This is a genomic window from Geodermatophilus sp. YIM 151500 (assembly GCF_025716945.1).
In the GTDB taxonomy this organism is placed as follows: domain Bacteria; phylum Actinomycetota; class Actinomycetes; order Mycobacteriales; family Geodermatophilaceae; genus YIM-151500.
The window spans coordinates 20,113-74,741 of record NZ_JAOVZT010000006.1; the positions used below are offsets into that span (position 1 = coordinate 20,113).

Annotated in this window: 42 protein-coding genes; 20 read left to right on the forward strand and 22 right to left on the reverse strand. The window is 74.7% G+C overall.

Going from position 1 to position 54,629, the window contains the following annotated elements; all coding sequences use genetic code 11:
• Positions 1 to 85 precede the first annotated feature (85 nt).
• Positions 86 to 1,276 (reverse strand): ATP-binding protein, encoded by a 1,191-nt coding sequence (locus OF117_RS11740; RefSeq protein ID WP_263553020.1) that lies wholly within the window; start codon positions 1,274 to 1,276, stop codon positions 86 to 88.
• Between the two features lie 171 nt (positions 1,277 to 1,447).
• Here OF117_RS11740 and OF117_RS11745 point away from each other — a divergent pair, with 171 nt between their 5' ends.
• The 3 genes from OF117_RS11745 to OF117_RS11755 all read left to right on the forward strand — a co-directional run bounded on the left by OF117_RS11745 (position 1,448) and on the right by OF117_RS11755 (position 8,181).
• Positions 1,448 to 1,813, forward strand: coding sequence for a phage holin family protein (locus tag OF117_RS11745; protein ID WP_263553021.1), 366 nt, complete (start codon positions 1,448 to 1,450; stop codon positions 1,811 to 1,813).
• Between the two features lie 178 nt (positions 1,814 to 1,991).
• Positions 1,992 to 6,959, forward strand: coding sequence for an NAD-glutamate dehydrogenase (locus OF117_RS11750; protein ID WP_263553022.1), 4,968 nt, complete (start codon positions 1,992 to 1,994; stop codon positions 6,957 to 6,959).
• A gap of 67 nt (positions 6,960 to 7,026) precedes the next feature.
• Positions 7,027 to 8,181, forward strand: a complete 1,155-nt coding sequence (locus tag OF117_RS11755; RefSeq protein WP_263553023.1) for a MalY/PatB family protein — start codon at positions 7,027 to 7,029, stop codon at positions 8,179 to 8,181.
• Between the two features lie 58 nt (positions 8,182 to 8,239).
• Here the strand turns inward: OF117_RS11755 and OF117_RS11760 are convergent, their stop codons facing one another.
• The 3 genes from OF117_RS11760 to yaaA all read right to left on the reverse strand — a co-directional run bounded on the left by OF117_RS11760 (position 8,240) and on the right by yaaA (position 13,169).
• Complete coding sequence (locus OF117_RS11760) at positions 8,240 to 9,652, reverse strand: amidase (RefSeq protein WP_263553024.1); 1,413 nt, start codon at positions 9,650 to 9,652, stop codon at positions 8,240 to 8,242.
• A 14-nt stretch (positions 9,653 to 9,666) separates the two neighbouring features.
• Positions 9,667 to 12,270, reverse strand: coding sequence for a SpoIIE family protein phosphatase (locus OF117_RS11765; RefSeq protein ID WP_263553025.1), 2,604 nt, complete (start codon positions 12,268 to 12,270; stop codon positions 9,667 to 9,669).
• Positions 12,271 to 12,419: 149 nt separating this feature from the next.
• Positions 12,420 to 13,169: a peroxide stress protein YaaA gene (gene yaaA / locus OF117_RS11770; protein ID WP_263553026.1), complete on the reverse strand. Its 750-nt coding sequence runs from the start codon at positions 13,167 to 13,169 to the stop codon at positions 12,420 to 12,422.
• Between the two features lie 348 nt (positions 13,170 to 13,517).
• Here yaaA and fdhA point away from each other — a divergent pair, with 348 nt between their 5' ends.
• Positions 13,518 to 14,738, forward strand: a complete 1,221-nt coding sequence (gene fdhA / locus OF117_RS11775) for a formaldehyde dehydrogenase, glutathione-independent (RefSeq protein WP_263553027.1) — start codon at positions 13,518 to 13,520, stop codon at positions 14,736 to 14,738.
• A 100-nt stretch (positions 14,739 to 14,838) separates the two neighbouring features.
• Here the strand turns inward: fdhA and OF117_RS11780 are convergent, their stop codons facing one another.
• The 4 genes from OF117_RS11780 to OF117_RS11795 all read right to left on the reverse strand — a co-directional run bounded on the left by OF117_RS11780 (position 14,839) and on the right by OF117_RS11795 (position 19,728).
• Positions 14,839 to 15,975, reverse strand: coding sequence for an SPL family radical SAM protein (locus OF117_RS11780; RefSeq protein ID WP_263553028.1), 1,137 nt, complete (start codon positions 15,973 to 15,975; stop codon positions 14,839 to 14,841).
• A gap of 801 nt (positions 15,976 to 16,776) precedes the next feature.
• Positions 16,777 to 17,664, reverse strand: a complete 888-nt coding sequence (locus tag OF117_RS11785) for an alpha/beta fold hydrolase (RefSeq protein ID WP_263553029.1) — start codon at positions 17,662 to 17,664, stop codon at positions 16,777 to 16,779.
• A 58-nt stretch (positions 17,665 to 17,722) separates the two neighbouring features.
• Complete coding sequence (locus tag OF117_RS11790) at positions 17,723 to 18,559, reverse strand: alpha/beta fold hydrolase (protein ID WP_263553030.1); 837 nt, start codon at positions 18,557 to 18,559, stop codon at positions 17,723 to 17,725.
• 56 nt (positions 18,560 to 18,615) lie between these two features.
• The gene (locus OF117_RS11795; RefSeq protein ID WP_263553031.1) at positions 18,616 to 19,728 is read right to left on the reverse strand and encodes a class I SAM-dependent methyltransferase; all 1,113 of its coding nucleotides are present in this window, start codon (positions 19,726 to 19,728) and stop codon (positions 18,616 to 18,618) included.
• 150 nt (positions 19,729 to 19,878) lie between these two features.
• On the opposite strand from OF117_RS11795, the gene OF117_RS11800 reads away from it, so the two are divergent.
• A complete protein-coding gene (locus OF117_RS11800; RefSeq protein ID WP_263553032.1) occupies positions 19,879 to 22,791 on the forward strand; it encodes a BTAD domain-containing putative transcriptional regulator in 2,913 nt (970 codons plus the stop codon).
• Positions 22,792 to 22,823: 32 nt separating this feature from the next.
• Here the strand turns inward: OF117_RS11800 and OF117_RS11805 are convergent, their stop codons facing one another.
• Positions 22,824 to 23,615, reverse strand: a complete 792-nt coding sequence (locus OF117_RS11805) for an exodeoxyribonuclease III (protein ID WP_263553033.1) — start codon at positions 23,613 to 23,615, stop codon at positions 22,824 to 22,826.
• A 230-nt stretch (positions 23,616 to 23,845) separates the two neighbouring features.
• Positions 23,846 to 24,823: an acyl-ACP desaturase gene (locus tag OF117_RS11810; protein WP_263553034.1), complete on the reverse strand. Its 978-nt coding sequence runs from the start codon at positions 24,821 to 24,823 to the stop codon at positions 23,846 to 23,848.
• A gap of 346 nt (positions 24,824 to 25,169) precedes the next feature.
• Between OF117_RS11810 and OF117_RS11815 the strand changes: the two genes are divergently transcribed.
• Complete coding sequence (locus tag OF117_RS11815; RefSeq protein ID WP_263553035.1) at positions 25,170 to 26,747, forward strand: LCP family protein; 1,578 nt, start codon at positions 25,170 to 25,172, stop codon at positions 26,745 to 26,747.
• A 100-nt stretch (positions 26,748 to 26,847) separates the two neighbouring features.
• Here the strand turns inward: OF117_RS11815 and OF117_RS11820 are convergent, their stop codons facing one another.
• Positions 26,848 to 27,237, reverse strand: a complete 390-nt coding sequence (locus OF117_RS11820) for a hypothetical protein (RefSeq protein WP_263553036.1) — start codon at positions 27,235 to 27,237, stop codon at positions 26,848 to 26,850.
• Positions 27,238 to 27,265: 28 nt separating this feature from the next.
• On the opposite strand from OF117_RS11820, the gene OF117_RS11825 reads away from it, so the two are divergent.
• Positions 27,266 to 28,375: a hypothetical protein gene (locus OF117_RS11825; RefSeq protein WP_263553037.1), complete on the forward strand. Its 1,110-nt coding sequence runs from the start codon at positions 27,266 to 27,268 to the stop codon at positions 28,373 to 28,375.
• A gap of 110 nt (positions 28,376 to 28,485) precedes the next feature.
• Here the strand turns inward: OF117_RS11825 and OF117_RS11830 are convergent, their stop codons facing one another.
• Positions 28,486 to 29,415, reverse strand: coding sequence for an ABC transporter ATP-binding protein (locus tag OF117_RS11830; RefSeq protein WP_263553038.1), 930 nt, complete (start codon positions 29,413 to 29,415; stop codon positions 28,486 to 28,488).
• Positions 29,416 to 29,508: 93 nt separating this feature from the next.
• Here OF117_RS11830 and OF117_RS11835 point away from each other — a divergent pair, with 93 nt between their 5' ends.
• Positions 29,509 to 30,006: a GbsR/MarR family transcriptional regulator gene (locus OF117_RS11835; RefSeq protein WP_263553039.1), complete on the forward strand. Its 498-nt coding sequence runs from the start codon at positions 29,509 to 29,511 to the stop codon at positions 30,004 to 30,006.
• Positions 30,007 to 30,037: 31 nt separating this feature from the next.
• Here OF117_RS11835 and OF117_RS11840 read toward each other — a convergent pair whose 3' ends face one another.
• The 4 genes from OF117_RS11840 to OF117_RS11855 are packed head-to-tail and all read right to left on the reverse strand — an operon-like array spanning position 30,038 to position 34,030.
• Positions 30,038 to 30,676, reverse strand: coding sequence for a lactate utilization protein C (locus tag OF117_RS11840; RefSeq protein ID WP_263553040.1), 639 nt, complete (start codon positions 30,674 to 30,676; stop codon positions 30,038 to 30,040).
• Complete coding sequence (locus OF117_RS11845; RefSeq protein ID WP_263553041.1) at positions 30,673 to 32,151, reverse strand: LutB/LldF family L-lactate oxidation iron-sulfur protein; 1,479 nt, start codon at positions 32,149 to 32,151, stop codon at positions 30,673 to 30,675. Before OF117_RS11845 ends, OF117_RS11840 begins: the two co-directional genes overlap by 4 nt.
• 16 nt (positions 32,152 to 32,167) lie before the next feature.
• Complete coding sequence (locus OF117_RS11850) at positions 32,168 to 32,941, reverse strand: (Fe-S)-binding protein (protein ID WP_263553042.1); 774 nt, start codon at positions 32,939 to 32,941, stop codon at positions 32,168 to 32,170.
• 12 nt (positions 32,942 to 32,953) lie between these two features.
• The gene (locus tag OF117_RS11855; RefSeq protein ID WP_318014243.1) at positions 32,954 to 34,030 is read right to left on the reverse strand and encodes a LacI family DNA-binding transcriptional regulator; all 1,077 of its coding nucleotides are present in this window, start codon (positions 34,028 to 34,030) and stop codon (positions 32,954 to 32,956) included.
• A 167-nt stretch (positions 34,031 to 34,197) separates the two neighbouring features.
• Here OF117_RS11855 and OF117_RS11860 point away from each other — a divergent pair, with 167 nt between their 5' ends.
• The 8 genes from OF117_RS11860 (at position 34,198) to OF117_RS11895 (ending at position 44,319) form a co-directional block, all read left to right on the forward strand.
• A complete protein-coding gene (locus OF117_RS11860; RefSeq protein ID WP_263553044.1) occupies positions 34,198 to 35,733 on the forward strand; it encodes a sugar ABC transporter ATP-binding protein in 1,536 nt (511 codons plus the stop codon).
• Positions 35,730 to 36,854, forward strand: a complete 1,125-nt coding sequence (locus OF117_RS11865; protein ID WP_263553045.1) for an ABC transporter permease — start codon at positions 35,730 to 35,732, stop codon at positions 36,852 to 36,854. The genes OF117_RS11860 and OF117_RS11865 overlap by 4 nt, the downstream gene beginning before the upstream one ends.
• On the forward strand, positions 36,844 to 37,881 hold the full coding sequence (locus OF117_RS11870) for an ABC transporter permease (protein WP_263553046.1): 1,038 nt from the start codon (positions 36,844 to 36,846) through the stop codon (positions 37,879 to 37,881). The genes OF117_RS11865 and OF117_RS11870 overlap by 11 nt, the downstream gene beginning before the upstream one ends.
• Before the next feature lie 78 nt (positions 37,882 to 37,959).
• Entirely contained in the window at positions 37,960 to 39,048 is a 1,089-nt protein-coding gene (gene rhaS, locus OF117_RS11875; RefSeq protein ID WP_263553047.1) for a rhamnose ABC transporter substrate-binding protein, read from the forward strand.
• An 86-nt stretch (positions 39,049 to 39,134) separates the two neighbouring features.
• The gene (locus tag OF117_RS11880; protein ID WP_263553048.1) at positions 39,135 to 39,512 is read left to right on the forward strand and encodes an L-rhamnose mutarotase; all 378 of its coding nucleotides are present in this window, start codon (positions 39,135 to 39,137) and stop codon (positions 39,510 to 39,512) included.
• Complete coding sequence (gene rhaI, locus OF117_RS11885; protein WP_263553049.1) at positions 39,509 to 40,678, forward strand: L-rhamnose isomerase; 1,170 nt, start codon at positions 39,509 to 39,511, stop codon at positions 40,676 to 40,678. Before OF117_RS11880 ends, rhaI begins: the two co-directional genes overlap by 4 nt.
• A 112-nt stretch (positions 40,679 to 40,790) precedes the next feature.
• Positions 40,791 to 42,827, forward strand: a complete 2,037-nt coding sequence (locus OF117_RS11890; protein ID WP_263553050.1) for a bifunctional aldolase/short-chain dehydrogenase — start codon at positions 40,791 to 40,793, stop codon at positions 42,825 to 42,827.
• A 19-nt stretch (positions 42,828 to 42,846) separates the two neighbouring features.
• A complete protein-coding gene (locus tag OF117_RS11895; RefSeq protein ID WP_263553051.1) occupies positions 42,847 to 44,319 on the forward strand; it encodes a rhamnulokinase in 1,473 nt (490 codons plus the stop codon).
• 71 nt (positions 44,320 to 44,390) lie between these two features.
• Here OF117_RS11895 and OF117_RS11900 read toward each other — a convergent pair whose 3' ends face one another.
• From OF117_RS11900 to OF117_RS11910, 3 genes are all read right to left on the reverse strand, one after another.
• Complete coding sequence (locus OF117_RS11900) at positions 44,391 to 45,656, reverse strand: multidrug effflux MFS transporter (RefSeq protein WP_263553052.1); 1,266 nt, start codon at positions 45,654 to 45,656, stop codon at positions 44,391 to 44,393.
• Between the two features lie 180 nt (positions 45,657 to 45,836).
• On the reverse strand, positions 45,837 to 46,268 hold the full coding sequence (locus OF117_RS11905) for a VanZ family protein (RefSeq protein WP_263553053.1): 432 nt from the start codon (positions 46,266 to 46,268) through the stop codon (positions 45,837 to 45,839).
• Between the two features lie 170 nt (positions 46,269 to 46,438).
• Complete coding sequence (locus tag OF117_RS11910) at positions 46,439 to 47,788, reverse strand: aminotransferase class V-fold PLP-dependent enzyme (protein WP_263553054.1); 1,350 nt, start codon at positions 47,786 to 47,788, stop codon at positions 46,439 to 46,441.
• Between the two features lie 111 nt (positions 47,789 to 47,899).
• Between OF117_RS11910 and OF117_RS11915 the strand changes: the two genes are divergently transcribed.
• From OF117_RS11915 to OF117_RS11925, 3 genes are all read left to right on the forward strand, one after another.
• Complete coding sequence (locus OF117_RS11915; protein WP_263553055.1) at positions 47,900 to 50,044, forward strand: putative bifunctional diguanylate cyclase/phosphodiesterase; 2,145 nt, start codon at positions 47,900 to 47,902, stop codon at positions 50,042 to 50,044.
• Positions 50,045 to 50,114: 70 nt separating this feature from the next.
• A complete protein-coding gene (locus OF117_RS11920) occupies positions 50,115 to 50,633 on the forward strand; it encodes a GNAT family N-acetyltransferase (RefSeq protein ID WP_263553056.1) in 519 nt (172 codons plus the stop codon).
• A 112-nt stretch (positions 50,634 to 50,745) separates the two neighbouring features.
• Positions 50,746 to 50,961, forward strand: a complete 216-nt coding sequence (locus OF117_RS11925) for a hypothetical protein (protein WP_263553057.1) — start codon at positions 50,746 to 50,748, stop codon at positions 50,959 to 50,961.
• Positions 50,962 to 51,070: 109 nt separating this feature from the next.
• Here the strand turns inward: OF117_RS11925 and OF117_RS11930 are convergent, their stop codons facing one another.
• Together OF117_RS11930 and OF117_RS11935 are read right to left on the reverse strand one after the other, a co-directional pair.
• The gene (locus OF117_RS11930; protein ID WP_263553058.1) at positions 51,071 to 52,462 is read right to left on the reverse strand and encodes a hypothetical protein; all 1,392 of its coding nucleotides are present in this window, start codon (positions 52,460 to 52,462) and stop codon (positions 51,071 to 51,073) included.
• Position 52,463: 1 nt separating this feature from the next.
• Entirely contained in the window at positions 52,464 to 52,973 is a 510-nt protein-coding gene (locus OF117_RS11935) for a SigE family RNA polymerase sigma factor (RefSeq protein ID WP_263553059.1), read from the reverse strand.
• 158 nt (positions 52,974 to 53,131) lie between these two features.
• On the opposite strand from OF117_RS11935, the gene OF117_RS11940 reads away from it, so the two are divergent.
• The gene (locus tag OF117_RS11940; protein ID WP_263553060.1) at positions 53,132 to 53,332 is read left to right on the forward strand and encodes a hypothetical protein; all 201 of its coding nucleotides are present in this window, start codon (positions 53,132 to 53,134) and stop codon (positions 53,330 to 53,332) included.
• A gap of 43 nt (positions 53,333 to 53,375) precedes the next feature.
• Here OF117_RS11940 and OF117_RS11945 read toward each other — a convergent pair whose 3' ends face one another.
• Positions 53,376 to 54,587, reverse strand: coding sequence for an acyl-CoA dehydrogenase family protein (locus OF117_RS11945; RefSeq protein WP_263553061.1), 1,212 nt, complete (start codon positions 54,585 to 54,587; stop codon positions 53,376 to 53,378).
• Positions 54,588 to 54,629 lie beyond the last annotated feature (42 nt).

A 54,629-nucleotide genomic window follows, 5' to 3' on the forward strand; every position in this document is an offset into this window, starting at 1 on the left:
GCCGAGCCTGGTGACGTGCTGGAGCGGCCACCCTTCAGGGACCCGTGCCGAGCCTGCGAGGCGTGGGGGGAAGGGTGGTCCTTCATCAGTCGGGGTGGTCGAGCAGGTAGCGGCCGAAGTGCGGCACGGTGAAGGCGATCTGGCCGCGTTCGGCGGAGTAGACCAGACCCTTCTTGATCAGCGAGTCGCGCGCGGGGGAGAGGGAGGCGGGCTTGCGGCCCAGGGACACCGCGACCTCCGAGGTGGCCACCGCGGTGCCGCCCGGCCCGCCCAGCTCGGCCATGGCGTGCATGTACTCGCGCTCGGCGGGGGTGGCGCGCTCGTAGCGGGAACCGAAGAAGCCCACGGCCAGCTCGGCCTCGGCGACCGGCGCGGCCATGGCGACGTCCGCGGCGGTGATGGGGGAGGAGGCGGCGACGTCCCAGGTGACCTTGCCGTAGGCCTGCACGAAGTACGGGTAGCCGTCGGCGGCCTCGTACAGCGCGTCGAGCGCGGCCTCCTCGAAGCCGACGTCCTCCCGCTCGGCGGGCGCCAGCAGCGCCCGGTCGGCGGCCGGTCGGTCGAGCCGGTCGATGCGCAGGTAGCGGAACAGCCGTTCGGAGTAGCTCTTGGAGGCGCTCAGCACCGCCGGCAGGTGGGGGAGGCCCGCGCCCACGACGATCAGCGGGGCGCCCTGCTGGGAGAGCTCGTGGCAGGCGGCGCAGATGGCCGAGACGTCGTCGGTCTGCACGTCCTGCATCTCGTCGATGAACAGCGCGATGCCGCTGCCGACGTCGGCCGCCACGCCGGCGGCGTCGGTGAGCAGCTCGACCAGGTCGATCTCCATGTCGCCGGAGTCGGCGCGCCCGCTGGCCGCGGGCACGTCGATGCCCGGCTGCCAGCGGTCGCGGACCTTCGCGTCGGCCGTCTGCCGCTGCGCGAACGCCTTGACCACGCCCAGGACGGCGTCCATCGACTCCTGGTCGCCGTGCCGCGGGCCCAGCTCCCGCAGCGCCATGTGCAGCGCGGAGGAGACCGGCCGCCGCAGCGACTGCTCGGGCCGCGCCTCGATCTTGCCGGTGCCCCACCCCCGGCTGATCGCGGCCGACCGCAGCTGGTTGAGCAGCACGGTCTTGCCCACCCCGCGCAGCCCGGTGAGCACCAGGGAGCGCTCCGGCCGGCCTCGTGCGATCCGTTCGAGGACGACGTCGAAGGCCGACAGCTCGGCGTCCCGGCCGGCCAGCTCCGGAGGGCGCTGGCCGGCGCCGGGCGCGTAGGGGTTCCGCACCGGGTCCACGTCGAGCAGCGTATGGGCTCGTCTAGCGCCGTCCGTAGACGTCGGTAGAAGCAGCTAGCGCGTGTCGTCGGCCGTCGAGGGCCGTCGAGCGCGCTCTACCGATGACGCTAGAGCTGTGTAGACCCGCGCAGATGCGGCCCGACGGGCACCGCCGCCGCTAGCGTGATCACCGTGGTGGGTTTCCTGCTCAAGGTCGTCCTCATGGCCGGGGTCTTCTGGGTGACGACCCGGCTCGTGCCCGGCGTCGACGTGGTGGGCAACGAGGACGCCCCGCTGGGGGTCACCGGCACGTTCCTGTGGATCGCCCTGATGTTCGCCGTCGTCAACGCCGTCGTCGGGCCGGTGGTCCGGCTGCTGTCGCTGCCGTTCATCCTGCTGACCCTCGGGTTGTTCCTGCTGGTCATCAACGCGGCGCTGCTCGGGCTGACGGCGGCGCTGAGCGACCGGCTCACCGTCGACGGTGTCGGATCCGCCGTCGTCGGGGGGCTGATCCTGGCGATCGGCGGTTGGCTCGCCGACCAGCTGCTCGACCGCTGAAGAAGGACCCTCTGCCTCGGCCTCCCTGCAGGGTCCCGCCGCGAGCGTGCGAGCGGTGGGGGGTAGGGAGGTCCTCACTCTCGCAGGCTCGGGGCGGAGCCTCGGGACGGGGCCACCGGTTCGGCAGCGGGCCGCGTCGTCGTGACGGGCGACGGGGAGGGCGCTAGCGTGCCCTGGCATGGCCAGCACCACCGGTGCCGTCACGGACATCCCGCGACGAGACCCGGACGGCGGTGCCCCGCAGGCGGCTCTCACCGAGCTCGCCGCGCTGGAAGCCGCCCGTGACGAGAAGCGACGCCTGCTCGACCGCGCGGCCGAATCGGCCGCCGAGCTCGGCCCGCGGGATCGGCTGCCGGACGGCTGCGCGGTCGCCGACCTGCCGGCGCTGCTGCACCGTTTCTACTGGAGCGAGCCGGCCGCCGAGGTGCTCGGCCACGATCCCGACGAGCTCGCCGGGCTGGCGCTGGGGCACCTGCGGCTGGCCGAGAACCGGCCGCGGGGCGCGGTCACCATCGCCGTCGAGCGGCAGCCCGACCGGCGCGACGTGCTGCGGATCGTCACCGACGACATGCCCTTCCTCGTCGACTCGGTCACCGCGGAGGTCGTCCGGCAGGGCATCCCGCTGACCCACGTGGTGCACCCGGTGGTGGTCGTCCGCCGCGACCTCACCGGCCGCCTGGAGGCCTTCTGCGACAGCGCCGACCCGGCCGAATGCGGCGCCGACGCGCTGGCCGAGTCGTGGATGGCCGTGGTCTTCGACGGCCCCCTGGACGAGGAGTCGGCCACCGACCTCGTCACAGGGCTGCGCACCGTGCTCGCCGACGTGCGCGCCGTCGAGGAGGACGCCCAGCGCATGCGTGCCCGCGCGCTGGAGCTGGCCGACCGGCTCGACCAGCGGGTCGCGGGCCGGCCGGCGGCCGACCTGCTCGAACCAGCCGACGACCCGGCGGAGGCCGCCGCGCTGCTGCGCTGGCTGGCCGACGGCCACTTCGTCTTCCTGGGTGCGCGCGACGTCGACCTGGCGCCCGGTCGGGGCCGGTCGACCGAGCGCCCGGTGCCCGGCACCGGCCTGGGTGTGCTGCGCAGCGACACCGACATGAGCGCCGCCGTCGTCCGACTGCCCGAGGCGATCCGCGCTCCGGAGCGGCACCTGCTCACCGTCACCAAGGCCGACGCGCGCTCCACCGTGCACCGCCCGGCCTGGCTGGACCTGGTGGCCGTCAGCCTCCCCGTCGACCACGGTGACGGCGCCCGCCAGCACCGCCTGGTCGGCCTGCTCCCCACCGTCGCCTACACGGCCAGCGTGCTCGACGTGCCCGTCGTCCGGCGCACGGTGGCCGAGGTGGTCGCCCGCTCCGGCGTCCCCGCCGACAGCCACACCGGCAAGCAGTTGCTGGACGTGCTGGAGACCTATCCGCGCGACGAGCTGTTCCAGGTCGGCGCCGACGAGCTGCTGCCGGTCGCGCTGGCCGTGCTCTACCTGCAGGAGCGCCGGCAGACCCGGCTGTTCCTCCGCCGCGACCCCACCGGGCGGTTCTGGTCGGCGCTGGTCTACCTGCCGCGCGACCGGTACACGACCGAGGTGCGGTTGGCCATGCAGCAGCTGCTGCTCGAGCGGCTGGGCGGTTCCAGCATCGAGTACACGGCGCGGTCCACCGAGTCGGTGCTGACCCGGCTGCACTTCGTCGTCCGGCTGCCGGTCGGGCGGCGCGGCGCCACCAAGCCCCGGGACGTCGACGTCGAGGCGCTGCAGGCCGAGCTCGCCGCCGTGGCCCGCAGCTGGACCGACGACCTGTCCGACGCGCTCACCGGCCGGTACGGCGCCGAGGCCGACCGGATCTTCGCCCGGGTCGCCGACGCCTTTCCCGCCGCCTACCAGGAGGACTTCACCGCCGACCGGGCCGTCGACGACCTGGCCCGGCTCGACGAGCTGGCGGTCGGGCAGTCGGCGCTGCGGCTGTGGACGCCGCGGGACGCCGCGCCGGGGGAGCACCGCCTGACGATCTACCGGGTGGGGGAGCGGCTGCTGCTCTCCGACGTGCTGCCGGTGCTGCAGAACATGGGCGTCGAGGTGGTCGACGAACGGCCGTACGAGATCGACCGCATCGGCGCCCCGCCCACCTGGATCTACGACTTCGGCGTGACCGTCCCGGCCGGCGACCTGCCGCTCACGCGCTCCCTGCCCGAGCGCTTCACCGAGGCGGTGTCCGCGGTGTGGCGGGGCGACACCGAGGACGACGGCCTCGGCGCGCTGGTCCTGCTCGCCGGGCTGAACTGGCGGCAGGTGACCGTCGTCCGGGCCTACGTGCAGTGGCTGCGCCAGGCCGGGCTGAACTTCGGCCAGGAGTACGTCGACCAGACGCTGGCCGCCCACCCCGGCGTGGTGGCCCGCATGGTCGCCCTCTTCGAGACCCGTTTCTCGCCGCGGCAGCCGGCCGGACGTGAGGCGCGGCAGCAGGAGCTGGTCGAGGCGCTGCGCGAGTCGATCGGCGCGGTCGACTCGCTGGACGCCGACCGCGTGCTCACCGCGCTGCTGTCGGCGGTGCTGGCCACCCAGCGCACCAGCTACTACGCGGTGACGGGCGCCGGACCCCCGCTGCCGCTGGCGCTCAAGCTCGACCCGTCCGGGGTGCCCGACGTGCCGCAGCCGCGGCCGTGGCGCGAGATCTGGGTCAGCTCGCCCCGGGTTCTGGGCGTCCACCTGCGCTTCGGCCCGGTGGCGCGCGGCGGGCTGCGCTGGTCCGACCGCCGCGAGGACCTGCGCACCGAGATCCTCGGCCTGGTCAAGGCGCAGATGGTGAAGAACACGGTCATCGTGCCCACCGGCGCCAAGGGCGGCTTCGTCGTCCGCCGGCCGCCCGGGGAGGGCGCGAGCCGCGACGAGGTGCTCGCCGAGGGGCAGGCCTGCTACCGGCTGTTCATCGGGGCGTTGCTGGCGCTGACCGACAACCTGGTGGACGGCGCGGTCGTGCCGCCCGACCGCGTGGTCCGCCACGACGGTGACGACACCTACCTCGTGGTCGCCGCCGACAAGGGCACCGCGACGTTCTCCGACCTGGCCAACTCGGTGGCGGTCGAGCGCGGCTTCTGGCTCGGCGACGCCTTCGCGTCGGGCGGCTCGGTCGGCTACGACCACAAGGCCATGGGCATCACCGCCCGTGGCGCGTGGGAGTCGGTGACCCGGCACTTCCGCGAGCTGGACCTCGACGTGCAGAGGCACGAGTTCACCGTCGTCGGCATCGGCGACATGTCCGGTGACGTGTTCGGCAACGGCATGCTGCTGTCGGAGAAGATCCGGCTGGTCGCGGCCTTCGACCACCGGCACGTCTTCGTCGATCCGACGCCCGACGCCGCCGCGTCGTTCGCCGAACGCCGCCGGCTGTTCGCGCTGCCGCGCTCCTCCTGGGCCGACTACGACCCCGCGCGGATCAGCGAGGGCGGTGGGGTCTGGCCGCGGACGGCGAAGGCGGTGCCCGTCTCACCGCAGATGCGCACCGCGCTCGGGCTGGACGCCGCGGTCGACGCGCTGACCCCGGTGGAGCTGATCCGGGCGGTGCTGCTGGCGCCGGTCGACCTGCTGTTCAACGGCGGCATCGGCACCTACGTCAAGGCGTCGAGCGAGGGGCACCTCGACGTCGGGGACAAGGCCAACGACGCCGTGCGGGTCGACGGCGAACAGCTGCGGGTGCGGGTCGTCGCGGAGGGCGGCAACCTCGGGCTGACCCAGCGCGGCCGGGTGGAGTACGCCCTGCACGGCGGCAGGGTGAACAACGACGCGGTCGACAACTCCGCCGGCGTCGACACCTCCGACCACGAGGTCAACATCAAGATCGCCCTCAACCGGGTGGTCGATGACGGCGCGCTGGACGCCGACGGCCGCGCGGAGCTGCTCGGGGCGATGGCCGACGAGGTCGCCGCCGCGGTCCTCACCGACAACCACGGTCAGAACGCGGTCCTCGCCGCGGAGGTCTCCGCCGCGCGCAGCCTGCTCGACGCGCACGAGCGGTTCATCCGCGCGCTGGAGCGCTCCGGCCAGCTGTCGCGCGCCGTCGAGGCGCTGCCCGACGAGCGGCAGCTGCGGGAGCGCCGCCGCGACGGGCAGGCGCTGACCAGCCCCGAGCTCTCGGTGCTGCTGGCCTACGCCAAGCTGGCCACCGACGCCGTGGTGCGCAGCTCGACGCTGCCCGACGACCCGTCGCTGGAGGCGTTGCTCGTCGACTACTTCCCCGGACCGCTGCGCGAGCGCTACCGCAAGGCGGTCGTCGAGCACCCGCTGCGGCGCGACATCATCGCCACCGCCCTGACCAACCGGGCGGTCAACGTCGCGGGCACGACCGGCCTGTTCCGCCTCGCCGAGGAGACCGGCGTGCCGCTGGTCGCGGTGGTGCGCGCGCACGCGGTCGCCCGGGCGGCGTTCGGCATCGACGGGATGTGGGACGCCGTCCGGCCCCTGGACAACCGCGTGTCCGCCGCCGTCCAGGTGGAGCTGCGCACCGAGGCGACGCGGTTGGCCGAGCGCGCCGCCCGGTGGCTGCTGCGCCTGCCCGCCCTGGTGGGTGAACAGCCCGCGCCGCTGGCCGAGGTGACGGACCGGTTCGCCGCGCCGGTGGCCGCCGTCCGGGCCGGGCTGCCGCGGTGGCTGCTGGGCGCCGAGGCGGAGGCGTACGCCGAGCGCGCCCGGCGGTTGGAAGCGGCCGGCGTGCCCGCCGGGATGGCCGCCGACGTCGCGGTCGTGCCGCTGCTGCCCGCGGCGCTCGACCTGGCCGTCGTGGCCGAGCAGACCGGCGCGCCGATCGCGCTCGCCGGCCAGGTCATGCAGGGCCTGGCCGAGCGGCTGGAGCTGGTGCCGCTGCGCGAGCGGGTCATCGGGCTGCCCCGCGACCGCCGCTGGCCGTCGATGGCGCGCGCCTCGCTGCGCGACGACCTGGCCACCGAGCAGGCCGCGCTGACGGCCGACGTGCTCACCCTGCGCCGCAGCGACGCCGACGGCGCCGAGCGGCTGGTCGGGGCGTGGGTCGAGGGCTGGGACGGCGCCCAGCGGCGGGCGGCGGCTCAGCTGGCCGACATCGTGGCGGGTGACCGGCACGAGCTGGCGGAACTGCTCGTCGCCGTCCGGACCCTGCGCGGCCTCCGCCGGCGGGCGTGACGGCGGCCGCGCGTCCGCGGCCTCCCCTCGATGAGTGCCGGGAGCCGCCGCCGGGCAGGGTGGCGGTGTGGACGAGTTGCCGGTGGCCCCCCTGGAGGTGCTGCGCGAGCGACGCAGCGCCAAGTGGCGCACCTTCCCGCCCGACGTGCTGCCGCTGCCGGTGGCCGAGCACGACTTCCCGCTCGCGGAGCCGATCGCCGAGGCGCTGCACGCGGCCGTCGGCCGGTCCGACACCGGCTACGCGATGGCGGCGCCGGTCCTCGGCCAGGCGGTCGCCGGCTTCGCCGGGCGCCGCTGGGGCTGGGAGATCGAGCCGGCCCGGGTGGCCGCCGTGGGGGACGTCGGGGTCGGCGTCGTCGAGCTGCTCCGCGTGCTGGCCGGGCCGGGGCGCACCGTCGTCTTCAGCCCACCGGTGTACTCCCCGTTCTTCAACTGGGTGCCCGAGGCCGGTGCCACGACCGTCGAGGTGCCGCTCCGGCGCACGGACGACGGCTGGCGGCTGGACCTGCCCGCACTGGAGCGGGCCTTCGCCGACCGCCCCGCCGCCTACGTGCTCTGCAGCCCGCACAACCCCGTGGGCCGGGTGCACGCCGCCGAGGAGCTCGGCGCCCTGGTCGAGCTGGCCCGCCGGTACGGGGTGACGGTCGTCGCCGACGAGATCCACGCCCCGCTCGTGCTGCCCGGCGCGACGTTCACCCCGATCCTGACGCTCCCCGGGGCCGCCGACGTGGCGGTCAGCCTGGTCTCGGCCAGCAAGGCGTGGAACCTCGCCGGCCTCAAGTGCGCCGCCGTCGTCGCCGGCTCGGCGCGGACGGCGGAGCTCCTCGGCCGGCTGCCGGCCGACCTGCGCTGGCGCGTCGGCCACTTCGGCGTGCTCGCCTCCATCGCCGCCTTCACCGACGGCGAGCCCTGGCTCGACCGGCTGCTGCTGACCCTCGACCGCCGCCGGTCGCAGCTCGCCGGGCTGCTCGCGGCGCGGCTGCCCGAGGTCCGCTGGCACCCGCCCGAGGCCACCTACCTGGCCTGGCTCGACTGCCGCCGGTTCGGGGAGGGGGACGGGCCCCGGGACGCCGTCCTCGAGCGCGCCCGGATCGCCCTGGAACCCGGACCGCGCTACGGCGCGCCGGGCAGCGGTCACGTGCGGCTCAATTTCGGCACGAGCGCCGAGGTGGTCGACACCGCGGTCGCCGGCATGGCGCGGGCCCTCCGGTCGGGGCGATGACGGCGTCGAGCCGCGTCTGGCCCCGTCTAGCGGCCGCGCTAGACGCTCGTAGAGCCGGTCAGAGCGGTGGACGGCGGCGGCCGAAGCCGGTGGCCTGCTCGAACGCGTGCCCGACCTCGAGCAGCCGCCGGTCGGCCCGCGGCGCGGCGACCACCTGCAGCCCGACCGGCAGACCGTCGGGGGTGAAGCCGCCCGGTACCGAGAGCGCCGGGCACCCGGTGGCGGAGACGAGCGTGCAGGAGCGCATCCAGCCGAGGTAGTCGTGCTGCGGCACGCCGGCCACCTCGGTCGGGTACTCGACCTCGACGCGGAAGGGCAGCACCTGCGTGGTGGGGGCGAGCAGGACGTCGTAGCGCTCGAAGAACCCGACCACCTCCTCGAACAGCTTCGTGTGCGCCGCCTCCGCCCGGCCGATGTCGGCGCCCGAGAGCGCGGCACCGACCGAGGCGTTCCAGCGGATCGTCTCCTTGACCTTCTCCGGGCTGCGGCGCACCAGGTCGCCGTAGGAGGCCTCGAACGACCAGGCGCGCAGCACGCCGAAGACCTCGTCGGCGAGCGAGAGATCGGGGCAGTCCTCGTCGACCACGGCGCCGAGCTTCTCGAACACGGCCGCCGACTCGGCGAGCACCGAGACGATGGTCGGGTCGACCGGCACCCGGCCGCCCAGGTCGGGGGCCCAGGCGACGCGCAGGCCGGTGAGGGAGGACTCCAGGGGAGGGGCGAAGACGGCGCCACCGTCCTGCAGCGAGATCGGCACCCGCCGGTCGGGCCCGGCGGTGGCCGACAGCTGCAGCGCCACGTCGGCGACCGTCCGGCCCATCGGGCCCTGCACCGACAGCTGCGACCAGGCCAGCGTCGACGGCCAGGTCGGCACCCGCCCGGGTGTGGGACGCAGCCCGACCACGTTGCAGAAGGCGGCCGGGTTGCGCAGCGACCCGCCCATGTCGCTGCCCTCGGCGAGCGGCACCAGACCGGCGGCCAGGGCGGCGGCGGCGCCGCCGCTGGACCCGCCGGCCGACAGGCCGTGCCGCCAGGGGTTGTGGGTGGCGCCGAAGACCGGGTTGAACGTGTTCGAGCCGGCCGCGAACTCGGGCACGTTGGTCTTGCCGACCCGGATCGCCCCGGCCGCCTTCAGCCGGGCGACCACCAGCTCGTCGCGCGCCGGCACGTCGTCCGCGTGCAGCGGGGACCCCCAGGTCGTCCGCATGCCGGCGGTGGCGTGGGTGTCCTTGTGGGCGACGGGCAGGCCGTGCAGCGGGCCGACGGTCTCGCCGGCGGCCAGCGCCGCGTCCGCGGCGTCCGCGGCCGCCCGCGCTCCCTCGGCGTCCAGCGTGACGATGGCGTTGAGGCCGGGGTTGACCGCCTCGATGCGGGTCAGGTGCGCCTCGAGCAGCTCGCGCGCCGACACCTCCCGCCGGCGGACGAGGGCGGCCAGCTCCGTCGCCGGCCGGAAGCACAGGTCGTCGCTCACGCCGCGAGCGTGCCCTACGCCGGGTCCGGCGGGACGGTCGGGGGCACCCGCTGCGGCCCGGCCTCGGGCGGCCGCGGCGCGTCCTGCCGGTGCAGGCGGACGGCGACCAGCGCGACGTCGTCCTCCGGGCGGCCGTGCACCAGCCGCTCGAGCACCTCGTCCAGCATTTCCTCCAGCGGCCGGTCGGCCAGCTCGATCAGCGCCTCGCGCAGCCGCACCATGCCGGCGTCGAGGTCGGCGTCGCGCCGCTCGATGAGCCCGTCGGTGTAGAGCAGCACCGTCGACCCGCGGTCGAGGGTCACCACGGACTCCTGCCGGTCGACCTCGGCGTCCACGCCGAGCAGCAGGTCGCCGGTCCAGGCGGCCAGCTCGGCGACGCTCCCGTCGGGATTGATCACCAGCGGGGGCAGGTGGCCGGCGTTCGCCCAACGCATGCGGGTCAGCCCGCGCCGGCGCTCGTCGTCGGTCTGCTCGAAGCGGGCGACCGCCGCCGTGGCCAGGGTGCGCAGCTGCAGGGTGGCCATGGAGGTGTCCAGGCCGCGCAGCACCTCGACCGGGCCGGCGTCGCTGTAGGTGGCGATGCCGCGCAGCAGCCCCCGCAGCTGGCCCATCGCGGCCGCGGCGGCGGTGTCGTGGCCGACGACGTCGCCGATGACGAGCATCGTCGTACCGCCGGGCTGCAGGAAGGCGTCGTACCAGTCGCCGCCCACCCGGGCGGCCTCGGCCGCCGGCAGGTAGCGGACGGAGATCTCCGCGTGGTCGGGCTCGGGCGGCTCGGTGAGCAGGCTCCGCTGCAGCCCCTCGGCGAGCTGCTGCTGCTCGGCGTACAGGCGGGCGTTATCCAGCGCCAGACCGGCGCGGTCGGCGACGTCCTGCGCGGTCGAGACGTCGTCCTCGGTGGGGGAGTGCCCGGCGGAGTAGAAGAGGGTGAGCAGCCCGACCGTGCGACCGCGGGCACGGAGCGGGAGCGCCACCTCCGTCGCCGGCGCCAGCAGGCCCAGCAGGTCGCGGGCCTGGCCGGGTGGCAGCAGCTCCAGCACGGCGCCGCCGGAGAAGGTCGCCGGCTGCCCGGTGTGCAGCGCCCGCGCCACGGGTGCGGAGACGGGCATCGCGTCCATCCGCACGGCGGCGTAGCGGGCCAGCACCCGGCGCGCGGCCGGGTCGGCGTGCCAGTGGCCGACGTCGCGGGGCCGGCCGTCGGCGTCGACCAAGGTCACGATGCAGAAGTCGGCGAGCGCGGGCACAACCAGCCGCGGCAGGTGCGCCGTGGCCGCCTGCACGTCGAGGGTGCCCGCCAGCTCCGCGCTGACCTGGGCGAGCAACGCCAGGCGCTGCGCCGACCGCTCGGCCTGCTCCTGCACCCGCTTGCGCTCGGTGATCTCCAGGAAGTAGACGGCCAGCGCGCCGGGGGTCGGCCAGGCACGGACCTCGTACCAGCCGTCGAGCGGCGCGGGGTAGTAGGCGTCGAAGGCGACCGGTCGACCGGTCCGGACGGCGCCGCGGTAGTGGTCCTCGAACGGGCTGTTGACCGCGGCGGGGAAGGTCTCCCAGATGACCGCCCCGAGCAGTTCCTCGCGGGTGCGGCCCAGCAGCCGTTCGGCCTCGGCGTTGAGGTGGGTGAACCGCCAGTCGCGGTCGAGCTGGAAGAAGGCGGCCGGCATCGCCTCGAGCACCCGGGACACCTGCGCCTCGCCGGCGCGCTCCCCGGTCGTGTCGTAGGCGGCGCCGAGCACGCGCACCGCCCGCCCGTTCCCGTCGGCCAGCGCCCGGCCCCGCGCGTGCACCCACCGGGTCTCCCCGCCGGGCAGGACGACGCGGTACTCGGCGTCGTACTCGCCGCAGGCGTCGATGCAGGTCTGCAGGGCCTCGGTGACGCGCGGCAGGTCGTCGGGGTGCAGCCGGTCGTTGAACGCCGCGATGGTGTGCTCGAAGGTGTCCGGGGTGTAGCCGAACATCTCGATGAGCCGGTCGTCCCAGAGGAGCTCCCCGGTGCGCAGGTCCCAGTCGAACGTGCCGATACCGGCCGAGTCGATGGCCAGGCTCCACCGCATCCGGTCGCCCTCGTACTCGCTGACCAGCGCGGAGAGCTCCAGCTCGGTCAGGACCGCGGCTGCCAGTTGGCGCAGCGTCGCCACGTCGGCGTCGGACCAGTCGCGCGGCTCGGGGTCGAAGACGCACAGCGCGCCGACGACCAGGCCGGTCGACGTCCTCAGGGGCGTCCCGAGGTAGGCACCGACCTCCCCGGACCGCACCGGGGGCAGATCGCGGACGCGGTCGTCCTGCCCGGCGTCCCGCACGACCAGGGCCCCCGCGTCGGCGACCGCCGCGGTCACCGTGCACAACGACGTCTCGAGCGGCCCTTCGCTGCCGACGGCGTCCAGCGGCAACCCGGCGCCGCCGGCGACGAGCTGGGCGTCGTCGAGCAGCGAAACCTGCCCCGCGCGCGCGCCGAGGAGTCGTGTGGCGAGCTCGGCCAGCCGGTCGAGCGCGGGGGAGCTGCCGCCGCGGGGACGCAGCCGTCGGGCCTCGTGGCCGCGCGCCACATCGCGCTGCAGAGCCGCCGCCGCGCGGGCGCCCAGGGTGGCGCCACCGGCCGTCGCACTCACGGAGTAGTCCACCGAGCCTTCCTGCCCGGCGAACGGCCGGGGTACGCGGGCGGGGACCGGAGGGTTACCGGTCGCACCGCCCGGGACCTGCTTTATGTCACGTCCTGTCTGCCGTGCGCAACGAATCCGGTGCAGATCACGTCCCCGGCGTCACCCGGACGTCAGGGGACCGGGACGACGAGGGTGAGGCGGGACCCGCCCGGGTGTTCCACGTGCAACCCCGCCCGGCGCAGCAGCGCCCGCAGCCGGACGACGCCGTCCGGCTCGCCGGTCGTGGTCGCGAGCAGCCGGGCGAGCCGGCCCTTGTGCGCCTTGCTCGCGTGGCTGACCACCGTGCGCGAGCCGTCCGCGCGCTCGCCGAGCACCTGCACGGTGACCGCCTCCGGCAGCGGCGCCAGCTCGGCGTAGGACCCGCTGCGCAGGTCGACGACGAGCCCGTCGACGCCGGCCAGCACGGGCGAGAGGGCCGGCCGCCACAGGGTTCGCAGGGTGGGCTGCCCGGGCAGGGTCGACCCGGCCGAGAGCCGGTAGGCGGGGATGGGGTCGTCGGCGCGGACCAGGCCGAACAGCGCCGAGGCGATGGCCAGCCGACGGCCGGCGCGCGACCGCTGGGCGCGGGTCATGGACCGGACGTCGAGCGCGTCGTACAGCACGCCCGTGTAGCGCTCCACCGCCGGCCGGGTGGGACTGGTGAGGAGGGTGGCGTTGCGCGCGATCTCGCCGTCCTGGGCGGGGGACAGGCCGAGCGCCCGGCGGGACGCCGGGACGTCGTCCGCGAGCCCGACCAGGGACTCCGCCAGGGGCGCCCGGACGGCGGTCAACGTGTCGGCGGCCGTGAGGCCGGAGAGGTCGAGCGGGCTGCCCTCCCCGCCGGCGGCCTTGGTCTCCGACGGAGGCAGCAGCACGAGCACGGCGGGCCACGCTACGTGTCCGGCCGACGCGAGGTCGGTGGTCACCGTTGCGGCGACGTTGCACACCCTTGACCAGCGCTCGCGCGCGGTTGTGAGCTGCAGCACACGGAGGCCCGTCGAGCAGAGGGGGTGCCGCCATGGACGCCGTCCGCACCCGTCGTCCCGCCGCCCCCCGTGCCCGGCCTCCGCACCTGCCGACCGCGGTGTCCCGGTGCCACCCGCCCGTCGCCGTGCCGCCGGGGACGTCGGTCGACCGGTTCGTCGAGGTGTCCGCGCCCGTGGGCGCGGCCGAAGCGTCGCGGCGACGGGGCCGCGGGCGCTGAGATCGCAGGAGAGACAGGGGGCACGGTGGCAGGCAACAAGGCTGTGAAGTACATGGGCGCGGGCAAGGTCGAGGTGGCCGATCTCGACTACCCGAAGCTGGAACTGCAGGACGGCCCGGGGGTCAATCCCGCGAACGTCGGCCGGCAGACGCCGCACGGCGTGATCCTCAAGACGGTCAGCACCAACATCTGCGGCAGCGACCAGCACATGGTCCGCGGCCGCACGACCGCCCCCGAGGGCCTCGTGCTCGGCCACGAGATCACCGGCGAGATCGTCGAGAAGGGCCGGGACGTCGAGTTCCTCGAGGTCGGCGACATCGTCAGCGTGCCGTTCAACATCGCCTGCGGCCGCTGTCGCAACTGCAAGGAGGGCAAGACCGGGATCTGCCTGAACGTCAACCCCGACCGCCCCGGCTCGGCGTACGGCTACGTCGACATGGGCGGCTGGACCGGCGGCCAGGCGGAGTACGTCATGGTGCCCTATGCGGACTGGAACTGCCTGAAGTTCCCCGACCGGGACCAGGCGCTGGAGAAGATCCGCGACCTCACGATGCTCTCGGACATCTTCCCGACCGGCTACCACGGCTGCTACACCGCCGGGGTCACCACCGGGTCGACGGTCTACATCGCCGGTGCCGGCCCGGTCGGCCTGGCCGCGGCGGCGTCCGCGCAGCTGCTGGGCGCCGCGGTGGTCATCGTCGGCGACCTGGTCGAGGACCGGCTGGCGCAGGCCCGCAGCTTCGGCTGCGAGACCGTCGACGTCTCGAAGGGCGACCCGAAGGACCAGATCGAGCAACTGCTCGGCGTCCCCGAGGTCGACTGCGGCGTGGATGCGGTGGGCTTCGAGGCGCGCGGGCACGGTCCGGGCTCGGGGCAGGAGGCGCCGGCGACCGTGCTCAACTCCCTGATGGACATCACGCGCGCCGGCGGGGCGCTGGGCATCCCCGGCCTGTACGTGACCGGTGACCCGGGCGGCATCGACGAGGCCGCCAAGGTCGGAGCGCTGTCGATCCGGCTGGGCCTGGGCTGGGCGAAGTCGCACTCCTTCACCACCGGCCAGTGCCCGGTGATGCGGTACCACCGCGGCCTGATGATGGCGATCCTGCACGACAAGGTGCAGATCGCGAAGGCGGTCAATGCCACGGTGATCCCGCTGGAGGAGGCGCCGCGGGGCTACCAGGAGTTCGACCAGGGCGCGGCGAAGAAGTACGTGCTCGACCCGCACGGCATGGTGGGCGCCGCCTGACAGAAGACCCTTCGCCCCACCGGCCCTCTCGCAGGGGCCCGCCGCGAGCTCGCGAGCGGCGGGGGCAGGGGGGTCCTTCGAGGGGGCGAGGGGTCCTCCGTCAGGTCCAGTAGAGCAGGCGGGCGCCGGGCAGGCGCTCGGCGACCGCCCGCTCGAACCAGCCGCGCAGCTGCGCCATCGTCTCCCTCGGGTAGACGTGCTTGACCGCGCCGAACCTGCCGCGCTTCGCCGTCCGGTTCGCCTCGTCCATCTCCAGCTTGGTCCGCGGGTACCAGTCGAGCAGCGTCGCCTTGCTGCCCGGGGTGAACCGGTGGGTGATGCACTCGACCGTGAGGTCGGCGTCCCCCGCGGCCTCGCGGACGCCGTCGAGCAGGTCGGCGTACTCCTCGCGCCAGCCGTCGACCGGGATGATCGGTGCGATGGTCACGCCGACCGGGTAGCCGGCGGCGGCGACAGCCCCCAGCGCGGCGAGCCGGCCCGCGACCGGGCTGGTACCGCCCTCGAAGCGGCGGGCGACCGTGGCCGCGTTCACCGAGAAGCGCAGCCGGGTCCGCCCGCCGTGCGGCAGGGTGAGCAGGTCGGCGACGTCGTCGAACTTCGTGGTCGCCCGCAGCTGCACCGGCCCGGCCCAGTCGTGCGTGCCGACGTGGGTGATCGCGGCCGCCAGGCCGCCGGTGAGGTGCTCGATGGCCAGCGGGTCGGTGTAGCAGGACGCCTCGAACGTCGTCCCCTCCCCGCCGCGCTCGAGCGTGCCGGAGGTGACCGAGCCGCGCCCGACGTAGCCGTCGAGCCCGCTCAGCACCTCGTCGAGGTCGGCGAACACCCGGGTGATCGGCGGCCCGGAGAGCGAGCCGGCGAGGTAGCAGTACTGGCAGTGCGCCGGGCAGCCCTCGGCCAGGTCGAACCGCCAATCGGCCGACGGGGGGATCGGCTGCAGCTTCCTCTTGGAGGGTGCGCCGACGACGACGGCCATCGTGTCCTTGGCGCGCATGAACGCGGCGCGGTCACCGTCGCCGCGGAGGTTGGGCAGCCGGTCGCCCGCCAGCAGCTCGACGTCCTGGACGCCGGCCGTCTCGAGGCGGGCCAGGATCCGCTGCCCGTGCGGGCGCTCGGCGGCCGAGCGGGTGACCAGCACGCGCTTCGGCGTCCAGAGCCGGGTCGGCGGAGGAGCGACGGGGGTGGGGGACGGGGGAGCGGCGAGCGCGATGGGCATCACCACCTGCAACGACGCCGGCATCCGGTGTCTTCCGACGAGTCGGATACGTCCCATGGCCGAGATCAACTCGTCTATCGCCGTGCAACGCAAGCCCATGCACGCACCGATGAAGTTTGATCGTGGATCCGGTCCTCGACCCGTTCAGGCCGGGCGCCGGTCGTCGTCTTTCTGTTCTCGCCGTAGGGAGTCGACCCTCAACGCCTTCGACGTAGGTCGGAGACGCGCCGAGGAGTACGGGAGGGCGAGCGCAGCTGGATCCTCAACGGTCTCCGCGGCGTGGGCAAGACGGTCCTGCTCATCGAACTGCTGAGCCGGGCCAGCGAGCGGCGTTGGATCACGGCGAAGGTCGGTGCCAGTGCAGGGTTCCCCGTGGTGCTCGGCCAAGCGCTCGTCAAGGCGATGCGCACCGCCACCGGACGTCATCCCGAAGGGCGACTCCGCCGGCTCCTCGGAGTGCTCAAGTCCTTCGCGCTCACGATCGATCCCACTGGAGCCGTAGGCGTCGGCGCCGATGTCGAGCCCCTCGGTGATCGAGCGGACACGAGAGAACGTGCGGACGACCTCGCAGACCTCTGCGAACCTGCCGGCTCGCGAGCGGGGCGTCGAGTGGGACCCCCGAGGGGCTGGCTGCTGCCCTGTCGACAGCTCGTGGATACCCGTACGTCGTGGATGACCCGGCTACGGGCTTCGACCCTCGACCGAGTCCGCCCGTCGTGCTGATCGGTTTCGCCGCCGTGTTCGCCGCCACCATCTCGGGGTGCTGCGGCGGCCGGCGTTGCCGACAGCCGCGCAGGACACCCTCGTCGGCGCCGGGAATCTACTTCAACGGCCTGGTCGGGTGCTCCTGTCTGCCGTCACGAACCGATCGGCGTCCGGCACTCTGCCGAGGCGGGGCGCCGTGGTGGTCCGGGCCTCGGCTTCCCGCCAGAATTCGTCGACCCGGGTGTTCCACCGGTCCGGGATCTCCTGGAAGGGTTGGTGTGCCTCGCCCGGTAGCACCTCGAACCGGGCTCCGGGGATCGCCTCGGCGACGGCTCGGCACAACTCGGGCCGGGAGGTCGAGTCCCTGCCGCCGGCCAGCACCAGCGTAGGTGCCGTGATCCGCGGCAGGCGATCGCTGGTGTCATGGTCCAGGAAAGCGGCGAGGTACCGCTGGAGGTCCGTTGCCGACTGCTTGTGCGGGAAGGCGAGGACCTCCTCGATGAACGCCGCGACGGTGCCGTCGTTGTGGGCACGTGCGGTGTAGATGTCGAGGAAGAACGCCTCGAGGAAGGCGCGCTCGCTGGGCGCGACCTCGACCAGCCAGCCGACGAACCGCAGCCAGGAGCGCATGTAGCCGTCCATCACCGGCCAGGTGCTCTGTAGGACGAGGCTGCGGACCAGGTGGGGACGGCGCAGCGCCAACTCCTGGGCGACGATGCTGCCGCCGGAGAAGCCCGCCACGTGCGCGGACCGGATGCCGAGGGCGTCCAGGACGGCGGCCGCGTCGTCGGCCATCATCTCGACCGTCACCGGGCCGTCGGGCATCGCCGTCCGGCCGGCGCCCCGGTTGTCGAAGGCGGTCATGCGGTAGCGGTCGGCCAGCCCGTCGAGCTGGAACTGCCACGATTCGACGGTGTCGCCGCCCCCGCCGATCAAGAGGACGTCGGGTCCGTCGCCCACCTGGTCGGTCCAGATGTCGAGGCCGCCCGCGCGGATGTGTGATCCCATCTCCGGTCTCCTCTCGAAGCGTCTCCTCTCGAAGCGCTGCCTGCAGGTGCTGGTGGATTCACGCCCCGGCCGGCTCGGTGATGAAGGGGATGACCGCGTTGGCGACCAGCTCGGGTGCGGTCGCCTGGGCCATGTGACCCTGGCCGGGCAGCACGACGATCCGACCGCCGGGGAGCGCGGAGGCGATGGACCGGACGACCGACCGCTGGCCCGCGGGACTGGCTTCGCCGAGCAGCAGCCGGGTCGGGGTCGTGCAGGTGGTGTAGGGGGCGGGGTCGAAGGCCAAGGTCGCGTCGAGGCGCAACTCGCGTGGCACGGTCGCGGCCGAGCCGATCCGGGCGGTCCAGGAGGGCAGCGCCCGAAGAGCGTCCAGCTCGGCGGCCGAGACGCCGACCCGTTCCAGGAAGGCCGCGGCGAGGGCCTCGTCGGCGCGTCCGGCGGCGACCAGGGCGGTGATCCGGTCGAGCAGCCCTGCGGGGTAGTCGAACACGCCCCGGAACGCCGGCTCGTAGAGGATCAGCCGGCCGACGTCCGGGGCGCGGAGGACCGCCCCGAGGGCGCAGGTCGCCCCGAAGGAGTGGCCGAACAGGGCGACCGTCCCGCCGCTGTCCCGCGCGGCGGCGTCGACCACCGCGGCGATGTCGTCGTACTCCCGTTCGATGGCATGGTTCCGGCCGTCGCCGCTGGCCCCCCGGCCACGGCGATCGACGGCGTACACCGTCAGCCGGGACTCGAGCAGCGGCACCACCCTGGCCAGCGTGGTGTGGTCGGCCATGCCGCCGTGCACCATCACGAGCGGGGGGCCGCTGCCCGACCGCCAGTAGCCGATCCGGGTGCCGTCGCTGGATGTGACGTAGGCGGGCGCCGCCGAGGGAGGCGCAGCGATGGTGGTCATGGTGACCTCTCAGGCGTGGGGTCCAGCGGCCGGTCGGGGCAGCCAGCAGCCAGCGGTTACGGGACGAGGCGGTAGAAGCGCCAGAAGCCGAAGCCTTCGATCGGCAGCACGGCGACGGCGGCGAAACCGGCCTGCTGGGCGTAGGCGCGGACGGTGCCGGGACGGATCACGGTGCCCGTGGCGGCGGATGGCCGGTGCGACATGGCGTCGGGGAGGCAGACGAGCGTGCTGAAGCCGTAGAGCAGCCGTTCGACCTCCCCGGCCGGTGTGGCGAACTCCTCCTCCGCGGCTTCCTCCATCACCACGACCACCCCGCCGGGGCGGAGAGCGCGGCGCGCGGCGGTCAGAACCTCGACCGGGCGCGGCAGGTCGTGCAGGCACTCGAAGGCGAAGACGGCGTCGTAGGCGGCCTCCGGCAGGGCGGTGGCCGCGTCGGCTGTGGCGAAGGCCACGCGGTCGGTCAGCCCGCCCGCGCCGGCGTGCTCCGTGGCGGCTGCCGTCGACGGCGCGTCGGGGTCATAGCCCCGCACCGTGGCTTCCGGGTAGGCGCGGGCCAGCGCGATGGTCGACCAGCCTTCCCCGCAGCCGATGTCGGCGATCCGGGTCCCCGAACGGTCGAGCAGTTCATGCAGGTCCGGGACTCCGCGCAGGGCGCCGGCGAGCTTGCGCTCGTACCAGGGGCGGTTCATGTCGGCCTGTCCGGTGCGTGCGTCGCTACCGAACTGGGCCCAGCTGACGCCGCCACCCGAGCGGTAGGCCTCGGCCAGTGCCGGGAGCTGCGCCGCCGCCGCGGCGACGAACCGGGTCAGCGGGGCGAGATAGGCGAGGCTGGACGAGTCGGTGAGCACCTCCGCGGCCGGGTCGGTCAGCCGGAACCGGCGCGGGCCACCCGGCGCATCGGGCTCCACGACGACCAGCCATTCGCTGGCCGCCTGCTGCTCCAGCCATTCCCGGGCGTAGCGCTCGTTCGTCCCGCTGCGGTCGGCAAGGTCCGCCGGTGAGAGCGGGCCCGCGCCGGCCATGATCCGGTACCACCCCAGCCGGTCGCCGAGGTACACGGTGAGCGTGTCGAAGGCGCCGAGCGCTGCCGCGAGCACCCGGTCGGCGACCTCGTCGGCGGATGGTTCGGCCGCAGCAGACGCAGGCCTGGGCTCCTGCAGCATGGTCATGGTGGCTCCTCGCGTCGTCCATCCGGCGGATGCGGCCGGCTCGGGCGGCCGCTGCAGTCAGGCTCGCCTCGGCGCCTGACGGCTCGGTGACATTCCGCTGACGGCGGCCGCGTGCCACGATTGGACGCCTCGGCGCCTTCCGGAGGCGGCATGCGGTTCCGGGTACTCGGTCCGGTCGGGGTGGACACCGACGACGGGCTGGTGCGCACACCTGGCGGGGTGCAGGGGCGCGCCCTCCTCGCCGCCCTGCTGCTGTCTCCCGGCGCACTGGTCTCCACGCATCGGCTGGCCGAGGCCGCCTGGGGTGACCGGCCGCCCGTCGACGTGGACAACGCCGTGCACGTCGCGGTCGGCCGGCTGCGCCGCGCGCTCGGTCCGGCCGGCACCATGCTGGTCACCGGGCCCCGGGGATACCGCCTGGAGCTGGCCGGTGAGCCGACCGACGCCGCTCTGTTCGAGGAGGACTGCCGCGCCGCCCGCGCGCGGCTGACCAGCAGTCCAGCCGAGGCCGTGGAGCTGTTCGACCGTGGGCTTGCGCGCTGGCAGGGGTCCGCGTTCGGCGAGTTCGCCGACTCCTTCGCGCGCGCGAGCGCGGTTCGCCTGGAGGAGGAGAGGCGGGTCGCCGCGGAGGACCGGGTCGAGGCGCTGCTGCGCGCCGGTCGCATCGACGAGGCGGTCGCCTCCGGCGCCGACCTCGTGGTCGCCCACCCGCTGGCCGAGCGGCCGGTGCTCCTGCTCATGCGGAGCCTGTCGGCCGCCGGCCGGACCGCCGACGCGCTGAAGGCCTACCAGGACCACCGTGCGGTGCTGCGCGAGCACCTGGGCCTGGATCCCTCACGCGAGGCGCGTGAGCTGCACGCCCGCATTCTGCGCGCGGACGCAGCCGAGCCGATCCGCCGCCCAGGCCGGGTTCCGCCCGCCCGCCTGCCGCGTCGCCCGTCGTCGCTGATCGGTCGGGACGAGGACCTGGTCGGACTGGCGGCGGTGCTGGCGGAGAACAGGCTGGTCACCCTCGTCGGCCCCGGCGGGGTGGGCAAGACTCGCCTCGCGCTGGAATTGGGGCACCGGTGGGCGGGGGCCGATCGGCCGGTGTGGTGGGTCGACCTGGTACCCGTGCCACCGCCGCGGGTGATCGAGGCGATCGCCGCGGCCACCGGCGTGGAAGTGCCTCCCGGCCCGGACCCGGTGGGTGCGTTGTCCGCGGCGCTCGCCACCGCGCGCGGCCTGCTGGTGCTCGACAACGCCGAACACGTGCTCGATCCACTGTCCGCCGTGGTCGACCGGATCGTGGAGGAGGCGCCCGACCTCGCCGTGCTGGTCACCAGCCGGGAACGCTTGGCGCTCGACGACGAGGTGGTCCACACGCTGCCGCCACTGGAGCTGCCAGTCGGGGCGGACCGCGACAACCCGGCGGTGCAGCTGTTCCTCGCCCGAATGCCACGCCTCGGCCGGCCACCGGACGACGACGAGCTGGCACTCGTCGCGCAGCTCTGTCACCGCCTGGACGGCCTGCCGCTCGCCATAGAACTCGGGGCCGCGCGGGCCGGCGGTCTCGGGCTGGCCGCCGTCGCGGATCGGCTGGCGGACCGCCTCGGCGAGCTCGGTGGTGGCCGGCGCACCGCCGATCAGCGCCACCGGACGATGCGTGCCGTCGTCGAGTGGTCGCACGACCTGCTCGGCGGCGAGGAGGCGGCCCTGTTCCGGCGGCTGGCGGTGTTCCCGGCAGAGTTCTCCCTCGACCAGGTGGAGGCCGTCTGCGCGGACGACACCGTGCACCACGGTGCCGTAGCCGGGCTGTTGGCCCGGCTGGTGGAGAAGTCGCTGGTCCAGCAAGTCCCCCCGGACCGATTCCGGCTGCTGGAGACACTTCGAGCGTTCGCGACCCGGCGGCTCGGTGACAGCGGGGAGTCCCTCCGTTTCCGGGACCGCCACGCCCGGGACACCGCCGCCCGGCTCAGCCACACCAGCCCGCGGCTGTGGACCGAGCAGGAGGACCTGGCTGTCCACACGCTGACCCGGCTGGCTCCCGACCTGCACGCCGCCTGGGAATACGCAGCCGAGAACGATCGGCGACTCGCCCTGCGGCTGACTGGCGACATCTATGACTTCGCCTACTTCCGTCAGCGGCTCGACCTACTCCGTTGGGGTCTGCCGGCGGTGAGCTGGGCGTGCGCCGACCCCGACTCCGCCGCGGCCCTGGGCACGGCCGCGGCAGCCACCTGGTCGGCGGGACGGCTCGAAGAAGCGGCCGCCATCGCCGCGAGGAGCATCGAGCTGGCCGGCGGCCCCGACGCCCTTCCGGCGGCCCTGCCGATGGGGGTCGCTGCCGACATCGCCATGTTCCTCGGCCACACCGACGACGCAGTCGCCCACTACCGGCGGCACGCCGCCCTGCGGCACGCGCGCGGCGAACCCGGGCCAGCCTTGCTCGCCGAGCTGGCCGTCGCGCACGCCCTGATCAACGGTCAGCGAACCGCCGAGGCGGCGGACGTGGTGGCCGAGGCTCTTCCGCGTGCCGTCCGCTCGGCGAACCCGACGGCACTGGCCTGGGCGCACTATCTGGCCGCCGAAGTCGCCGCCGACACCGACGCAGACCAGGCGGCGACGCATTACCGGACCGCCATCGAGTTCGCCGACCGAGCCGACTCGCGGCTCTTCAGGACCATGGCCGCGAGCTCTGCCGCCGCACTCCAGTCTCGTACCGGTTCCATGCACGCGGCGCTCGAAGCATTCCCCGGTGTGCTCGAGCAATGGGTCCAGTTGGGCAACGAAGCGGCGCTGGCCTGGACGTTGCAGCAGATCGTCGTCCTCCTCGCCCGATGCGACGCCCACGAGGCCGCGGCCGTTCTGGCCGGAGCCGTGCTCGCTCGGGCCGACATCCGACCCAACTTCGCCATCGACACCGAACGCATCGGCGAGGCGCTGCAAACGGTCCGAGATCGCCTCGGTGACCAGCCGGCCGCCGCAAGCTTCGAAGCCGGTTGCACGCTCACCTGGACCGCAACTCTCACCCATACACGGCGTGCGCTCGCCGATGCGGCGGTGCGCGTCGAACCTGCGTGACCGGACGCGGAGCGGACGGGCGGTTCACTGATCTAGTCGGCCAGGTCCACCACCACCGGGGCGTGGTCACTCGCGCCCTTGCCCTTACGCTCCTCGCGATCCACCAGCGCATATGTCGTACGCGCAGCCAGGGCGGGCGAGCCGAGCACGAAGTCGATCCGCATGCCCTCGCGGCGGGGGAAGCGCAGCTGCGTGTAGTCCCAGTACGTGTAGACGCCGGGGCCCGGCGCGTGCGGACGGACGACGTCGGCGTACCCGGCGTCCACGACGGCGCGGAAGGCAGCCCGCTCGGGCTCGGAGACGTGCGTCGAGGTGGCGAAGACGCGCATGTCCCACACGTCGTCGTCCTGGGGGGCGATGTTCCAGTCGCCGACGAGGGCGACCTGCGCACCGGGGTCGTCGGCCAGCCAGCCGGCGGCGGTCTCGCGCAGCGCGGCGAGCCACTGGAGCTTGTACTGGTAGTGCGGATCGTCCAGCGCGCGGCCGTTGGGGACGTACAGGCTCCACACCCGGACGCCGCCGCAGGTGGCACCGAGCGCCCGCGCCTCGGTGGCCGGGCTGTCGCCCCAGTGCGGCTGGCCGGGGAAGTCGATGGTGACGTCCGCGAGCCCGACGCGGGACAGGACGGCGACGCCGTTCCACTGGGAGTGGCCGACGTGCGCGACCTCGTAGCCGAGGGCGGTGAAGCGGTCCTCGGGGAACTGGTCGTCGCGGCACTTGGTTTCCTGCAGCGCCAGGACGTCGACGTCGCGGCGCTGCAGCCAGGCCACCACCCGGTCGGCGCGGGAGCGGATCGAGTTGACGTTCCAGGTGGCGAGCCGCACTGCGTCATTGTCGGCCTGCCGGCCGACACCGCCGCCAGGTGCCGCTCGCCCCGCATCGAGCCGCTGCGGCCCCGTCGCTCCTCGGGGACCCTCCGGGCCCCGCTCGTCGCTCGGACACACCGCCGCCAGGTGCCGCTCGCCCCGCATCGAGCCGCTGCGGCCCCGTCGCTCCTCGGGGACCCTCCGGGCCCCGCTCGTCGCTCGGACACACCGCCGCGTCGCTCGGACGATCAGGCCTGGCCGGCTGCCTGCGGGGTGACGTCCACGCCGGTCGACCGGCCGCGGGCGGCGGCTCGGGCGCGGGCGCGCTCGCGGCTCTCGACGAACCGGGTCGCCTGGGCGTCCAGGCCCTCGAGGAAGGCGGCCAGCTCCTCGCGCGCCTTCTCGCCGTCCGGACCGAGGTCGGTCCGCTCGAAGACCCGCCACGCGCGCAGCACCGGGCTCACCACCTCGTCGTGGTGCAACCGCAGGTCGTAGATCCCGGCCTTGGCGATGAGCGCGGAGTTGCGGCGGAACCCGGCCATAGTCGCGCCGGGCATCTCGAAGCCGGTCACCTCCTTGGTGACCGCCTGCATGGCCAGGTCCGGCGCGACGTCGAACGCCGCGTCCATCAGGTTCCGGTAGAAGATCATGTGCAGGTTCTCGTCGGCGGCGATGCGCGCGAGCAGCTTGTCGGCGATCGGGTCGCCGGTGGCCCGGCCGGTGTTGCGGTGCGAGACGCGGGTGGCCAGCTCCTGGAAGGAGACGTACGCGACCGCCTCCAGCGGGGTCTTGTCGCCGGAGTCGTAGCCGGTGGTCATGTAGTCCATCCGGGCGCGCTCCAGCTCGACCGGGTCGACGCCGCGGGTGACGATCAGGTAGTCGCGGAGCGCGATGCCGTGCCGGTTCTCCTCCGCCGTCCAGCGGCCCACCCACTGGCCCCAGGCGCCGTCCTGGCCGAAGCGGGTGGCGATCTCCCGGTGGTAGCTCGGCAGGTTGTCCTCGGTGAGCAGGTTGGTGATCATCGCCGCCTTGGCGGTCTCGTCCAGCCGGGACTGCTCCGGAGACCAGTCCTCGCCGCCGAGGAAGGCGAAGTTCCGCCCCTCGTCCCAGGGGGTGTAGTCGTGCGGGTGCCACTCCTTCGCCAGCTTGAGGTGCCGGTCGAGGTTCTGCGCGACCACCGGTTCCAGCTCGATGAGGACGGCGCTCTGCGGGGACGTGGACGGCATGGTGGACCTCCGGATCCGGGGCGACCTACGGACGCGTAACCTACGCTGCCGTAACCAACGGGCGGGATCAATGCTTCATGCCCCGGCGCGACCCAGGTCACCCGCCGACCGGCCGCTTTTCCGGCCGCGCCGTGCGACCAGCCCGGATCGGCGCCGTGCGGCACCCCCGGGAGACGGAACGGCCCGGTACGGACGACGGCCGCGCCGTGGCTCCCGACTGGTGGGAGCATGGCCGGACGACCGGGCGCCGCCGGGCGCTCCGGTCGACCACCCGGACGGCGCGGCTGAGCGGACGCCCGGAGCCCGGCAGGCCGCGGACGCGGTCGACGACGAACGGGGAGGGCGAGTGAGCGCCGGCCGCGACGCACCTCCCCCCTCGGCGCCGCCGGCACCCGCGGCCGACGTTGCGCGACCTCGCCGCTTCCCGGCGGTCCTGGCCTGGACGGTCCTCGGTGCGCTGCTGCCCGGGCTGGCCCTGCTCGTCGCCGGGCGGCGCCGGATCGGCGGCGCCGTCCTCGTCGTGTTCCTGCTGCTCGCCGGGGGCGCCGCCTGGGCGGCGACCGGTGGACGGCGCGCGGCGGTGCGGGCCGCGGTCGACACCGACGCGCTGCTGTGGGTCGCGGCCGGCGTCGGCCTGCTGGCGCTGGCCTGGGCCACCGTGGTGGTGGCCGGCTACCGCGTCCTGTCCCCGCCTGGCACCCCCCGGTGGCAGCACGTGCTCGGCGCCACCGTCGTGGCGCTGCTCGTCGTGGCCGTCGCGGCGCCCGCCCTCCAGGTCGGCCGCCTCGTCGAGGCCCAGCGCGATCTGATCGCCGGGGTCTTCGGGGAGGACGGCGAGTCCGCGACCGTGCGCGACACGCCCGACCCCTTCGGCGCCAAGGAGCGGGTCAACGTGCTGCTCCTCGGCGGCGACGCCGGCGAGGGTCGCGAGGGGGTGCGCACCGACACCGTCATCGTGGCCAGCGTCGACACCGACACCGGCGACACCACGCTGATCAGCCTGCCCCGCAACCTGCAGGACCTGCCCTTCCCCGCGGAGAGCCCGCTGGCGGAGGTCTACCCCGACGGGTTCGACGCCGGCAGCGAGAGCGAGAGCCTCCTCAACGCCGTGTACCAGAACGGCCCGGCCGCCCACCCCGACGTCCTCGGCCGCACGGCGAACCCGGGCGCCGACTTCCTCAAGCTGGGCGTCGGCGAGGCGCTCGGGCTGACGATCGACTACTACGTGCTGGTCAACCTGGAGGGGTTCAGCCGGCTGGTCGACGCGCTGGGCGGGATCACGGTGAACGTCAACTACTTCGTCCCCATCAACGGCGACCCCGGCCTGCGCATCCTCCCCGACGACTACATCGAGCCGGGGCCCGACCAGCACCTCGACGGCTTCACCGCGCTGCAGTTCGCGCGCGGCCGCTACGGCCTCACCGACTACGACCGGATGGCCCGGCAGCGCTGCACCATCGACGCCATCATCGAGGCGGCCGACCCGGTGACCCTGCTCCGGCGCTACCAGGAGCTGGCCGCCACGACCCAGGACATCGTGCGCACCGACATCCCGCGCTCGACCCTCGACGACTTCGTCGACCTCGCCTTCCTGGTCAAGGACGCCGAGATCCGCAGCCTCGTCCTCGACGACGGCGTGATCGACCCGGCCTACCCCGACTACGACGAGATCCGGCGGCTGGTCGACGGCGCCCTGCGGCCACCGCCGCCGGCAGCGGGGCCGAGCAGCGGCGCACCGGTCGGCGCGCCGTCGACGGCTCCCCCGGCCCCGACGTCGTCCGCCGCGGGGGCGACGTCCGCCCCGGGGTCGGCGTCGGCGTCGCCGACCGGGCCGGTCGACGACGTGGCCGACGCCTGCGCCTACGACCCCGTCCGCGCCGCCGAGGCGCGGGCAGCGGGCGAGCCGCCGACCCGGAACGGCTGACCCGAGGGCCTCGCCTCGCCGGGTGCATTGGAAGCTTTGCCCCCCGTTCCGGAGCGCGTCACGGGGGGCAAAGCTTCCAATGCCCTCGTCGGTGCCACAGTCAGGCGAGGGCGAGGTCGCGCCGGCGCAAGCCGCCGAAGCCGATGCCCAGCAGGACGGCGGCCACGGCGAGCAAACCGACGGTCGGGCCGGCGGCCCACGCCTCGAGCGGCATCGTGGGGACCCAGGCGATGGGGGAGAGGTCGCCGATCCAGGCCGGCCAGTCGAACGACTCGGCGAACATGGTCACCAGCAGGAGCAGGCCGACCGCCGTCCAGGCCAGCGCGGTCGCCAGCCGGGGCAGCAGACCGAACAGCGCGACCGCGAGACCGGTGACCACCCAGATCGCGGGCACGTAGGCGACCGCGGCACCGACCATCCGCCAGAACGCCGCCCCCTCGCCGAGCTGCGCCACCCGCGCCAGCCCGGTGGTGGCCCCCGACGCGGCCATGGTCAGCGCGGAACCGAGCAGGGCGACGGTGACGTGGCTGCCCAGCCACGCCGCCCGGCTCGTCGCCGGCCAGCACCGGCTCGGCGCGATCGGCGGACTCCTCGGCGCGGGCGCGCAGCACCGCCGACACGGCGTACGCCGAGGCCAGGATCGCGGTGATGGCGAACGTGGTGCCGAGGTAGGCGTCGACCAGCCGGTCGACGTCCGGGTTGCCGAAGACCAGCAGCGCCTCCTCGTTCTGGCCGATCAGCGTCTCGACCGACTCGGCGAGCGCGCCGTACACGACGCCCAGCAGCGCCAGCCCGACCAGCCACGCGACGAGCGCGCCGCGCTGCAACCGCACCGCCAGCCCCAGCGGGGAGAGCAGCGACCGCCGGGCGGTCGCCGGTCCCGGCCGCGGCTGGGTCAGCCCCGCGCCGAGGTCGCGCCGGTCCAGCAGCGCGAGGCCGACGACCACGAACGCGGCGGCGACCGCGAGGCAGAGCACCAGGGGCAGCCACCGGTCGCCCGAGTACGGGTGCGTGGCCTGCGCCCAGCCGACCGGCGAGGTCCACACCACCCAGTTGCCCTGGATGTCGCCGACGGCGCGCAGCACGAACGCGACGGCGAACAGGCCGCCGACGATGCCGTAGGCGGGCCGGGTGTGGCCGGAGACCTGGACGGCGACCGCGGTGATGCCGGTGAACACCAGCCCGCAGGCGCCGACCGCGGCGCCCAGCAGGAACGAGCCGCCCGCCGGAAGCCCGGACGCCGTGACCGCCGCGCCGATCGCCACCGCCAGCAGGACGCAGGCCAGCGCCGCCAGCAGGACGGCGGCCAGCAGGGGGGCGTGCCGGTCGACCCGGGCCGCCCGGACCAGCTCGGTGCGCCCGGCCTCCTCGTCGGCGCGGGTGTGGCGCGCGACGGTGAACATCGCCATGAGCGCGGCGATGAGCATGACGGTGCCCGAGATCTCGAAGGCGACCGCGCCGGCCACGGTGTCCAGCCCCACCGGCGGGCCGGCCAGCGCGATCGTCGCCGCGTTGGTCCCGACCGAGGCGCGGTAGGCGGCCAGGTCGGCGGGGCTGTCGTACAGCGCCTGGCTGGACACCGACTGCAGGACCACCATGAAGGTGCCGACGGCGATCCAGACGGGTAGCCGGACGCGGTCGCGCCGCAGGGCGAACCGGAACAGCGCGCCGGTGCCGGCGACGGCCGGGCCGCGCTCGGCGGGCGGACCGGCCGCGGGCCGGATGGCGGTGGCCGCGCTCACGAGCGCACCTCCGCGGGCTCGCGGACGGCGCCGTTGCCGGACAGCTCGTCGCCGTAGTGGCGGAGGAAGAGCTCCTCGAGGGTGGGCGGCGTGCTGGTCAGGCTCCGGACGCCGGAGCCGAGCAGGTGCCGCAGGACGCCGTCCAGGGCGTCGGTGTCGACGTCGAAGTGCGCCCGGCCGTCCTCGTGCCGCAGCTCGTGGACGCCGGGGAGGTCGTCGAGCCCGCTCACCGGTCGCGCGGTCTCCACGACGATCGAGGTGCGCGTGAGGTGGCGGAGCTCGGCGAGGCTGCCGCTCTGCACCGTGCGGCCCAGCCGGATGATGCTGACCCGGTCGCAGAGCGCCTCGGCCTCGGCCAGGATGTGGCTGGAGAGCAGCACCGTGCGCCCCTCGGCGCGCACCTCGCGGATGCACTCCTGGAACACCGCCTCCATGAGCGGGTCCAGCCCCGAGGTCGGCTCGTCGAGCACGAGCAGCTCGGCGTCCGAGGCCAGCGCCGCGACCAGGGCGACCTTCTGCCGGTTGCCCTTGGAGTAGGTGCGCGCCTTCTTCCGCGGGTCGAGGTCGAACCGGTCGAGCAGCTCGGCCCGGCGGCGCGGGTCGAGCCCGCCGCGGAGCCTGCCGAGCAGGTCGATCGACTCACCGCCGGTGATGCCCGGCCACAGCGTCACGTCGCCGGGCACGTACGCCAGCCGCCGGTGCAGCGCGACCGCATCGCGCCACGGATCGCCGTCGAGCAGTCGCACCCGGCCGGCGTCCGCGCGCAGCAGGCCCAGCAGCACCCGGATCGTCGTGGACTTGCCCGACCCGTTCGGACCGAGGAACCCGTGCACCTCCCCGGAGCGCACCTCGAGGTCGAGGCCGTCGAGGGCCCGGGTGGCGCCGAACGTCTTCACCAGTCCCGACACGGAGATCGCGGTCGTCATGGCGGGGACCGTACAGAACCTTCACATATTTGTGAAGTGTGTTGAATGAGCGATTCGTCCGTTACGGTGGAGGTCCACCGACAGGGAGGCTCCGTGACCGTCGCCGGCGAGGACACCGCGCGCCGCGAGCTGCTGCGCTACGTGGAGCGGTTCGCGTTGGTCCTGCGGGAGGCCGGCATGGCACCGATGCCGGCCCGGGTGCTGGCCTACGCCCTCGCCGACGACGCCGACCGGTACACCGCCGCCGACCTCGCCGAGGGCCTGCAGGTCAGCCCGGCGGCGATCAGCGGTGCGGTCCGCCAGCTGGTGCAGTGGGGACTGCTGGCGCGCGAGCGGGAGCCGGGCACCCGCAGCGACCTGTACGTGCTCGACGACCAGGACCTGTGGTCGCGCTTCATCGGGGCCGAGCTCAGCACCCTCGACCGGTTCATCGAGACGGTCGCCGCGGGCATCGACGTGGTGGGTCTCGACCGGCCGGGTGGACGACGGCTCGCCGAGACGCGGAACTTCCTCGCCTTCCTGCGGGAGCAGCTGGCCGACGCCGTCCGCCGCTGGCCGGCCGAGCGCGACCGCCGGGCCACCGACCGCTGAGCGCACCGTCGCCGCCCGGGCGGCGTGCCTGCTAGGTCGTCACCACGACGACGAGCAGCGTGCGGGGCCCGTGCACGCCCTCCACCCGCTCCAGCTCGATGTCGCTCGTGGCCGACGGGCCGCTGATCATGGTCAGCGGGCGGACGGGGTCGAGCCGGCGCAGCGCCTCGGGCACCGTGCCCACGACCTGGGCCGCCTCGACGACGCAGACCAGGCAGTCGGGCAGCAGCGACAGCGCCCGCCGGCCCGACAGCGGGGTGCCGTCGAGGACCAGGGTGCCGGTCTCGGCGATGGCGACGGCGACACCGGTGACCGAGGCGGCGACGTCGGCGAGCTGTCCCGGGGGGCGGCCGTCGTCCGCGGCCGCGCCGTCCGGGCGCCACTCGACCGGCACGCCGGGCGCCGCCAGCACGCCGGCAGCAGCCCATCCGGTGCCGAGGCCGTCGTCCAGGGCGCGCGCCACGGTGGCGGCGACGTCGCCCGGGCCGCACCGCAGCACCGAGGCCTTGTAGTCCTCGAGCCGGTCGACCAGCAGGTCCAGGAGCGCCGGGTCGCCGGGGGAGCGGTCGTCGGCCTGCCGGTAGTCGCGGGCGACGTCGGCGGGGGTGGCCCGGCCGTCGCCGAGCGCGGTGCGGATGCGGGTCAGCACCTCATCGCGCGCGCTCGTCACGACCCGTGCTCCCGGACCCATGCCTGGGTGAAGGTCTCCGCCGGCGGGGTGGGCAGGTCGCGGCTGCGGGTCCAGCCCGACAGCGGGGGCGGCATCGCCGGCAGCGTCGGCCGGCCGCGGGCGAGCAGGCGGCCGGCGCGCGCGGCGCGCTGGGCCAGCCGCCACCTCCGCGGATCGGCCATGACCTTCGCCAGCGCCCGGAACGCGACCCCCTCGGGCGTGGGCCGCTGCTGCGCCTCGACGTGCTCGGCGCGCAGGTGCACGAGGATGGACGGGATGTCGATGGCCACCGGGCAGACGTCGTAGCAGGCGCCGCACAGGCTCGACGCGTACGGCAGCGAGGCGTTGTCCTCCACCCCGGTGAGCTGCGGGGAGAGCACGGCGCCGATGGGGCCGGGGTACACCGAGCCGTAGGCGTGCCCGCCGGCGCGCTCGTACACCGGGCAGACGTTGAGGCAGGCCGAGCAGCGGATGCAGTGCAGCGCCTCGCGGCCCACCTCGTCGGCGAGGACCGCCGTCCGGCCGTTGTCGAGCAGGACGAGGTGGAACTCCTGCGGCCCGTCACCGGGGGTGACCCCGGCCCAGGTGGTCGTGTACGGGTTCATCCGCTCGCCGGTCGACGACCGGGGCAGCAGCTGCAGGAAGACCTCGAGGTCGCGCCAGGTCGGCACCACCTTCTCGATGCCCATGACCGTGACGAGCGTCTGGGGCAGGGTGAGGCACATCCGGCCGTTGCCCTCGCTCTCGACCACGGCGAGCGTGCCGGTCTCGGCGACGGCGAAGTTCGCCCCGCTGATGGCCACCCGGGCGCGCAGGAACCGCTCGCGCAGGTGCGCCCGGGCGGCCATGGCCAGCCGGCGGGGCTCGTCGGTCAGGTCGGCGTCGACCGAGGGCATCGTGCGCAGGAAGATCTCGCGGATCTCGGCCCGGTTCTTGTGGATGGCCGGCACCAGGATGTGCGAGGGCTTGTCCTGGCCGAGCTGCACGATCAGCTCGGCCAGGTCGGTCTCGAAGACGTCGACGCCGGCGGCCTCCAGCGCCTCGTTGAGGCCGATCTCCTGGGTGGCCATCGACTTGACCTTGACCACCTCGTGCGTGCCGGTGGCCTGCACCAGGCGGGTGACGATCTCGTTCGCCTCCCGGGCGTCGCGGGCCCAGTGCACCGTGCCGCCGCGCTCGGTCACGCGGGTCTCCAACTCGAGCAGGTGCTCGTCGAGTCGGGCCATCGTGGCGGCCTTGAGGGCCTTGCCCGCCGCGCGCAGCTGCTCCCAGTCGGGCACCTCGCCGACGACCGTCGCCCGCTTGGCGCGGATGGTCGAGGTGGCGTGGCCGAGGTTGGCGCGCAGCTGGCCGTCGCGCAGCGCCGTCCGGGCGGCGTCCGGGAACGGTTCGTCCCCCCGGAGGTGGCCCACGCCGCGGGGCGCCGTCGGCAGCCCGAGGAACGTCGGCGCCGGCCCCGGCACGGTCCCGGTCACGCGCCCCTCCCCGCCGTCATGCGGGCACCGCCGGCCGGGTGGTCTGGGACGGCGACACGGCTTCCTCCGTCGAGGCGAGGATCTCGGCCAGGTGCACCGTCCGCGTACCGGCGCGCAGCCGCGACAGCCCGCCGCCGATGTGCATCAGGCAGGAGGCGTCGCCGGCGGTGCACACCTCGGCGTGGGTCGAGAGCACGTTGGTCATCTTGTCGGTGAGCATGGCGGTCGAGGTGTCGGCGTTCTTGACCGCGAAGGTCCCGCCGAAACCGCAGCACTGCTCGGCGCCGGGCAGCTCGACGAGCGTCAGGCCGCGCACCTCGCGCAGCAGCCGGAGCGGACGGTCGCCGACCCGCAGCAGCCGCAGCGAGTGGCAGGTCGGGTGGTAGGTGACCCGGTGCGGGTAGTACGCGCCGACGTCGGTGACGCCGAGGACGTCGACCAGGAACTGCGACAGCTCGTAGGTGCGCCCGGCCAGCGCCGCGGCCTCGTCGGCGAGGGCCTGCTCCCCGAAGCGGCGCGCGACCGCCGCCTGCTGGTGGTGGATCGAGGCCACGCAGGACCCGGACGGCGCGACGACTGCCTCCGCACCGGCGAAGGCCCGCACGTGGTTGGCCACGATCGGCACCGCCTCGCGCCGGTACCCGGTGTTGACGTGCATCTGGCCGCAGCACGCCTGCCCCGGCGGGACGACGACCTCGTGGCCCAGCCGCTGCAGCAGCCGCGCCGTGGCGTGCGCGACCTGCGGCACCATCGTGTCCACCAGGCAGGTGGCGAACAGTGCAACCCTCACCCGCGTCCTCCTTCAGCCCGCCGCGCCGGTGCGGCGGACCATGCTCGACTCGCGGACGACCAGCGTCGGCTCGAACACCTGCTGCACGTGCCGGTGGTCCCCGCCCCGAGCTTCGTCCAACAGCAGCTCGGCCGCCCGTCGGCCCAGCTCCTGGCGCGGCTTGCGCACCGAGGTCAGCGGGACGGCGGCGGCCGCGGCGAAGTCGATGTCGTCGTAGCCCACGATGGCGAAGTCGTCGGGGACCCGGACGCCGTGCCGCACCATCTCCTGCAGCACGCCGAGGGCGAGCAGGTCGTTGGCGCAGATCGCCGCGGTCGGCCGCTCGTCGGCCGGCAGCCCGACGATCTGCAGCGCGGAGTCGCGCCCCCCGGCCACCGTGAGCGCCGGCGGCGACAGCACGGTCAGCGCGTCGTCGGTGCCGAAGGCGTCCAACACCGCCCGGTCGACGCCCTCGTGCCGCTCCTGGATCTGCGGCAGCCCGGACGAGCCGCCGATGAAGGCGATCCGGCGGTGCCCGCGCTCGACCAGGTGGGCGGCGGCGAGCCGACCGCCGAGCACGTCGTCGACCGCGACCGAGCACTGGTCGGCGGCCGGCGCGCGCCGGTCGAGCAGCACGACCGGGACGCCGCGGCGCCGCAGCGCATCCAGCGCGGGGGAGACCTCTGCTGTCGGCGTGATGAGCACCCCCTGCACGCGCTGCTCGGCCAGCACGTCGAGGTGCGCGGACTCCTTGCCCACCTGGTCGTCGGAGTTGCAGAGGATCACCGCCAGGCCCTCGGCGTTGGCGACCTCCTCGACACCGCGGGCGACGTCGGTGAAGAACGGGTTGGCGATGTCGAGCACGACCAGCCCGATGGTGCGGCTGCGTCCGGCCCGCAGGTGCCGGGCCGACTCGTTGCGGACGAACCCGAGCTCGGTGATCGCGGCCAGGACGCGCTCGCGGGTGGCGGCGCTGACGACGTCGGGCCGGTTGAGGACGTTGCTCACCGTGCCGACCGAGACGCCTGCGCGACCGGCGACGTCCCGGATGCTGGTGGTCAGTCCCCCTCCTCGGCTGCCACGGGCCGCGGATGGCACACCGCGGCGCACGCTCGTCGCCTGGATCGTGCCGCGCGATCTGAAACGTGTCAACGCCGCACCGGAGGTGGTCACGCGGGTGATGCACCGGCCGCGCAGTGACGGTTGACACACCTCCGCCCCGCTCCCTATGGTGTCCGCCACACCGCTAATGAAACGTTTCATGAATGGGTGGCACCGTGGACCGAACGCAACGACCGGCGGCATCCGGCGACGTCGTCCTCGCCCTCGAGGACGTCGACAAGTCCTTCGGGGCGGTCGCCGCACTCCGCGGGGCGCGGCTCGAGCTGCGCGCCGGGGAGGCGCACGCCCTGGTCGGCGAGAACGGCGCGGGCAAGTCCACCCTGGTCAAGATCCTGGCCGGGGTGCACGCTCCGGACGGCGGGAGGCTCCTGCTCGACGGTGCCCCGGTGCACCTCGACAGCCCGGCCGCCGCCCGGGCCGCCGGCATCGCGGTCATCTACCAGGAGCCCACCCTGTTCCCCGACCTCTCGGTCGCGGAGAACATCTACATGGGCCGGCAGCCGCTCTCCGGCGGGCGGCGCATCGACCGCAGGGCGCTGGCCGCCCGCTGCCGCGAGCTGTTCGACCGGCTCGGCGTGCACATGGACCCCGACCGCCCGGCGCGCGGCCTGTCGATCGCCGACCAGCAGATGGTGGAGATCGCCAAGGCGCTCTCCTTCGACGCCCGGGTCCTGGTCATGGACGAGCCGACCGCCGCCCTGTCCGGGGTCGAGGTGGAACGCCTGTTCGCGGTGGCGCGGGCGCTGCGCGCCGCCGGAGCGGCGGTGCTGTTCATCTCGCACCGCTTCGAGGAGGTCTTCGGCCTCTGCGACCGGATCACGGTGATGCGCGACGGCCGGTGGGTGTCCACCGCCCCGACCGCCGAGCTCACCGTGGACCAGGTGGTCCGGGCCATGGTCGGCCGCGAGGTCGCGTCGCTGTTCCCCAAGCAGGACGTCGAGGCCGGTGACGTCGTCCTCGAGGTCCGCGGGCTCACCCGCCGCGGCGTGTTCAGCGACATCTCCTTCGACGTCCGGGCCGGCGAGATCGTCGCGCTCGCCGGCCTCGTCGGCGCCGGGCGCAGCGAGGTGGTGCGCGCGGTCTTCGGGGTCGACGGGTACGACGCCGGCTCGGTCCGGGTGGGCGGCCGACCGCTGAAGAAGGGCAGCCCGGCCGCGGCGATGGCCGCCGGCATCGCGCTCGTGCCCGAGGACCGCCGCCAGCAGGGGCTGGTGATGGAGCTGTCCGTCGAGCGCAACGCCACGCTGACCCGCCGCTGGAAGCTGGCGCGGGCGGGGCTGCTCTCCACCCGCGCCGAGCGCGCCACCGCCGCCGACTGGGCGAGGAAACTGCAGGTCAAGGCGGGGAAGCTGGCCGACCCGGTGTCCACCCTCTCCGGTGGCAACCAGCAGAAGGTCGTGCTGGCCAAGTGGCTGTCGACCGAGCCGAGGGTGTTGATCGTCGACGAGCCGACCCGCGGCATCGACGTCGGCACCAAGTCCGAGGTGCACCGCCTCATGTCCCGGCTCGCCGCCGACGGCCTGGCCGTCGTCATGGTCTCCAGCGAACTCCCGGAGGTGCTCGGCATGGCCGATCGCGTCCTCGTCATGCACGAGGGTCGCCTCGTCGACGACATCCCCCGCGCCCGCGCCGACGAGGACAGCGTGATGCTGGCCGCGACCGGCCAGGGCGGGACGGCGGTGGTCCGGTGAGCGAGCGAACGGGCTCGCCCGTGAGCACGGCGGCGCAGGGGAGCCCGCCGAGCGCGCCCGCCCCCCACCTGCCGGACGTCGCCCCCGAGCTGGCCGCGCCCGAGCGCTCCGGGCGGCGCGGCTCGGCGCTCGTCCACCGCCTCGTCGTCGTCCGCGAGCTCGGCATCCTCGCGGCGTTGCTGCTGCTGGTCGTCGTCACGGTCGCGGTGAACCCGCGCTTCCTGTCCGGGCAGAACGTCCGCGACCTGCTGCTGTCGGCCTCCATCCTCACCGTGCTGGCCGCCGGTCAGACGATGGTGATCATCACGCGCAACGTCGACCTCTCGGTCGGCTCGGTGCTCGGACTCTCGGCGTACGCCTCCGGGACCCTCCTGGTCACCGCCCCGGACCTGCCCGTGGTGGTCGTCGTCCTCGCCGGGATGGCGGTGGGCGCCGCGTGCGGCCTGCTCAACGGGGCGATCGTGGCGGTCGCCAAGGTGCCCTCGCTGGTGGTCACCCTCGGCACGCTGTACGCCTTCCGCGGTCTGGACTCGTTGTGGGCCAGCAGCACCGGCCGGCTGCAGATCAACGCCGCGGACCTGCCCGCGTCCTTCAAGGCCCTCGGCGGGGCCCGCGTCCTCGGCGTCCCGGTGCTGTTCCTGATCGCCGTGGCCGTCGTCCTGGTGATGGGCTACTACCTGCGGACCTACCGCAGCGGCCGCGAGCTGTACGGCATCGGCTCCGCGCCGGACGCCGCCCGGCTTTCCGGCATCCCCGTCGGACGGCGGGTCCTCACGGCCTTCGTCGTCAACGGCGCGCTCGCCGGCCTGGCCGGCGTCCTGTACGCCGCCCGCTTCCAGACCCTCGACACCACGGCAGGCACCGGGCAGGAGCTGTTCGTCGTCGCCGCCGCCGTGGTCGGCGGGGTGGCGATCTTCGGCGGCAGCGGCTCGGTCTACGGCGCCGCCCTGGGCGCGCTGCTCCTCACCACGATCGGCACCGCGCTGCCGCAGCTCGGTCTCGACCCGTTCTGGCGCGACGCGGCGGTCGGGGCACTGATCATCGCCGCGATCGCCCTGGACCGGACCCTCACCCTCCGCCTCGCCGCCCGCCTCCGAGGGAGGAACGTCCGTGGCAGTTGACACGACCCCCCAGTCCCCCGTGGCCGGCTCGGCCGCAGGCGGCGGCCGGGCCCCGCGCCGGCCGCTCACCCTGCCCTCGGGCAGCGTGATCACGACCTTCCTGGTGCTCTTCCTCGTGGTCGCCTCGGTCGCGGTCGAGGGCTTCGCCAGCACCCGCAACGCCGGCTTCCTGCTGCTGGACGTCGTGGTCATCGCGCTGATCGCACTGCCGCTGACGCTGATCGTGGTGACCGGGGAGATCGACCTGTCGGTCGCGAGCACGGTCGGCCTGTCCAGCGCCGTCATGGGCAAGCTCTGGTTCGCCGGCCTGCCGCTGGAGACGATCATCCCGGTCGTCCTCGTGCTCGGCGGCGTCCTCGGCGCGGTCAACGGCCTGCTCGTCACCCGGCTCGGGCTGCCCTCCCTGGCGGTCACCATCGGCACGCTCGCGTTCTACCGCGGGCTGGCGTTCGTCGTCCTCGGCGACCAGGCGGTGGCCGACTTCCCGCGGGCCTGGACGACCTGGGCGATCAGCGGCATCGGCGCGACCGGCGTCCCGGTGGTCGTCGTCCCGCTGCTGGTGCTCGTGGCGATCACGGCGGTGGCGCTGCACGCCACCCCGATCGGCCGCTCGCTCTACGCCATGGGCAACAGCGAGGACGCCGCCCGCTTCAGCGGCATCGACGTCGCGCGGACCAAGTTCTGGCTGTTCGTCGCGGCCGGGGTGATCAGCGCGCTGGGCGGCGTCTACTGGACCCTGCGCTACGGCAGCGCCCGTGCCGACAACGCCACCGGCCTGGAGCTGCAGGTGGTGGCCGCGATCCTCCTCGGTGGGGTGTCGATCTTCGGCGGCAGCGGCGGCCTGCTCGGCGTCCTGGCCGGCGCCCTGCTGCTCGCCTCGGTGCGCAACGCCCTGCAGCTGGTCAACGTGCCGGCCGACGTCCTCAACATCGTCACCGGCGCGCTGCTCATCGTCGCCGTCGTCGCCCCGCAGGTGACGGCGGAGCTCCGCCGGCGGCGACCGCGCGGGCGGCCCGCAGCCGCCTGACGAGCGATCCGTCCGCGACCGCGGACGGTCCCCACAGACCCCGGCCACCGGTGCCGGCGCACCCCAGAGAGGGAACCAATGTCCAGCTTCCTGACCGGCCGTCGGCTGCGCGGCGGCCTGACCGGCGTCGCCGTGGCGGCGCTGGTGCTCACCACCGCGGCCTGCGGCGGCACCACGCGCGGCGAGGAGGAGAGCTCCGGGTCCGGCACGGACGGCGCGGCCGCCAGTGCCGACCCGAACGCGGAGATCCCCTCGGGCCTGGCCGTCGCCTTCCTGCCCAAGCAGGTGAACAACCCCTACTTCGACGTCGCCGCTGCCGGTGCCGACGCCGCGGTGTCCGAGATCGAGGGCGAGTTCACCCAGACCGGGCCCTCGGAGGCCAGCGCCTCGTCGCAGGTGAGCTACATCAACACGCTGACCCAGCAGGGCTCCGACGTCATCCTGACCTCGGCCAACGACCCGAACGCCATCTGCAGCGCGCTCGACCAGGCCCGGTCGGCCGGTGCGGCCGTCGTGACCTTCGACTCGGACACCAGCCCCGACTGCCGCGACCTGTTCGTCAACCAGGCGACCGCCGAGGGCATCGCGCAGAGCCAGGTCGACATCATGGCCGAGCAGATCGGCGGCGCCGGGCAGGTCGCCATCCTGTCGGCCACGGCCAACGCCACGAACCAGAACGCGTGGATCGAGCTCATGGAGCAGTACGCCGCCGAGCAGTACCCGGAGATGGAGATCGTGGCCACGGTCTACGGCGACGACGAGGACGAGAAGTCCTTCCAGGAGACCCAGGGTCTGCTGCAGACCTACCCGGAGCTCGAGGGCATCATCTCGCCGACGACCGTCGGCATCGCGGCGGCGGCCCGCTACCTGTCGGGGTCCGAGTACAAGGGCCGGGTCGCGCTGACCGGTCTGGGCACGCCGAACCAGCTGCGGGAGTACGTCGAGGACGGCACGGTGCAGGCGTTCGCGCTGTGGAACCCCGAGGAGCTGGGTTACCTGGCCGCGCACGCCGGCGCCGCCCTGGCGGCCGGTCGGATCACCGGTCAGGAGGGCGAGACCTTCGAGGCCGGTGAGCTCGGCGAGTACACGATCGGGGCGGACGGCGTCGTGGTCCTCGGCGAACCGACGGTCTTCACCGCGGACAACATCGGCGAGTTCGACTTCTGACCCTCGCCGTCCCAGCTCCTGCCGCCGCCGGCCGAGGCCCGGCCGGCGGCGGCAGGACCCCGCCAGCACCGACCCCGAGGAACCCCGTGCCCCGCGTCTGCTTCACCCTCCAGGTCCGGCCCGACCGGCTCGACGACTACCGCGAGCGGCACGCCGCCGTCTGGCCGGAGATGCTCCGCGCGCTGCGCGACGCCGGCTGGCGCGACTACCGGCTCTTCCTGCGCGACGACGGCCTGCTCGTGGGCACCGTCGACGTCGACGACCTCGCCGCCGCCCAGGCCGCCGTGGACGCCACCGAGGTGAGCGCCCGGTGGGAGGCGGAGATGGCGCCCCTCTTCACCGCGGGCACCGACGGCCGCGGCAAGTCCTCGCTCGACCTCGTGTTCGACCTCGACGCCCAGCTCGCGGCTCTCGGCGAGCCCGGGTCCCAGCCCACCACCGCACGCACTGGAGACCGACCGTGACCACCTCCCAGGCCCGTGCCCTCGAGGCGCTGGCCGCCCAGACCATCGAGCTGCCCTCCTGGGCGTTCGGCAACTCCGGCACCCGGTTCAAGGTCTTCGGCCAGCCGGGCGTCGCCCGGAACCCGTACGAGAAGCTCGAGGACGCCGCGCAGGTGCACCGGTACACCGGCGCCGCGCCCCGGGTGTCGCTGCACATCCCGTGGGACAGGGTCGACGACTTCGGCAAGCTGGCCGCCCACGCCGCCGACCTCGGCGTCCGGATCGGCGGCATCAACTCCAACCTCTTCCAGGACGACGACTACCGGCTCGGCTCGCTGACGCACCCCGACGAGGCGGTCCGGCGCAAGGCCGTGGACCACCACGCCGAGTGCGTCGAGATCATGCGGCAGACCGGCTCCACCGACCTGAAGATCTGGCTGCCGGACGGCACCAACTACCCGGGTCAGGACGACCTGCGGGCCCGGCAGGACCGGCTGGCCGACTCGCTGCAGCAGGTCTACGCCATGCTCGACCCCGGGCACCGGCTGCTGCTCGAGTACAAGTTCTTCGAGCCGTACTTCTACGCGATGGACGTCCCCGACTGGGGCACCTCGCTGGTGCACTGCCTGGCCCTCGGCGACCGGGCGCAGGTGGTGCTGGACACCGGCCACCACGCGCCGGGCACCAACATCGAGTTCATCGTGATGCAGCTGCTGCGGCTGGACCGGCTCGGCGCCTTCGACTTCAACTCGCGCAACTACGCCGACGACGACCTGATCGTCGGTTCCGCCGACCCGTTCCAGCTGTTCCGGATCATGAACGAGATCGTCGCCGCCGGCGCGCTGGCACCGGAGTCCGGCGTCAACTTCATGCTCGACCAGTGCCACAACATCGAGCCGAAGATCCCCGGCCAGATCCGCTCGGTGATGAACGTGCAGGAGGCCACGGCCAAGGCGCTGCTGGTCGACCGGGAGGCGCTGGCCGCGGCGCAGCGCTCCGGTGACGTGCTGGCCGCGCACGGGGCGCTGATGGACGCCTACTCGACCGACGTCCGGCCGCTGCTGGCCGAGCTGCGCGGGTCGACGGGCCTCGATCCCGACCCCTACGCCGCCTACGCCCGCTCCGGCCACCAGGAGCGCATCGCCCGCGAGCGCGTCGGCGGCCAGCAGGCCGGCTGGGGCGCCTGAAAGAGGACCCTCCTGCCCCCCACCCCTCGCACGCTCGGGGCGGGCCCCCGCAGGAGGGCCGTTCCAGTACGTCACCGATTTCCAGCACGTCACCGATGAGAGGACTTCCGACGTGACGAACCCCGTGGTCGGCGAGCTGATCGAGCGGAGCAACCGGCTCGGCGCGGACCCACGCAACACCAACTACGCCGGTGGCAACACCTCCGCCACGGGCACCGGGACCGACCCGGTGACCGGTCGGCCGGTCGAGCTGGTCTGGGTCAAGGGCTCCGGCGGCGACCTGGGCACCCTGACCGCGAGCGGCCTGGCCGTCCTGCGGCTGGACCGGCTCCGCTCGCTGGTCGACGTCTACCCGGGCGTCGAGCGGGAGGACGAGATGGTCGCCGCGTTCGACTACTGCCTGCACGGCCGGGGCGGCGCGGCGCCCTCGATCGACACCGCGATGCACGGCCTGGTCGAGGCCGCGCACGTCGACCACCTGCACCCCGACTCCGGCATCGCCCTGGCGACGGCGGCCGACGGCGAACGGCTGACCCGCGAGTGCTTCGGCGACCGCGTCGTGTGGGTGCCGTGGCGGCGGCCCGGCTTCCAGCTGGGCCTGGACATCGCCGCGATCAAGGAGAAGAACCCGCAGGCGATCGGCTGCATCCTGGGCGGGCACGGCATCACCGCCTGGGGCGCGACCAGCGAGCAGTGCGAGGCCAACAGCCTCGAGATCATCCGGACCGCGGAGCGGTTCCTCGCCGAGCGCGGGACGGCCGAGCCGTTCGGCGCCGTCGTCCCCGGCTTCGAGCCGCTGCCCGACGTCGAGCGGCGCCACCGGGCGGCCGCGCTCGCACCGGTGGTCCGCGGCCTGGCCAGCACCGACAAGCCGCAGGTCGGGCACTTCACCGACTCCGACGTCGTGCTGGAGTTCCTCTCCCGGGAGAAGCTGCAGCCCCTCGCTGCGCTCGGCACCTCCTGCCCCGACCACTTCCTGCGCACCAAGGTGCGGCCGCTGGTGGTCGACCTGCCGGCGACGGCGAGCACCGACGAGGTGGTGCAGCGGCTCCAGGAGCTGCACGCGGACTACCGCGCGGAGTACGCCGCCTACTACCGGCGCCACGCGACCCCCGACAGCCCGCCCATGCGCGGCGCCGACCCGGCGATCGTGCTCGTCCCCGGCGTGGGCATGTTCAGCTTCGGCGCGAACAAGCAGACCGCCCGCGTGGCCGGCGAGTTCTACGTCAACGCGATCAACGTGATGCGCGGCGCCGAGGCGGTCTCGACCTACGCGCCGATCGACGAGAGCGAGAAGTTCCGCATCGAGTACTGGGCGCTGGAGGAGGCCAAGCTCCAGCGGATGCCGAGGCCGGCGCCGCTGGCCGCGCGGGTCGCGCTGGTCACCGGCGCGGCGTCCGGCATCGGCAGGGCCATCGCGCACCGGCTGGCCCGCGAGGGGGCCTGCGTGGTGGTCGCCGACCTGGACCTGCAGAAGGCGCAGGACGCCGCCGCGGAGATCGGGTCGCCGGACGTCGCCGTCGGCGTGGCCGCCGACGTGTCGGACGCCGAGGCGGTGGCCGCCGCCTTCCGCGAGGCCTGCCTGGCCTTCGGCGGGGTCGACCTGGTCGTCAACAACGCCGGCCTGTCGATCTCCAAGCCGCTGCTGGAGACCACCGAGCGCGACTGGGACCTGCAGCACGACGTGATGGCCAAGGGCAGCTTCCTGGTCTCCCGCGAGGCGGCCCGGATCATGATCGACCAGGGCCTGGGCGGCGACATCGTCTACATCTCCAGCAAGAACTCGCTGTTCGCCGGCCCGAACAACATCGCCTACGGCGCCACCAAGGCCGACCAGGCCCACCAGGTCCGGCTGCTGGCCGCGGAGCTGGGCGAGCACCAGATCCGGGTCAACGGCATCAACCCGGACGGCGTCGTCCGCGGGTCGGGCATCTTCGCCGGCGGCTGGGGCGCGTCCCGGGCGGCGGTGTACGGCGTCCCGGAGGAGGAGCTCGGCGAGTTCTACGCCCGGCGGACGCTGCTCAAGCGCGAGGTGCTGCCCGACCACGTCGCCGACGCGGTCTTCGCCCTCACCGGCGGCGACCTGACCCGGACGACGGGACTGCACGTCCCGGTCGACTCCGGCGTCGCCGCGGCCTTCCTCCGCTGACGGAGCGGCGGTGACGGCCATGACCGCTGCTCGGGAGCGGACCTTCGCGGCGGTCGACCTGGGCGCGTCCAGCGGTCGGGTCATGGCCGCCCGCGTGGGCCCGGAGCGCCTGGACCTCCGCGAGGTGCACCGGTTCGCGAACCGGCCGGTGCGCACCTCGGGGACGCTGCACTGGGACGTGCTCGGGCTCTACGCCGGGGTCCTCGACGGGTTGCGCGCCGCCGGCCGGGACACCGGGGGCCTGGACGGCGTCGGCATCGACAGCTGGGCGGTCGACTTCGGCCTGCTCGACGCCGACGGCGCGTTGCTGGGCAACCCGGTGCACTACCGCGACGGCCGGCACGAGACCGCGGTCCCGGCCGTGCACGCCGCCGTCCCGCCGGAGGAGCTGTACCGGGTCAGCGGACTGCAGCACCTGCCGTTCAACACCGTCTTCCAGCTGGCCGCGGCGCGGGGGACCGCGCAGCTGGCCGCGGCGCGCACGGCCCTGCTGGTCCCGGACCTGCTGGCGCACTGGCTGACCGGGGCCGTCGGCGCCGAGGTGACCAACGCGTCGACCACCGGGTTGCTGGACGCCACGACGCGCGAGTGGGCCTGGGAGCTGGTCGACCGCCTCGGGCTCGACCGCGGGCTGTTCCCACCGCTCCGCCAGCCCGGTGACCGGCTGGGGGAGCTGCGGGACGACGTCCTCGCCGAGACGGGGCTGACCGGCCCGGTGCCCGTCACGGCCGTGGGGTCGCACGACACGGCCTCGGCGGTGGTCGGCGTCCCCGCGGCCGGCGACCGGTTCGCCTACATCTCCTGCGGCACCTGGTCGCTGGTCGGCGTGGAGCTGGAGAAGCCGGTGCTCACCGAGGCGAGCCGGGCGGCCGGCTTCACCAACGAGCTCGGCGTGGACGGAACGGTCCGCTACCTGCACAACGTCATGGGCCTGTGGCTGCTGCAGGAGTCGCAGCGAGCGTGGGCGGCGGCGGGGCCGACGGCCGAGCTGCCCGACCTGCTCGCCGCGGCCGGACGGGTGCCCCCGTTCAACGCCGTCGTCGACGCCGACGACCCGCGGTTCCTCGCGCCGGGCGACATGCCCACCCGCATCGCCGAGGCGTGCGCCGAGACCGGCCAGATCCCGCCGCGGAGCCGGGCGGAGACGGTCCGGTGCATCCTCGACAGCCTGGCGCTGGCCTACCGCCGGACGGTCCGGTCGGCGGCGGCGCTGTCCGGCCGGGACGTCGAGGTGGTCCACCTCGTCGGTGGGGGAGCCCGCAACACGCTGCTCTGCCAGCTGACGGCCGACGCCTGCGGACTGCCGGTCGTCGCCGGCCCCGTGGAGGCCGCCGCGCTCGGGAACGCCCTGGTGCAGGGGCGCGCGGGTGGGGCGGTCGACGGCGGCCTGCCCGAGCTGCGCGCGCTGCTGCGCGCCACGCAGGACGTGCGCCGGTACGAGCCGTCGGCGTCGTCCGGCGACTGGGCCGCGGCCGAGCGCCGGCTGCGCTGACCGGGCGCCGGCGCGCCGACCGGGCGCCGGCTGCGCTGACCGGGCGCCAGCCGCCGCCGGCCGGGTCCGGTTCAGCGGGGGAGCGCCGGCTCCGGCGGCTCGGCCAGCTGCCACGGGCGGACGACGGCCAGCAGCACCCCCAGCGCGAGGGCGAGCACGACCGCCATCACGGCACCCATCGCCACCGCGTCGTTGCCGAGCAGCCCGACGGCGGGCGAGACGGCGGCGCCGACGCCGAACTGCACGGCGCCCAGCAGCGCGGCCGCGGCGCCCGCCCGGTCGCCGTACTGCGCGAGCGCGAGCGCCGGGGCGTTGGGCAGCGCGAGCCCCGCGGTGAACAGCACCGCCCACAGCGCGCCGGCCACGGCCGGCAGGCCGGCGTCGGCCACCGCGGTCAGCGCGAGCGTCCCGGCGGCGACGGTGCCGGCCGTGGTCGCCGCGAGCAGCACCTGGCCCGGCGTCCACCGGCGCAGCAGCACCGGGTTGAGCTGGGTGGCCGCGATCAGCCAGAACGCGCCGGCGCCGAAGAGCAGGCCGAACTGCTGCTCGTCGAGCCCGAACTGCCGCTGGTAGACGAACGACGACCCGGCCACGTAGGTGAACAGCGCCGCCATGCCGAGCCCGGCGACGAGCACCAGCCCGAGGTAGGTGCGGTCACCCAGCAGCGAGCGGTAGGTCCCGACCGTGGCGGCGATGCCGCCGCGGCGCCGACGCCCGGCCGGCAGCGTCTCGCGGACCGCCCACGCCCCGAGCGCGAGCAGCACGACGCCGTAGCCGGCCAGGACGGCGAAGACGCCGCGCCAGGTGGTGAACCGCAGCAGCTCCCCGCCGATCGTCGGGGCGAGCACCGGCGCGACGCCCATGACCAGGAACAACCGCGACAGCATCGTGGCGGCCCGGCGCCCGGCGAACAGGTCGCGCACCATCGCCATCGCCACCACGGAGGCGGCCGCGCAGCCCACGCCCTGCAGCACCCGCAGGACGCCGAGGACGGCGATGCCCGGCGCGACCAGCACGAGCAGCGAGGCCAGCACGTGCAGCGCCGTGCCGGCGAGCAGGGGACGGCGGCGTCCGACGGCGTCCGACAGCGGCCCGATCACCAGCTGGCCGAGGGCCAGGCCGAGCAGCGTGCCGGTCAGCGTCAGCTGCACCTGGGCCGACGTGGTGCCGAGCTCCTCGCGGATCGTCGGCAGGGCCGGCAGGTACATGTCGATGGTCAGCGGCCCCATGGCCACGAACGCCCCGAGCACCAGGGCGAGCCGGGCCGTCGACGGACGGTGCGGGGCCGGGCCGGGAACGGCGGAGGGGCGGGTGGCCTGGTCGGCGACAGCGGTCACGAGGGTCCTTCGTCGGCTGGTCAACGTCGAGCGGCCGCCGTTGGCCCTCTCCGACCGGTGCCAAGACCGTCCGGGCCTGCTCCTATTCCTTCGCTCGGCGAAGGATCCCGGGTGCTCCCGCGTGTCCGGGGCGACACGCCGCTGCGCGCCGGCGTCCCGCCCTGCTGCGGGGCGGGGACGTCAGGCCGTGCAGCGGGGCCGGACGGCGGCGTGCAGGCGGGCCGCCACCAGGCCGGCGACCACGGCGCCGCTCGCGTTGAGCGCCGCATCGAGCGGCGAGACCACCCGCCCGAGCGGCAGGGCCCACTGCAGCAGCTCGATCCCGGCGGCGACGCCGACGGACAGGGCGCCGAGCCGCCCCGGTGCCGCCAGCGCGGGCCGCCGGAGCACTGCGAGCACGGCCGGCGGGACCAGGAGCAGCAGGTTGCCGAGCAGCTGCAGCACCGTGGTCGGCGAGTCCAGGCCGGTGGCGTACCAGCGCAGCTCGGCCAGCGGGGCACCCCACGCCCAGCCGGACGCGCCGGCCGGGGTGAGGGTCAGCGACGCCACCCCTACCAGCGCGGATGCGAGCAGGCCGTCGAGGGCGGGTGCGGGCCGGGCGCCGTCGTCCACGAGCCCACCGTCCCCCCGGTCCCTGGGAGGACGCTGGGACGCCGCTGGGTGCTGCATGACGGCGATCTGCGGCAGGTCGCCGCAGTGTCGTCGGGCACCGCCGTCGGTGCCCGGGTCGGGGTGACCCCGCACCCGGCGCGCCGGCTCCTCGGGTCAGCAGGCTCCTCGGGTCAGAACAGGACCGGCGCGCGGAGGACGAAGTCGCCGTGGTCGTCGAGCTCGTAGTGGCGGGCCTCCTCCGGCGTGGCGGCGATCTGCCGCAGGGCCTCGCCGAGGGCGGCGACGTCGGCGGGCGTGGTCGCCCGGTTGGCGCTGGCGCGCACCGCGCCGGGCAGCGCGTGCCGGTCACCGACGCGCACGTCGGCGTGGAACTGCGCCACCTCGGCCTCGGTCAGCGACAGCAGCCGGGCCATGTAGGGGTGGGCGCAGAAGCAGCCGCTGCGCAGGCCGATCCCGTGCTCGCCGGCCAGCCGCGCCGCCAGCAGGCCGTGCGGGACGCCGTCCAGGTTGAACGCCGCGACCGGCAGCCGGTCGCCGGTGACCGCGCCGTAGCGGCGCAGGCCGGGCACGGTGGCCAGCTCGGCGTCCAGCGCGCGGGTGAGCGCCTCCTCGTGGGCGAGCAGCCCGGACCACCCGCTCTCGGCCAGTTCCTCGGCGGCGGCGGCCAGCGCGACGGCGCCGACGACGTTGGGCGAGCCGGCGTCGTCCCGGTCGGGGGTGTCGGCCCAGACGACGTCGTCGAAGGAGACCGCGCGCACGGTGCCGCCGCCGACCAGGAACGGTTCACCGTCGGCGAGCACGGACCGCGGGGCGATCAGCGCGCCGGCGCCGAACGGCGCGTACATCTTGTGCCCGGACAGCGCCAGCGCGTCGATGCCCAGCGCGGTCATGTCGACCGGGCGGTGCCCGGCCAGCTGCGCCGCGTCGACGACGACGAAGACCCCGAGCGCCCGCGCGGCGGAGGTGAGGGCGAGCAGGTCGGGCAGCCACCCGGTGACGTTGGACGCACCGGTGACGGCCAGCACGCGCGGGGTGGGGCGCTGGTGCAGGGCGCGCACCACGTCTCCGACGTCGAACGTGCCCCGGGCGTCGACGTCCACGACGCGCAGCTTGGCGTGCCGCCGCCACGGCAGCAGGTTGGCGTGGTGCTCGACGGCCGTCGTCAGCACGACGTCGTCGGGTGCCAGGCGCAGCCGGTAGGCGAGCTGGTTCAGCGCCTCGGTCGTGTTCCGCGGGAACAGCGCCACGTGGGTGGCCGGGTCGGCGCCGGCGAAACGCAGGAGCGTGTCGCGGGCCTGCTCGTAGCGCGCGCTGGAGTAGCGGGACTTCGCGCCGGCCCCGCGGTGCACGCTCGAGTACCACGGCAGGAAGTCGGTCACGGCTCGGGTCACCGCCGCGGAGGCCGAGCTGGTGGCCGCGGCGTCGAGGTCGACGTAGCGCCGGGATCCGCCGCCGAGGACGGGAACCCGGACGTCGTCACCCACGAGGGGGGCGTGCCGGGGCGGGAGGGTGACGTCCATGGCATGGTGATCGGCCGTTCCGCGCAGTCCTTGAGCGCCTCCCGGTCGTCGTCCACCCCCCGACGGGTGAGGCCGCTCAAGTCGGCGACACCGCAGGCCGATCGGGAGGTCGTGACCGCACCTTCGACGACCACGCCGGCGCGCCGTCGCGGCTTCCGGCTGACGCCCCGGGTCTTCTGGGACCTGGCCGTCTACATGATCGGCCTCGGGCTCGCCGTCGGCCTGGTGTTCCCGCCGTTCGCCACCGGGCTCGGTGTGCCCAGCTCCTACGCGACCCGGCCGTCCTTCCTGGCGGCCTGCCTCGTCGCCGGCTTCCTCGTGGGCGCGATGAGTTACACGGTCTGCCGCGCGGTGGTCGGCGGTCGGCTCTCGGTGCTGAGCACGCACCTGCGCTCGGTGGCCGAGACCGTCACCCGCGCGAGCCACACCGGCGACTTCTCCTGGCGGCACTCCGACCGCATCCCGGTCGACTCCGACGACGAGCTCGGCGAGACCGCCGGCTCGTTCAACAGCCTGCTCGACGCCCTGGAGGCCGGCGAGCGGTTCCGCTCGCTGGTGCGCAACGCCTCCGACGTCATCACCGTCGTCGACGCCTCCGGCCGGATCGTCTACCAGACGCCGTCCATCGGCTGGGTGCTCGGCTACCCACCGGCGACCCTCCTCGGCAGCAACGTGCGCAGCCTGCTGCACCCCGACGACGTGCCGGCCTTCAGCGAGCACCTCGTCCAGGCGCTGTCCGGCTCACCGGAGCTCGCCTCCGTCGGCAGCCGGATGCGGCACCGCAACGGGTCGTGGCGCTGGGTCGAGACCGTGGCCAACAACCTGCTCACCGACCCGGCCGTCAACGGCATCGTGCTGACCACCCGCGACGTCAGCGACCGCAAGGAGCTCGAGGACCGGCTGCGGGCCCAGGCCTACCACGACCCCCTCACCGGGCTGCCCAACCGGGCGCTGTTCATGGAGCGGCTGCGGGCCGCCGAGGAGCAGGAGAAGGCCGACGGCACGCCCTCGGCGGTGCTGTTCCTCGACATGGACAACCTCAAGACGGTCAACGACGACCTCGGGCACGAGAGCGGCGACACCCTGCTGCAGGTCGTCGCCGCGAGGCTGCGCACCTGCCTGCGCCCGGAGGACACCGTCGCCCGGCTGGCCGGTGACGAGTTCGCCGTCCTGATCACCGGGGAGGACGACGTCGCCGAGGCCGGCCGCGTCGCCGACCGCGTGCTCGCCTCCATGCGCGAGCCCGTGCTGCTGGACAACCGCTTCGTGCGGACCGGCGTGAGCATGGGCGTGGCCACGTCCGAGACCGCCGCGGCCAGCGGGATCAGCCTGCTGCGCGCGGCCGATGTCGCCATGTACGTCGCGAAGAGCACCGGCAAGGGCCGCCGCGAGACGTTCCAGCCGGCCCACCACGCCGCACAGGTGGAGCGCGACCGGTTGACCGCCGACCTGCACCAGGCGCTGGACCGGCACCAGTTCGAGCTGCACTACCAGCCCATCGTCGACCTCGCCGCCGGGCAGGTCACCGGGTTCGAGGCCCTGGTCCGCTGGCACCACCCCGAGCGCGGGCTGATCCCGCCGATGCAGTTCATCGGGCTGGCCGAGGAGAGCGGGCAGATCGTCCCGATCGGCCGCTGGATCCTGCACGAGGCGTGCCGGCAGGCCGCCGCCTGGCACCGCCGCGCGCCGGAGCGGGGGCTGCGCATGAGCGTCAACGTCTCGGTGCGCCAGTTCCAGCACCCGGACCTGGTCGAGGACGTCGTCGACGCGCTGCGCGCCTCGGGCCTGGAGCCCGGGTTGCTCACGCTCGAGATCACCGAGTCGCTGTTCGCCGACGACACCGCCGACACGTTGCGCAAGCTCGAGGAGATCAAGGCGCTCGGTGTGCGGCTGGCCCTCGACGACTTCGGCACGGGCTACTCGTCGCTGGGCTACCTGCGCCGCTTCCCGGTCGACGTGCTGAAGATCGACAAGGCCTTCGTGGACGGCGTGGCGACCAATCCCGAGGACCGCGCGGTCACGCACGCGGTCATCCAGCTCGGCCGGATGCTGCAGCTGCAGGTCGTCGCCGAGGGGCTGGAGTGCCCGGAGCAGGCCGCGGCGCTCGCGGAGCTGGACTGCCCGCTCGGTCAGGGCTTCCACTTCGCCCCGCCGATGGCCGCCGCGGAGGCCACCGAGTTCGCCGCCGCGGCCTCCGGGCTGCCGGTGGGCGCGGGGATCCCGTCGCCGGCCGCCGTCCCGGCCGCGCACGGCTGACCGCGTGCCGACCGGCACCGGGCCGGGCCGGTCGCCGGCCGGGCGCGCCGTCCGGCGAGAATGCGGCACCGTGCCCACCGCCGAGGTCCGCGCCGTCCGCGAGGTGGACGGCGCCCTGCGCGCCGCGCTGCTGACCTGCTGGACCGACGTCAGCAACGCCGGCGGCGCCGTCGGCTTCGTGCCACCGGTGACCACGGACGACGTCGCGCCCGCGCTCGACGTGCTGCTGGACGGCGTCCGGCGGTCCGGGGACGCGCTCGCGGTGCTGACCGTGGACGGCGAGGTCGCCGGCTTCGCCACCGTCGTGCAGTCGACCGGGGTGCTCCGCCGGCACTGGGCCTCCGTCCTGCGCGTGCAGGTGCACCCGAGCCGGCACGGCCAGGGGCTGGGCCGGGTGCTGATGACCGGCATCCACGCGATCGCCCGGGACCGCGGCTGGGAGTTCCTGCACCTCACGGTGCGCGGCGGAACCGGGCTGGAGGCCTTCTACGAGCGGCTCGGCTACCGCGAGGTCGGCCGCATCCCCGGCGCGCTACGGGTGGCGCCCGGCGACGACCGCGACGAGATCTCGGTGGTCTGCGCCCTCTGACCGGCCCTCTGACCGGCCCTCGACCGGCCCTCGACCGGCCCTCGACCGGCCCTCCGACCGACCCCCGGACCGCCCCCGGGCCGGCGGTTGTCCGGCGCCTACGCTGCCCGACGTGACCTCACGCGGACCGACCGGCCGGGCCGCCGGCCGCGAGCGGCTGCTCGCGCTCTTCCTGCTCGGCGTCGCCGCGGTCCTGCTGCTGTCGTCACCGACCTGGTTCGGCAGCGGGCAGGCCGGGGTCGGCGTGGGCCAGCTGGTCGTCGGGGTGGTCGTCGCCGCGGCCGGGCTGTGGCTCCACCGCCGTGCACGGGCGGGCCGCCGCGGCTGACCGACCGCCGCGCGCGGGCCGCGCTCCCGCGTCTCGTCGACGAGCCGGCGGGCCGGCGCAGGGCGACCAGTGGCTCCCAGTCGGGCGGCCGTTCCGCGCCGCGTCCCGGTCACAGACCTTCGGCGGGGGTGAGCGGACCCGCCGCGACCACGGAGCCGCCGGCGTCGAGCAGCCGCACCGACCGGTCCTCGACGGGCAGCAGCACGCCCTCGGGCAACGCGCCGGAGCCCGCGCCGGACCGGAGCGGCAGGACGCCGACCACGGTGCCGCGTCGGTCGACCACCTCGGCCGCGACCGCTTCCTGCGGCCCGCTGACGACCAGCCAGGAGCCGTCGACCGGCACGGCGAGCAACCGGTCGTCGACCGGCGTGCCGGCCGGGGCGAAGGCCGTGGCGTACCAGCTCAGCGACGTGCCGCCGGCGTCCACGGGCGACGTGCCACCGCGCACCGTGTACGACGCGAGCCACGCGCCCGTGGCTCCCGACGGGAAGGTCACCCCGAGCAGGGCCACCGAGCTCTCCCCTGGGCCGCGGCCGGCGGCCAGCAGCACCGGTGCGGCCTCCTCCGCCGCCAGGTCGCGCTCGGCCAGCACGGAGGCCGCCAGCTCGGCCACCCAGCCGACGTCGGTCGTGGCCGCGATGCCCCGCGGGTCGGCCGGCGTCGTCGGGGCCGGGGTGTGCTCCCCGGTCCCGTGCAGGACCCCGAGGGAGATCGGGACGGCCACCCCTCCGGCCTCGCTCGTCTCCAGGCGGGGCCACCAGCCGCCGCCCGCGGGCGCGGGCACCACGGCGATGCCGTCGTCGACGGGCAGCCGGCGCCGTTCCAGCCGCTCGACGCCCGCGGCGTCCACCACCGGCGGGAGCTGGACGTCGACGGTCCAGCCGGGAAGGGTCACGACCACCAGCGTGCCCTCGGCCGGATCGGCCGCCGTCGGCGCGAGCAGCGCCACCGGCTGGTTGCCCGTGACCTGCTCCGGGCTGGTGGCCGCGGTCATCCCGGCCGGCCGGGCGCCGGCCGGCCCGGTGAACCAGACCGTGACGAGCCGGCCGTGCACCCGGCCGGCCAGCAGGGCGATCCGGCCGGCGGGCGTGTCACCGGCGAAGAGGACCCGGCGGTCGGCCGGCGCGGGGAGGTCGTCGACCACGGAGCCGTCGCTCGCTGCGCCGCCGTACCAGTCCAGCTCCCGGACGCCGGCCAGCCACGCCTCATCGCTCGCGAGTGACCCGCGGGTCGGCAGGTCCTCCAGGTAGGTGGGAGGGCGCGGCGCCGTCGTCGCGGGCGCGGCGGGCTGCGCCGGCCGGTCGGTCGGGAGCGCGGTGGCCACTCCGGCGAAGAGGGCGACGACGCCGGCCGCGGCCGTGGCCACGAGCAGCCGGGTGCGCCGCTGGTGCCGGTGCTGTCGCCGGACGCGCGCGGCCAGGTCGGGCGGAGCCGGCGGGGCGGCCGCCCCGCGGGCGCGCAGGTCCGCGCGGAGCAGGTCCTCGAGGTCGGTGTCGGGCATGTCAGCACTCCTCCAGCACGGTCGCGCGCTCGGCGCCGAGGACGGCGCGCAGCCGGGCGAGACCGCGGGTGGTCTGGCTCCTGACCGTGTGGACCGAGCAGCCCAGCGCCTGGGCGGTGGCGGCCTCGGAGAGGTCCTCGGCGTAGCGGAGCACCAGCACGGCGCGCATCCGGGCGGGCAGGGTGTCGAGCGCGTCGGCCACGCGATGCCGCTCGGCGACGGCGTCCGTGTCGTCCGGCCCGGCCGGGTCGTGCGCCGGCAGGTCGACGATCTCCTGCGTGACGCGGCGACGTCGCCAGCTCGCGGCGCTCGTCACCAGCACCCGCCGCACGTAGGGGTAGGGGTCGTCCGCGGTGATCCGGCCCCAGTGCCGGTAGGCCTTCACCAGGGCGGTCTGGACGAGGTCCTCGGCGTGACCCCGGTCGGCGGCGAGCAGCACGGCCAGACGCATGAGGTCGTCGGAGCGTGCGGCGACGAACTGCTCGAACGCCGACCCGTCCGCGGCTCTCATCCGGTCTCCTCCCGCCGTCACCTCCTATGACGTCGCCGGACCCGTCGCAGGGGTGCCGTCGTGACCGGATCGTGATGCGGGCGCCCCCGCCGTCCCTCCTGTTTCACGTGGCACGTCACGGGCACCACACCGCACGGACCGACCACGACGGAGGACTCATGCGCATCGACAAGGAGCGGCTGGTCGGGATGCTGCACGCCGAGGGCGACAACGACCGGGCGGAGAAGGTCGCCGCCGATCTGCCCGACGACATCGACACCGACCGCGACGCCGCGGCGCTGGAGGGCGCCGGCCTGGACCAGCAGACGCTGCTGGCGAAGCTGGCGGCCGCGGGCTTCGGCAGCAACCAGGCCATGTGAGCGGAGGAGATCCGCCGCGGTGACCGCGACGGATCTCCTCCGGTCAGCCGCGGTAGGGGCGTTCGCGGTCGAGTTCCTCGCGGGCGACCGACCGGATGTGCACCGCGTCCGGCCCGTCGACGATGCGCAGGGTGCGCGCGTGCGCCCAGAAGTAGGCCAGCGGGGTGTCGTCGCTGACCCCGGCGCCACCGTGGACCTGGATCGCCCGGTCGAGGACGTCGAGGCACACCTTGGGCGCGGCCACCTTGATGGCCGCGATCTCGGTGCGCGCGCCCTTGGCGCCGTACTTGTCGATGAGGTCGGCGGTCTTGAGCACCAGCAGCCGGGCCTGGTCGATCTCGATGCGCGACAGCGCGATGGCCTCCCGGACGGTGCCCTGCTCGGCCAGCGGCCGGCCGAAGGCGACCCGCGCCTTCGCCCGCTCGACCATCAGCGCCAGCGCCCGCTCGGCCATGCCGATGGCGCGCATGCAGTGGTGGATGCGGCCCGGCCCGAGCCGGGCCTGAGCGATCATGAAGCCGTCGCCCTCGCCGGCGAGCAGGTTGGCTGCGGGCACCCGGACGTCGGTGAACCGCAGCTCCGAGTGGCCGTGCTGGTCCTGGTAGCCGAAGACCGGCAGGTGCCGCACGATCTCGAATCCCGGGGCGTCCCGCGGCACGAGGACCATCGACTGCTGCCGGTGCGGCGCGCCCTCCGGGTCGGTCTTGCCCATCACGATGAAGATCTGGCACCGCTCGTCGGCCGTGCCCGTGATCCACCACTTGCGGCCGTTCACCACGTAGTCGTCGCCGTCGCGGACGATCGAGGTCTGGACGTTGCGGGCGTCGGAGGAGGCGACGTCGGGCTCGGTCATCGCGAAACCCGACCGGATCTCGCCCTCCAGCAGCGGCTGCAGCCAGCGCTCCTTCTGCTCGGGCGTACCGAACAGCATGAGCGTCTCCATGTTGCCGGTGTCCGGCGCCCCGCAGTTGATCACCTCGGGCGCGATGACCGGCGACCAGCCGGTGATCTCGGCGACCGACGCGTACTCCAGGTTGGACAGGCCGGCCAGCTCGTGGTGGAACAGGTTCCACAGCCCCCGCTTGCGGGCCTCGACCTTGAGTTCCTCGAGCACCGGCGGGGTGCCGTGGTCGTCGTGGCCGCGTGCGGCCCGCCAGGCCTCGTAGACCGGCTCGGCGGGGAAGACCTGCTCGCGCATGAAGTCCCACATCCGGCCGCAGACGTCCTCGGCTCGGGCGGAGAGGGCGAAGTCCATGCCCGCAAGGTAACGGCGCGGGCGACCGGCGTCGCCCCGGGG

Excerpts from the sequence above, each read along its gene's own strand:
- OF117_RS11750 (WP_263553022.1), top strand. The coding sequence starts at position 1,992 with ATGGCCAGCACCACCGGTGCCGTCACGGACATCCCGCGACGAGACCCG.
- OF117_RS11780 (WP_263553028.1), bottom strand. The coding sequence starts at position 15,975 with ATGCCGGCGTCGTTGCAGGTGGTGATGCCCATCGCGCTCGCCGCTCCC.
- OF117_RS11785 (WP_263553029.1), bottom strand. The coding sequence starts at position 17,664 with ATGGGATCACACATCCGCGCGGGCGGCCTCGACATCTGGACCGACCAG.
- OF117_RS11790 (WP_263553030.1), bottom strand. The coding sequence starts at position 18,559 with ATGACCACCATCGCTGCGCCTCCCTCGGCGGCGCCCGCCTACGTCACA.
- OF117_RS11795 (WP_263553031.1), bottom strand. The coding sequence starts at position 19,728 with ATGACCATGCTGCAGGAGCCCAGGCCTGCGTCTGCTGCGGCCGAACCA.
- OF117_RS11800 (WP_263553032.1), top strand. The coding sequence starts at position 19,879 with ATGCGGTTCCGGGTACTCGGTCCGGTCGGGGTGGACACCGACGACGGG.
- OF117_RS11810 (WP_263553034.1), bottom strand. The coding sequence starts at position 24,823 with ATGCCGTCCACGTCCCCGCAGAGCGCCGTCCTCATCGAGCTGGAACCG.
- OF117_RS11820 (WP_263553036.1), bottom strand. The coding sequence starts at position 27,237 with ATGGCCGCGTCGGGGGCCACCACCGGGCTGGCGCGGGTGGCGCAGCTC.
- OF117_RS11830 (WP_263553038.1), bottom strand. The coding sequence starts at position 29,415 with ATGACGACCGCGATCTCCGTGTCGGGACTGGTGAAGACGTTCGGCGCC.
- rhaS (WP_263553047.1), top strand. The coding sequence starts at position 37,960 with ATGTCCAGCTTCCTGACCGGCCGTCGGCTGCGCGGCGGCCTGACCGGC.
- OF117_RS11895 (WP_263553051.1), top strand. The coding sequence starts at position 42,847 with ATGACCGCTGCTCGGGAGCGGACCTTCGCGGCGGTCGACCTGGGCGCG.
- OF117_RS11910 (WP_263553054.1), bottom strand. The coding sequence starts at position 47,788 with ATGGACGTCACCCTCCCGCCCCGGCACGCCCCCCTCGTGGGTGACGAC.
- OF117_RS11930 (WP_263553058.1), bottom strand. The coding sequence starts at position 52,462 with ATGCCCGACACCGACCTCGAGGACCTGCTCCGCGCGGACCTGCGCGCC.
- OF117_RS11935 (WP_263553059.1), bottom strand. The coding sequence starts at position 52,973 with ATGAGAGCCGCGGACGGGTCGGCGTTCGAGCAGTTCGTCGCCGCACGC.
- OF117_RS11940 (WP_263553060.1), top strand. The coding sequence starts at position 53,132 with ATGCGCATCGACAAGGAGCGGCTGGTCGGGATGCTGCACGCCGAGGGC.
- OF117_RS11945 (WP_263553061.1), bottom strand. The coding sequence starts at position 54,587 with ATGGACTTCGCCCTCTCCGCCCGAGCCGAGGACGTCTGCGGCCGGATG.